The organism is Micromonospora sp. NPDC049139, from assembly GCF_055586845.1.
Window position 1 is genome coordinate 1 of sequence record NZ_JBVJHK010000010.1, and the last position, 57,389, is coordinate 57,389.

At 74.3% G+C, this 57,389-nt stretch carries 46 protein-coding genes and 1 pseudogene (1 of these 47 running past the window's edge); 19 read left to right on the plus strand and 28 right to left on the minus strand.

Annotated elements, in window-relative coordinates:
• Positions 1-91: 91 nt before the first annotated feature.
• The 7 genes from ACZ6Q9_RS18240 to ACZ6Q9_RS18270 form a co-directional block, all read right to left on the minus strand.
• A complete protein-coding gene (locus ACZ6Q9_RS18240) occupies positions 92-1,732 on the minus strand; it encodes a serine/threonine-protein kinase (RefSeq protein ID WP_396829069.1) in 1,641 nt (546 codons plus the stop codon).
• A gap of 71 nt (positions 1,733-1,803) precedes the next feature.
• Entirely contained in the window at positions 1,804-3,357 is a 1,554-nt protein-coding gene (locus ACZ6Q9_RS18245; protein WP_396829070.1) for a fused MFS/spermidine synthase, read from the minus strand.
• 36 nt (positions 3,358-3,393) lie between these two features.
• Positions 3,394-4,464 (minus strand): coiled-coil domain-containing protein, encoded by a 1,071-nt coding sequence (locus tag ACZ6Q9_RS18250; RefSeq protein WP_396829180.1) that lies wholly within the window; start codon positions 4,462-4,464, stop codon positions 3,394-3,396.
• Positions 4,465-4,656: 192 nt separating this feature from the next.
• The gene (locus ACZ6Q9_RS18255) at positions 4,657-5,469 is read right to left on the minus strand and encodes an inositol monophosphatase family protein (RefSeq protein ID WP_393450342.1); all 813 of its coding nucleotides are present in this window, start codon (positions 5,467-5,469) and stop codon (positions 4,657-4,659) included.
• Positions 5,462-5,914: a response regulator gene (locus ACZ6Q9_RS18260; RefSeq protein WP_091102297.1), complete on the minus strand. Its 453-nt coding sequence runs from the start codon at positions 5,912-5,914 to the stop codon at positions 5,462-5,464. Before ACZ6Q9_RS18260 ends, ACZ6Q9_RS18255 begins: the two co-directional genes overlap by 8 nt.
• Positions 5,911-7,695: a sensor histidine kinase gene (locus ACZ6Q9_RS18265; protein WP_393450339.1), complete on the minus strand. Its 1,785-nt coding sequence runs from the start codon at positions 7,693-7,695 to the stop codon at positions 5,911-5,913. Before ACZ6Q9_RS18265 ends, ACZ6Q9_RS18260 begins: the two co-directional genes overlap by 4 nt.
• Positions 7,692-8,870 (minus strand): PP2C family protein-serine/threonine phosphatase, encoded by a 1,179-nt coding sequence (locus tag ACZ6Q9_RS18270; RefSeq protein ID WP_393264861.1) that lies wholly within the window; start codon positions 8,868-8,870, stop codon positions 7,692-7,694. The genes ACZ6Q9_RS18265 and ACZ6Q9_RS18270 overlap by 4 nt, the downstream gene beginning before the upstream one ends.
• Positions 8,871-9,168: 298 nt before the next feature.
• Between ACZ6Q9_RS18270 and ACZ6Q9_RS18275 the strand changes: the two genes are divergently transcribed.
• Positions 9,169-11,544 carry a M28 family peptidase gene (locus ACZ6Q9_RS18275; protein WP_396829071.1) on the plus strand — a complete coding sequence of 792 codons (2,376 nt, stop codon included), beginning with the start codon at positions 9,169-9,171 and terminating at the stop codon, positions 11,542-11,544.
• 19 nt (positions 11,545-11,563) lie between these two features.
• Here ACZ6Q9_RS18275 and ACZ6Q9_RS18280 read toward each other — a convergent pair whose 3' ends face one another.
• The 3 genes from ACZ6Q9_RS18280 to ACZ6Q9_RS18290 all read right to left on the minus strand — a co-directional run bounded on the left by ACZ6Q9_RS18280 (position 11,564) and on the right by ACZ6Q9_RS18290 (position 13,306).
• The gene (locus ACZ6Q9_RS18280) at positions 11,564-11,818 is read right to left on the minus strand and encodes a Smr/MutS family protein (RefSeq protein WP_013736060.1); all 255 of its coding nucleotides are present in this window, start codon (positions 11,816-11,818) and stop codon (positions 11,564-11,566) included.
• Positions 11,819-12,072: 254 nt separating this feature from the next.
• Positions 12,073-12,441, minus strand: a complete 369-nt coding sequence (locus ACZ6Q9_RS18285) for a tetratricopeptide repeat protein (RefSeq protein ID WP_393457432.1) — start codon at positions 12,439-12,441, stop codon at positions 12,073-12,075.
• 94 nt (positions 12,442-12,535) lie between these two features.
• A complete protein-coding gene (locus ACZ6Q9_RS18290) occupies positions 12,536-13,306 on the minus strand; it encodes an ROK family protein (protein ID WP_393264855.1) in 771 nt (256 codons plus the stop codon).
• A 173-nt stretch (positions 13,307-13,479) separates the two neighbouring features.
• On the opposite strand from ACZ6Q9_RS18290, the gene ACZ6Q9_RS18295 reads away from it, so the two are divergent.
• From ACZ6Q9_RS18295 to ACZ6Q9_RS18305, 3 genes and pseudogenes are all read left to right on the plus strand, one after another.
• Positions 13,480-15,117 (plus strand): ABC-F family ATP-binding cassette domain-containing protein, encoded by a 1,638-nt coding sequence (locus ACZ6Q9_RS18295; protein WP_396829072.1) that lies wholly within the window; start codon positions 13,480-13,482, stop codon positions 15,115-15,117.
• A 38-nt stretch (positions 15,118-15,155) separates the two neighbouring features.
• A pseudogene (locus ACZ6Q9_RS18300) lies at positions 15,156-15,401 on the plus strand (hypothetical protein); the annotation flags it as partial.
• Positions 15,402-15,553: 152 nt separating this feature from the next.
• Positions 15,554-16,279: a methyltransferase domain-containing protein gene (locus tag ACZ6Q9_RS18305; protein ID WP_393457426.1), complete on the plus strand. Its 726-nt coding sequence runs from the start codon at positions 15,554-15,556 to the stop codon at positions 16,277-16,279.
• Positions 16,280-16,302: 23 nt separating this feature from the next.
• On the opposite strand, the gene ACZ6Q9_RS18310 is transcribed toward ACZ6Q9_RS18305, so the two are convergent.
• Entirely contained in the window at positions 16,303-17,310 is a 1,008-nt protein-coding gene (locus ACZ6Q9_RS18310; RefSeq protein ID WP_393457423.1) for a LacI family DNA-binding transcriptional regulator, read from the minus strand.
• 136 nt (positions 17,311-17,446) lie between these two features.
• Here ACZ6Q9_RS18310 and arfA point away from each other — a divergent pair, with 136 nt between their 5' ends.
• The 7 genes from arfA to ACZ6Q9_RS18345 all read left to right on the plus strand — a co-directional run bounded on the left by arfA (position 17,447) and on the right by ACZ6Q9_RS18345 (position 25,950).
• The gene (arfA, locus tag ACZ6Q9_RS18315) at positions 17,447-18,961 is read left to right on the plus strand and encodes an arabinosylfuranosidase ArfA (protein WP_396829073.1); all 1,515 of its coding nucleotides are present in this window, start codon (positions 17,447-17,449) and stop codon (positions 18,959-18,961) included.
• Positions 18,962-19,019: 58 nt separating this feature from the next.
• Positions 19,020-20,348 (plus strand): ABC transporter substrate-binding protein, encoded by a 1,329-nt coding sequence (locus ACZ6Q9_RS18320; protein WP_396829074.1) that lies wholly within the window; start codon positions 19,020-19,022, stop codon positions 20,346-20,348.
• Positions 20,349-20,354: 6 nt separating this feature from the next.
• A complete protein-coding gene (locus tag ACZ6Q9_RS18325; protein WP_396829075.1) occupies positions 20,355-21,320 on the plus strand; it encodes a carbohydrate ABC transporter permease in 966 nt (321 codons plus the stop codon).
• Positions 21,321-21,330: 10 nt separating this feature from the next.
• Positions 21,331-22,230: a carbohydrate ABC transporter permease gene (locus ACZ6Q9_RS18330; RefSeq protein WP_396829076.1), complete on the plus strand. Its 900-nt coding sequence runs from the start codon at positions 21,331-21,333 to the stop codon at positions 22,228-22,230.
• Positions 22,227-23,249, plus strand: coding sequence for a glycoside hydrolase family 43 protein (locus ACZ6Q9_RS18335; RefSeq protein ID WP_396829077.1), 1,023 nt, complete (start codon positions 22,227-22,229; stop codon positions 23,247-23,249). The genes ACZ6Q9_RS18330 and ACZ6Q9_RS18335 overlap by 4 nt, the downstream gene beginning before the upstream one ends.
• A gap of 330 nt (positions 23,250-23,579) precedes the next feature.
• Positions 23,580-25,238 carry a glycoside hydrolase family 10 protein gene (locus tag ACZ6Q9_RS18340; protein WP_396829078.1) on the plus strand — a complete coding sequence of 553 codons (1,659 nt, stop codon included), beginning with the start codon at positions 23,580-23,582 and terminating at the stop codon, positions 25,236-25,238.
• Between the two features lie 175 nt (positions 25,239-25,413).
• Positions 25,414-25,950: a phospholipase gene (locus tag ACZ6Q9_RS18345; RefSeq protein ID WP_393303077.1), complete on the plus strand. Its 537-nt coding sequence runs from the start codon at positions 25,414-25,416 to the stop codon at positions 25,948-25,950.
• Between the two features lie 82 nt (positions 25,951-26,032).
• Here the strand turns inward: ACZ6Q9_RS18345 and ACZ6Q9_RS18350 are convergent, their stop codons facing one another.
• Both ACZ6Q9_RS18350 and ACZ6Q9_RS18355 read right to left on the minus strand, forming a co-directional pair.
• Positions 26,033-28,861 (minus strand): ATP-binding protein, encoded by a 2,829-nt coding sequence (locus tag ACZ6Q9_RS18350; protein WP_396829079.1) that lies wholly within the window; start codon positions 28,859-28,861, stop codon positions 26,033-26,035.
• Positions 28,862-29,034: 173 nt separating this feature from the next.
• The gene (locus tag ACZ6Q9_RS18355) at positions 29,035-29,256 is read right to left on the minus strand and encodes an FmdB family zinc ribbon protein (RefSeq protein WP_393264827.1); all 222 of its coding nucleotides are present in this window, start codon (positions 29,254-29,256) and stop codon (positions 29,035-29,037) included.
• A gap of 38 nt (positions 29,257-29,294) precedes the next feature.
• Here ACZ6Q9_RS18355 and ACZ6Q9_RS18360 point away from each other — a divergent pair, with 38 nt between their 5' ends.
• From ACZ6Q9_RS18360 to ACZ6Q9_RS18370, 3 genes are all read left to right on the plus strand, one after another.
• Positions 29,295-30,830, plus strand: coding sequence for a lytic transglycosylase domain-containing protein (locus tag ACZ6Q9_RS18360; RefSeq protein WP_396829080.1), 1,536 nt, complete (start codon positions 29,295-29,297; stop codon positions 30,828-30,830).
• A 72-nt stretch (positions 30,831-30,902) separates the two neighbouring features.
• Positions 30,903-31,919 (plus strand): GNAT family N-acetyltransferase, encoded by a 1,017-nt coding sequence (locus tag ACZ6Q9_RS18365; protein ID WP_393457474.1) that lies wholly within the window; start codon positions 30,903-30,905, stop codon positions 31,917-31,919.
• Positions 31,920-32,016: 97 nt separating this feature from the next.
• On the plus strand, positions 32,017-35,322 hold the full coding sequence (locus ACZ6Q9_RS18370) for a lamin tail domain-containing protein (protein WP_396829081.1): 3,306 nt from the start codon (positions 32,017-32,019) through the stop codon (positions 35,320-35,322).
• A gap of 115 nt (positions 35,323-35,437) precedes the next feature.
• On the opposite strand, the gene ACZ6Q9_RS18375 is transcribed toward ACZ6Q9_RS18370, so the two are convergent.
• The 6 genes from ACZ6Q9_RS18375 to ACZ6Q9_RS18400 form a co-directional block, all read right to left on the minus strand.
• On the minus strand, positions 35,438-36,118 hold the full coding sequence (locus ACZ6Q9_RS18375; protein ID WP_396829082.1) for a multiprotein-bridging factor 1 family protein: 681 nt from the start codon (positions 36,116-36,118) through the stop codon (positions 35,438-35,440).
• A gap of 557 nt (positions 36,119-36,675) precedes the next feature.
• Positions 36,676-37,659, minus strand: coding sequence for a porphobilinogen synthase (gene hemB, locus ACZ6Q9_RS18380; RefSeq protein ID WP_396829083.1), 984 nt, complete (start codon positions 37,657-37,659; stop codon positions 36,676-36,678).
• 22 nt (positions 37,660-37,681) lie between these two features.
• The gene (locus ACZ6Q9_RS18385; protein WP_396829084.1) at positions 37,682-39,262 is read right to left on the minus strand and encodes a bifunctional uroporphyrinogen-III C-methyltransferase/uroporphyrinogen-III synthase; all 1,581 of its coding nucleotides are present in this window, start codon (positions 39,260-39,262) and stop codon (positions 37,682-37,684) included.
• Positions 39,259-40,254, minus strand: a complete 996-nt coding sequence (hemC, locus tag ACZ6Q9_RS18390; RefSeq protein WP_396829085.1) for a hydroxymethylbilane synthase — start codon at positions 40,252-40,254, stop codon at positions 39,259-39,261. Before hemC ends, ACZ6Q9_RS18385 begins: the two co-directional genes overlap by 4 nt.
• Positions 40,251-41,645 carry a glutamyl-tRNA reductase gene (locus ACZ6Q9_RS18395; protein WP_393264814.1) on the minus strand — a complete coding sequence of 465 codons (1,395 nt, stop codon included), beginning with the start codon at positions 41,643-41,645 and terminating at the stop codon, positions 40,251-40,253. Before ACZ6Q9_RS18395 ends, hemC begins: the two co-directional genes overlap by 4 nt.
• On the minus strand, positions 41,642-42,412 hold the full coding sequence (locus tag ACZ6Q9_RS18400) for a redox-sensing transcriptional repressor Rex (RefSeq protein ID WP_393264812.1): 771 nt from the start codon (positions 42,410-42,412) through the stop codon (positions 41,642-41,644). Before ACZ6Q9_RS18400 ends, ACZ6Q9_RS18395 begins: the two co-directional genes overlap by 4 nt.
• A 466-nt stretch (positions 42,413-42,878) precedes the next feature.
• Here ACZ6Q9_RS18400 and ACZ6Q9_RS18405 point away from each other — a divergent pair, with 466 nt between their 5' ends.
• Complete coding sequence (locus ACZ6Q9_RS18405) at positions 42,879-44,180, plus strand: sensor histidine kinase (protein WP_393457382.1); 1,302 nt, start codon at positions 42,879-42,881, stop codon at positions 44,178-44,180.
• 25 nt (positions 44,181-44,205) lie between these two features.
• The gene (locus ACZ6Q9_RS18410) at positions 44,206-44,859 is read left to right on the plus strand and encodes a response regulator transcription factor (protein WP_350707040.1); all 654 of its coding nucleotides are present in this window, start codon (positions 44,206-44,208) and stop codon (positions 44,857-44,859) included.
• Positions 44,860-44,868: 9 nt separating this feature from the next.
• On the opposite strand, the gene ACZ6Q9_RS18415 is transcribed toward ACZ6Q9_RS18410, so the two are convergent.
• From ACZ6Q9_RS18415 to ACZ6Q9_RS18425, 3 genes are read right to left on the minus strand one after another with little or no spacing between them, the layout of a single operon-like run.
• Positions 44,869-45,519 (minus strand): HAD family hydrolase, encoded by a 651-nt coding sequence (locus tag ACZ6Q9_RS18415; RefSeq protein WP_393264807.1) that lies wholly within the window; start codon positions 45,517-45,519, stop codon positions 44,869-44,871.
• A gap of 60 nt (positions 45,520-45,579) precedes the next feature.
• Positions 45,580-45,831 carry a glutaredoxin family protein gene (locus tag ACZ6Q9_RS18420; protein WP_350707036.1) on the minus strand — a complete coding sequence of 84 codons (252 nt, stop codon included), beginning with the start codon at positions 45,829-45,831 and terminating at the stop codon, positions 45,580-45,582.
• Complete coding sequence (locus ACZ6Q9_RS18425; protein ID WP_396829086.1) at positions 45,824-47,620, minus strand: AMP-binding protein; 1,797 nt, start codon at positions 47,618-47,620, stop codon at positions 45,824-45,826. Before ACZ6Q9_RS18425 ends, ACZ6Q9_RS18420 begins: the two co-directional genes overlap by 8 nt.
• Positions 47,621-48,181: 561 nt before the next feature.
• Here ACZ6Q9_RS18425 and ACZ6Q9_RS18430 point away from each other — a divergent pair.
• From ACZ6Q9_RS18430 to ACZ6Q9_RS18440, 3 genes are all read left to right on the plus strand, one after another.
• Positions 48,182-49,138 (plus strand): ECF subfamily RNA polymerase sigma factor, BldN family, encoded by a 957-nt coding sequence (locus tag ACZ6Q9_RS18430; RefSeq protein ID WP_393264802.1) that lies wholly within the window; start codon positions 48,182-48,184, stop codon positions 49,136-49,138.
• Between the two features lie 288 nt (positions 49,139-49,426).
• On the plus strand, positions 49,427-50,302 hold the full coding sequence (locus tag ACZ6Q9_RS18435; RefSeq protein WP_393264800.1) for a DUF5667 domain-containing protein: 876 nt from the start codon (positions 49,427-49,429) through the stop codon (positions 50,300-50,302).
• A 120-nt stretch (positions 50,303-50,422) separates the two neighbouring features.
• Positions 50,423-51,298 (plus strand): HAD family hydrolase, encoded by an 876-nt coding sequence (locus ACZ6Q9_RS18440; RefSeq protein ID WP_396829087.1) that lies wholly within the window; start codon positions 50,423-50,425, stop codon positions 51,296-51,298.
• 18 nt (positions 51,299-51,316) lie between these two features.
• Here ACZ6Q9_RS18440 and ACZ6Q9_RS18445 read toward each other — a convergent pair whose 3' ends face one another.
• From ACZ6Q9_RS18445 to ACZ6Q9_RS18470, 6 genes are all read right to left on the minus strand, one after another.
• The gene (locus ACZ6Q9_RS18445; RefSeq protein ID WP_393265031.1) at positions 51,317-52,198 is read right to left on the minus strand and encodes a lysophospholipid acyltransferase family protein; all 882 of its coding nucleotides are present in this window, start codon (positions 52,196-52,198) and stop codon (positions 51,317-51,319) included.
• Between the two features lie 257 nt (positions 52,199-52,455).
• Positions 52,456-53,529 carry an NAD-dependent epimerase/dehydratase family protein gene (locus ACZ6Q9_RS18450; RefSeq protein ID WP_393264794.1) on the minus strand — a complete coding sequence of 358 codons (1,074 nt, stop codon included), beginning with the start codon at positions 53,527-53,529 and terminating at the stop codon, positions 52,456-52,458.
• A gap of 120 nt (positions 53,530-53,649) precedes the next feature.
• Positions 53,650-53,751, minus strand: a complete 102-nt coding sequence (locus ACZ6Q9_RS18455) for a 30S ribosomal protein bS22 (RefSeq protein WP_007465623.1) — start codon at positions 53,749-53,751, stop codon at positions 53,650-53,652.
• 219 nt (positions 53,752-53,970) lie between these two features.
• On the minus strand, positions 53,971-54,180 hold the full coding sequence (locus tag ACZ6Q9_RS18460) for a helix-turn-helix domain-containing protein (protein ID WP_007465625.1): 210 nt from the start codon (positions 54,178-54,180) through the stop codon (positions 53,971-53,973).
• Between the two features lie 491 nt (positions 54,181-54,671).
• Positions 54,672-56,180 carry a hypothetical protein gene (locus ACZ6Q9_RS18465; RefSeq protein WP_396829088.1) on the minus strand — a complete coding sequence of 503 codons (1,509 nt, stop codon included), beginning with the start codon at positions 56,178-56,180 and terminating at the stop codon, positions 54,672-54,674.
• Positions 56,181-56,500: 320 nt separating this feature from the next.
• Positions 56,501-57,389, minus strand: partial view of a proline dehydrogenase family protein gene (locus ACZ6Q9_RS18470; protein ID WP_393457364.1) — the 3' portion only. Its footprint extends 32 nt past the window's final position; the window shows 889 of its 921 coding nt (coding positions 33-921); its start codon lies off the right edge, out of view — the gene reads right to left on this strand; its stop codon occupies positions 56,501-56,503.

Here is a 57,389-nt window from a genome sequence, read left to right on the forward strand (position 1 = left end):
CGAGGCGACCTCCCCCACCAGCGATCGTCCAACCAGCCGACCTACACCGTCAAGCCAGCCAGCACCTTGACAGCCGATCCCCGATAGGGAATCAGTCGTCGTCATCGTCGGTGTCCCTTTCCTGGCTTGCTTTTTTTCCACCACCCGACCCCTTCCCCTTGCCGGAGTTGTCGGACTTGGCCTTCGAGCCGCCCGTGGAGGTGCCGGCCTTCGTCTTCGGGGTCCTGGTCGTCGGGGCCTTGGTCGTCGGGGCCTTTCTGGTGGGCGCGGTGCTCGGCGCCGAGCCGGCCACGCCGGAGACCTGCACCCCGCAGGTCTCGTCGCCGAGGCGGAACTCCACCGGCAGCGGGTTGACCCCGGTGTGACGGCCGGTCAGCGTGAACTTCTCCGACGCGCCGGGGGCCAACGCCCGCTCCGGGGCCGGCTCCACGAGCACCGTCCGGCCCTGCTGGCGTACGGGCACGGGCACCGACTTCGTCACGGTCTGCTGGCCGGGAAAGGTGAAGCTCATCCGCCAGGCGCGCAGCTCCTGCTGGCCGGTGTTGGTCAGGGTCAGCTCGGCGGCGAAGTCCTTGCCGGAGTCCTTGCGCAGCGTGTACGCCACGCGGCAGGGCGCCGGCTGCTCCGCGCCCATCCGCGCCTGCGTCGGCTGGTCGATGCCGCCGCTGGCCGGGCTGCGGGCGGTCACCCCCCACAGCGCCGCGGTCACCGCCACCAGGCCGGCGGCGGCCACCCCCGCCTCGACCCGGCGGCGCCGGGCCGCCGCCCGCCGGTTGCGCGTACCGGAGAACGGCAGCGCGTCGGTGGCGGCGGACCAGGGCAGGATCGTGGTGCCGGCGCTGGCCAGCTCGGCCGGGTCCACGGGCCCGGCGGCCGGGGAGACGGGCACCGCCGCGATCATGCCGGCCGCCTCCGCGAGCGTCCGGGCGACCTCGGCGGTGCCGGGCCGGTCCTCGGGCCGCTTCGCCAGGCACCGGCGCACCAGGTCGCGCACCTCGTCGGGGAGCCCCGGCACCGGCGGCATCGGCTCCGGGTCGTTGTACATGTGCGCACGCAGCATCTGGGTGGTGGTGCTCGCCTGCCAGGGCAGCCGGCCCGTGAGCATCCGGTAGAGCAGCAGGCCCACCGCGTACACGTCCGTGGCCGGGGAGACCTGGCCGTTGTCGAGCCGCTCCGGGGCGAGGTACGCGGGCGTGCCGAGCAGGGCCCCGTCCGGCCCCTTCTCCTTCTCGCCCACCAGCGCCGAGATGCCGAAGTCGACGACCTTGACGCCGGTGGCGGTCAGCATGATGTTGCCCGGGGTGACGTCCCGGTGCACCACGCCCCGGGCGTGTGCGGTGGCCAGCGCCGAGGTGACCTCCGCGCCGATCGTCACCGCCTCCCGCCAGGGCAGGCTCCCGCGGCGCAGCCGGCCCGTCAGCGACTCGCCGTCGACCAGCTCCATGACGACGTACGGCACGGTCAGGCCGGCCTGCTCGGACTCGCCGTAGTCGTAGACGTTGGTGATGTTGGGGTGGCACAGCCGCGCCGCCGCCTGCGCCTCGATCCGGATGCGGTGCCGGAACGCGCGGTCGGCTGCCAGCCGGGACGCGAGCACCTTGACCGCCACCTGGCGGCCGAGCACCTCGTCGTAGCCCCGCCACACGACGGACATGCCGCCCGCGCCGAGCTGCTCGATCAGCCGGTACCGCTCACCCAGCAGTTGCGCGCCGTCCCGGATCGGTCCACCCATGGGAGTCGTTGTTGCCCCGGACTGCCCCGGCTACACCTCGGCGGTCGGAATCGGTCACCGATGTCACCCGATCAGGCGGTCGCGAGGAGCTGGTCCACCGGGGCGTAGTCGTCGGTCAGCACCAGCGCCTCGCCGACGAAGGCGGTCAGCTCGGCGCCCGCGAGCAGGGTGGCGCCCTCCCGCAGGTCCACCAGCCGGACACGGATCGCGTCCAACGGCAGCGGGGCGTCGGAGGCGACGATGAGGAAGTTGGCGCCCTCCTGCCCGGCGAGCGCCGCCGCCGGGGCGATCACCGCGACGTGCCGGAACTCGGCGGCGACGGTGGCCAGCTCGCTGCGGATGAAGCGCAGCGGCGGGTAGTCGATGACGTTCTGCACGTAGACGCCGCCGGGCCGGGTCACCCGACGGATCTCGGCGGCCATCTCCCGGGTGGCCAGGTGCCAGGGCACCACCAGGTGCCCGAAGGCGTCGCCGACCACGAGGTCCCGGCTGTCGGTCGCCTCCCCCGCCACCAGCATCCGGGCGTCACCCACCACCGCCCGCAGGTCCGGCCCCTGGCGTACGCCCAGCTCGCGCTCGCCCAGCTCGACCAGCCCGCCGTCGATCTCGAACACCACGTTGTCCGTGCCCGGGCGGGTGGCGGTCAGGTAGCGCGGCACGGTGAACCCGCCGCCGCCCAGGTGCAGCGCGTCCAGCCGCTGCCCCTTCGGAGCCACCACGTCGGCCACCGCCCCGATCCAGCGCGTGTACGCGTACTCCAGATGGGTGGGGTCGGCCAGGTCCACGTACGAGTGCTGGGCCGAGTTGAGCAGCAGGGTGCGGCCGGAGTCCCGGCCGGGGTCGGCCTCGACGCTGGCGCAGTGGTAGGCCGTCTCGATGTCGCACGGGTTCGGGGCGACCGTGGTGAGCCCGGCACCGACGAGACCGAGCACGGCCAGGGCCACCTTGGCCCGCGCCGGGCCGGGCAGCTCCGCCCGGTCCTGCCGGCGCAGCCACACCCCGAGACCGAGCCCGGTGAGCCCGAGCGAGGCCGCCAGGGCGAACAGGATGACCGTGCTGGGCAGCGCGGCGACCAGCACGAAACCGGTGCCCAGGGTGGCGGTGATGCCGCCCAGCGTGCCGATGCCGGAGAGCCGGCCGACCACCTGACCCGTGCGCCGCAGGTCGGCGAGCTGGAGCTTGACGACCAGCGGGGTGACCGCGGCGAGCAGGGCCGCCGGCACGAAGACGGCGAGCGCGACGAGCAGCAGGATGGCCGTGGCCGCCCCGCCGCGCAGCACCTCGCCGACGTACCGGACCACGGGCAGGGTGACCGCGGTGGCGATGCCGGCCAGCACCAGCGCCGGGGCCAGCAGGGTGCGCGGGTTGCGCCGATCGGCCAGCCAGCCGCCCGACCACGCCCCGTACGCGATGGCCGCCAGCGCGATGCCGATGACCGAGCTGGTCACCTGGAGGGTCACCCCGACGTACGGCCCGACCAGGCGCAGCGCGACGGTCTCCAGCACCAGGACGGCGCCGCTGGAGAAGAAGACCAGGAACGCGGCGAGCCCGTTGGGCAGGGCCCGGGCGGCCGGCCGCTCCGGCTTGGCCGGCGGGGCCGTGACGTCGGACGATGGGGAGCTCACCCGCGCGATGGTACGCAGGGAACCTGGGGCCGCGGGTCAGTACATCGAGAGATGAACATGGTTCGTGTGGTCGGCGGCGGGGCTGCCGCTGCCGCCGTACGCCCGCCACCCGGTGCCCGGGTGCCAGATCTGCCGGTACCAGATCACGTAGAGCACGCCGAGCCGGCTGGCGTTGCGCACGTGCCAGGCGGCGAGGCTGTCCCCGTACGCCTTGTCCCCGCCGGTGGCGGTCCTGTCCTCGAACCCGTTGGTGGCGGCCGAGAAATCGCAGGCCCGGCCCTTGGGATGCTCACCGGAGCCGCCGCTGCGGTAGCAGGAGACGTGCCGCTTGTAGCCGGCGTTCTGGGTCTGCTGGAGGGCGTTGAGCGTGCGCGGGGTGATGCAGCCGGAGGTGGTGGGGTCGTTCACCGAGCAGGACTCCGAGGGCCAGGAGCCGTCGGGGTTGCGCGGCGCCGGCTTCGCCGAGGAGGAGTTCCCGCCGCTGAAGCCGCCGCTGCTTCCCGAGCTGACCGCCGCGAGCGCCGCCTCGGCCTCCTTCTTCTTCTTCGCCATCACCGCGAGCTGCTTCTGCTGCTCCCGGACCTCGGTGTCGAGGGCGATCTTGGCCTGCCGCGCCTGCTCGCGCGCCTCGGTCAGGTCGCGCAGCCGCCGGCCGTCGCGCTGTGCCATCAGGTCCAGGTGCGCCGCCCGCTCCAGGAACGCCTCGGGCGAGGCGCTGTTGAGCAGCATCGCCGTCGGGGTGAGCCGGCCCACCCGGTACGACTGGGCGGCCACCTCGCCGACCTGTGCGGTCAGCTCGACCAGCCGGCCCTCCAGCGTGGTCAGCTGCCCCGTCAGCGTCTTCTGCCGGCGCTTGGAGTTGTCCAGCTTCGCCTTGGCCTCGATGTGCGCCTTGGCGGTGGCTTCCAGGGCGTCCCGCAGCTTCTTGGTGCCGCCCTCGTTGGGCTCCGCGTACGCGGGCACGGCGCCGCCGCCGAGGAGCAGCGCCACCGCGACGAGCAGGGCGACCAGCGGACGGCGCACGGCCGACGGGGCGGGCAGCGGGCGGCGGGCACGCCGCGCCGACAGGACGATCAGCGGACGACGGCCGCGACGCCCGACGGGCATGGTCCTGCGCACGAAAGCATCCTTTCGTCGGCCGCCAGCCCCGGGTGACAGCGCTGCGCGGCGGCGGCCCCCGCCGGGCGCCGGTCGGCGGCCTGCTGGCGGAGACCGGCGGCCAGGATACCGGACCGGCCGCTCGTGATCAGGCCCGTGACCGCCCCGGCCATCGGACATCGACGTAGTGTCGCATCGACGTCACGCAGCGCCGAGCAGCGCCTCGTGGACCTCCGCCCAGACCCGCTCGCTCGCCGCGACCAGCAGGCCGTGGCCCTCGTCGGCCGGGTGGTAGTCGGTGCCGTCGAAGCGCCGGGCGACGCCGCCGGCCGCCCGGACCAGCAGGGTGCCGGGGGCGTGGTCCCACGGCAGGGTGCGCCAGAACAGCGCGAACTGCTGGTCGCCGGTGAGCACGTCCAGGTATTCCCGGCCGGCGCAGTGCTGGCCGGGGAGCAGCTCGCCGACCCGCCCGCCGCCCGCCTCGACCCGCGCCTTCGCCGCCGGCGGCAGGAACCGCGACATCGCGGCACCGCGCAGCGCGTCCACGGGCGGCGTGTCCACGGCGGTCCGCACCGGCCGGCCGTCCAGCCACGTCCCCTCACCCGCCCGCCCGACGGCCAGCGTGCCGGCGAGCGGGTCGAACACCCAGGCGGCCGCCGGCTCGCCGTCGGTCAGCAGCGCCACCATCAACGCGAACGGCCGCCGGCCGGCCGCGAAGTTCGACGTGCCGTCGACCGGGTCGACCAGCCAGACGTCGCCGGACCCGCGCAGGTGGCGCAGCAGGCCCGGGTCGTCGGCGACGCCCTCCTCGCCGACCACCACCGAGCCGGGGCGCAGCCGGCGCAGGGCCGCCGAGATCATCTCCTCGGCACGACGGTCGGCGACGGTGACCAGCTCGCCCGGCGCCTTCTCGGTGACGTCGGCGTCGTCCAGCTTGCGGAACAGCGGCAGCACGACCTGGTCGGCGGTCTCGTGCAGCAGCCCACCGACGTCGTCGAGGAGGGTGTCAGCCACGCGGCGGCAGCTTGACCACGCTGACGAAGAACTCGTCGATCTGCCGGACCACGGAGATGAACCGCTCGAAGTCCACCGGCTTGGTCACGTACGCGTTCGCGTGCAGCTGGTAGCTGCGCAGGATGTCCTCGTCGGCCTGGGAGGTGGTCAGCACCACGACCGGGATGCGGCAGAGCTGCTCGTCCTTCTTGATCTCCTCCAGCACCTCCCGCCCGTCCCGGCGGGGCAGGTTCAGGTCGAGCAGGACCAGGTCCGGGGTCACCGCGTCCGCGTACTGGCCCTCGCGCCGCAGGTAGGCCAGCGCCTCGGCGCCGTCCGAGACGACGGTCAGCCGGTTGCGGAGCTTGTGCTCCTCGAAGGCCTCCTGGGTCATCAACACGTCGCCCGGGTCGTCCTCGACCAGCAGGACCTCGATCGGGCTCTTGCCGTCCGCCGGTGCGGTCATCCCACCGTCTCCCTCATGTCACCCGTTCTACCGCCTGCCGGCGCCCGGTCGGGGCCGTCCGTGGCGTCCGTCTCGTCGCCGGAACCAGTGGCCTGCTCCGGCACGCCGGTCGCCCCGCCGATCGTCCCGCCGTCGTCCTCGGCCCCGCTCGTGCCGTCGCCGTCCCCGGCGTCGTCGGTCGCCGGCCCGTCGGTCGCGGGCCCGTCGGCATCGGCGGCGGCGGTCGCCGCCTCGACGTCCTCGGGCAGCGCGGGGAGGGTGAAGCGGATCGCGGTGCCCTCCTCGGTGCCGGTGTCCACCCAGACCCGGCCGCCGTGGTACTCCACGATCTTCTTGACGATCGCCAGGCCGATCCCGGTGCCCGGGTACGCGTCCTTGGCGTGCAGCCGCTGGAAGATGACGAAGATCTTGTCGGCGAATTCCGGCTCGATCCCAATGCCGTTGTCCTGGCAGCTGATCTCCCACTCGTCGCCGACCAGCCGGGCCGAGACGTGCACCTTCGGCGGCACGTCGGGGCGGCGGAACTTGATCGAGTTGCTGACGAGGTTGGCCAGCAGGTTGGTCAGCAGCGGCTCCTCGCCGCGGATGACGGGCAGCTCGCCCCAGGTCAGCTCGGCGTCGGCGTACTGCCGGGCGGCCTCGGTCTGGCCGGCCACGTCGCCCATGACCTTGTTCATGTCGACCTCGGTGAAGCCGGTGGTGAGCCGACCGATCCGGGAGAACGCCAGCAGGTCGTTGATCAGGCGCTGCATCCGCTGCGCACCGTCGACGGCGAACGCGATGTACTGGTCGGCCCGCTCGTCCAACTGCCCCGCGTACCGGCGCTGGAGGAGCTGGCAGAAGCTGGCCACCTTGCGCAGCGGCTCCTGCAGGTCGTGCGAGGCGACGTACGCGAACTGCTCCAGGTCGCGGTTGGAGCGGGTGAGTTCCTCGGCCTGCTTCTGGAGCTGGCTGTTGACCCACTCGATCCGCTCCCGGGCCTCCCGTACCTCGTCCAGCTCCTTGGCGATCTTGCGCCGCATGGCGTCGACGTCGCCGGCGAGCCGGACGAACTCGGGCGGGCCGGCGCCGGTGATGCCGTGCCGGTAGTCGCCCTCGGCGACCTCCCGGACCTGGTCGGCCAGCCCGGTCAGCGGGCGGACCACCATCTTGTCCAGCGAGATCAGCAGCATGCTGCCGGCGATGACCACCACCGCGACGGCGGCGATCAGCAGGACGACCAGCTGGTCGCTCGTCCGCCGGACGTCCGCGGCGCTCTGCTGCCGGGCCTCGATGATCTTCGACTGGAGGTTCTCCAGGGCGCCGCGGACCTGGTCGAACTGCGCCCGGGCCTGGTCGGTGACGAGCGCCTGCCCGGCGGCGGTGCCGCTCTGCTCCGTCGTGGTGATCACCGGCACCGCCACCGACCGGCGCCAGGCCTCGGCCCGCTCCTCGACGACCCGCAGCTCCGCCCGGATGCCCGGGTAGTCGTCGAGCAGCCGCTGCATCGCGGCGACCAGGTCGCGCTCCTGCGCCCGGCCGGCGTCGTACGGGGCCAAGTCGGCAGGGTCGCCGCTGACCGCGTAGCCGCGCACGGCGGTCTCCTGGTCCAGCAGCGCGTTCAGCACCTCCTGCGCCTGCACCCGCAGCGGGCCGGTCTTGTTCAGGATCGCGTCGATGTGCGTCCGGTTCTTCGCCGCCACGACGACCGCGCCACCGGCCAGACCGACCAGGAGCAGCGCGACGACGGCGAGCAGGGTGACGACCCGCTGACGCAGGGTCCACTCGCGGACTCCGGTCACCGGCCACCGCCCCGGCTGACCAGCAGCATGGCGACGTCGTCGGCGAGCGGCCCGCCGTTGAGCTGCTCGGCGCTCCCGACCAGCCAGGCCGGCAGCTCGGCCAGCGGCACGGCGAGACTCGCCGGGTCGGCGAGCAGGCCGCCCAGGCCGGGCACGTCGAGGCGTTCGTCGCCCTCGCCGACCCGCCCCTCGATCAGCCCGTCGGTGTACATCAACAGGGACCAGTCATCGGTGTCGAACTCCAGGTCGTAGGCCACGGGCCGGCGGGGTCGTACGCCGAGCAGCAGGCCGCCGGGCGCCGGAACGGGCACCACCTTGCCGCCGGCGAGCAGCAGCGGCGGCGGGTGCCCGGCCAGCCGGACGGTGGCCCGGTTGGCGTCGAGGTCCAGCCGCGCGGTGGCGACGGTCGCGAAGATCTCCTGGAGGCGGCGCTCGCTCATCAGCACCTGCTCCAGCGCCGGCAGCACCTCGTCGTCCGGCACGCCGGCGAGGATCAGCGCCCGCCAGGCGACCCGGAGCTCCACGCCGAGCGCCGCCTCGTCCACGCCGTGCCCACAGACGTCGCCCACGATCAGCTCCAGCCGGTCGGGGCTCGTCTGCACCACGTCGAAGAAGTCGCCGCCGATCAGGGCGGCGTGCCGGCCGGGCCGGTAGAAGGTGTGCACCGCGACCTCGTCGGTCGTCATCAGCGGCTGCGGCAGCAGGCCCCGTTCGAGGCGGGCGGACTCGGCCTGGCGCAGCTCGACCTCGCGCAGCCGCCGCGCGTTCTCGTCGGCCCGCTTGCGCTCCACCGCGTAGCGCAGCGCGCGGGTCAGCAGCACCCCGTCGACCTCGCCCTTGACCAGGTAGTCCTGCGCGCCCTCGGCGACCGCGACGATGCCGAGGTGCTCGTCGGAGCGGCCGGTCAGCACGCAGACCGCGGCGCCGCTGGCCATCTCCAGCACCTGGCGCAGGCCGTCGAGGCCCTGCGCGTCGGGCAGGCCGAGGTCGAGCAGGACGCAGTCGACGCCCACCACCCGCCGCCGGGCCTCGCTGAGGCTCGTCGCCACCAGCAGCTCGATCATGGAGTTGGTCTCGGCGAGCAGCTCGCCGACCAGGAAGGCGTCGCCCTCGTCGTCCTCGACCAGCAGCACCCGCAGCCGCTCACCCGGAGGCAGGTTGGGGTGCCTTCCCATGCCGCCGTGCGGGTACGGCACGACAGGAGAACCGGCCGAGCCGGCCCCCCGGTGCGGCCGGGTCACCGCCGCGAGACGCGGGAGTTCGCTGGTGATGTCGGGCTCCTTCCGAGTGCCCTGCTGATCCTGTATTAGACAACGTTCGCACACAACACGACGGGCGCCGCAGGCGCGGGCATGGGCCGGATCACCGCCGCCGGGCGGCCCGGGCGCTGCCCCGCCCGTCCGGGGGAGTCCCGCGGGCGCCGCCCCGGTGCAGGATTGGTGCCACCCCTGGCCCCACCCCCGAGGAGTCCCCGTGGGCGCACCCACCACCCGCGCCGCCGACCGTGCGCTCGCCCGGCCACGCCGCCGGTTGGCCGCCGCCGCGGCGGCGCTCGTCGCGCTCGTCGCCGTCGGCGCCGGCACGCTGCTCGACCTGCGCACCCCGGCGCCGCGACCGGCCGACGCGCCGCCCGGCGAGTTCAGCGCGGGTCGGGCGTACGAGCACGTCAAGGTCGTCGCGGCGCGGACGCACGTGGCCGGCAGCCCGGCCAACGACCAGGTCCGCGCCCACGTCGAGGGGGTGCTGCGCGGCCTCGGCCTGGAGACGGAGGTGCAGGACACCGTCGCGCCCGAGGCCGGCCAGCTCAGCGGGGCGGCCGGCGGCGCCACCCTGGCCCGGGTCCGCAACGTGGTGGCCCGGCTCCCGGGCACCGATCCGACCGGCCGGGTCTTCCTCGTCGCGCACTACGACTCGGTCCAGTCCGGGCCCGGCGGCAACGACGACGCCGCCGGCACCTCGGCGAGCCTGGAGGTGGCCCGCGCGCTGGCCGCCGGCCCCCGTCCGCGCAACGACATCGTCTTCGTGCTCACCGACGCCGAGGAGGCGTGCCTGTGCGGGGCGTCGGCGTTCGCGTCGGGCCACCCCCTGGCGGCCGACGGCGGGGTGGTGCTCAACCTGGAGGCGCGCGGCTCCACCGGCCCGGTGATCATGTTCGAGACCTCGCGGAAAAACGCGGCGCTGGTGGACGCCTTCGGCCGGGGCGCGCCGCACCCGGTCGGCACGTCGTTCGCGGTGGAGATCTACCGGGCGCTGCCCAACGACACCGACTTCACCGCGTTCCTCGACGCCGACTTCGTCGGGCTGAACTCGGCGTACATCGACGGCGGGGCGATCTACCACACCCCGCTGGACACCCCGGCGGCCATGGACCGGGCCAGCCTCCAGCACCACGGCGACAACGCCCTCGGCCTCGCCCGCGAGTTCGGCCGGGTCGACCTGACGGCGCTGGAGTCCGGGCACGACGCCACCTACTTCCCGGTGCCCGGCGGGCTGGTCCGCTACCCCGGCTGGCTGAGCCTGCCGCTGGCGCTGCTCGCGCTCGCCGCCGTGGTGGCCCTCGGCTGGCTGGCTCGGCGGCGCGGCCGCGTCACCGGGGGCCGGCTCGCCGCCGGGTTCGGGCTGACGCTGGCACCGATCGTGATCGCCCCGCTCGCCGCCCAACTGCTCTGGGCGGCGGTCACCGCGGTCCGCCCCGGCTACGCCGAACTGCTCGACCCGTACCGGCCCGCCTGGTACCGGCTGGCCGTGGTGGCGCTCGCCGCCGCCGTCCTGTTCGCCTGGTACGCGCTGACCCGCCGCCGGGTCGGCCCGGCCGCGCTCGCGATCGGCGCGCTGGGCTGGCTGGCCCTGCTCGGGGTGCTGCTCGCCGTGCTGGTGCCCGGCGGGGCGTACCTGGTCACCCTGCCGGCCCTGGCCGGCGCGCTGGCCGGGTTGGTCGCGGTGGGCGCGCGGATCGACGGCCCGTGGCCGGTGGTCGCGGCGACCCTGGCCGCAGCGGTGGCCGTGGTGGTCCTGCTGCCCACCGTCGTACTGCTGTTCCCGGCGCTCGGCATGGCGATGGGCGGCGTCGCGGCGCTGGTCGCGGTGCTGCTCGGCCTGGCCGCGCTGCCGGTGGTCGACCTCCTGCACCCGCAGGCCGGCGGCCAACGGGGCATGGTCGCCCTGCGCGCCCGCCGGCTCGGCGCGCTGCCGGCCGCAGCCGCCGCGCTGGCGGCGGTGGTGTTCGCCGGGGTCGGGCTCGCCGTCGACCGCTTCGACGCCGCGCACCCCGCGCCCACCCACCTGATGTACGCCCTCGACGCCGGCACCGGGCAGGCCCGCTGGCTCTCCCACGAGGAGGACCCGCAGCCGTGGACCGACGGCTACGTCGACGGGGTCGTCGAGGTCGCCGACTTCCCCGGCCTCGGCGACGCCGAGCTGCGCGTCGGTCCGGCGCAGGCGGCGAACCTGCCCGCGCCGAAGCTGGAGGTGCTCTCGGACACCACCGCCGGCACCGAGCGCACCCTGCGCCTGCGGCTCGTCCCGCAGCGCCAGGTCCGCCTGGCCACCCTGCACGTCGACTCGGCGACCGCGACGGTGCTACGCGCGGAGGTGGCCGGCCGGCCGGTGCCGGCGGAGGCCCGGGAGGGCCGCTGGGGCTTCGGCGTGGTCTTCCACGCCCCACCGCCGGAGGGCGTCGAGGTGACCCTTACCGTCACGCCGAAGGCGGGGCAGATGGCGCTGCGCGCGATGGACGCCAGCGACGGTCTGGACGCGCTGCCCGGCTTCCGGCCCCGCCCGCCCGGCGTGGGGGTGGTCGGCTCGCACAGCTCGGAGATGCTGGCGGTCGCCCGCACCTACTCCCTCTAGTCGCAGGAGCGTCCCGGCACTACTTCCAGCGGAAGTGCACGAAGAGGCGACCGAAGTTCTTCGAGTCCTTCTCGACGCGGTGGTAGAGCTGCTTGACGTCCTTCTGGTCGAGGAAGCGCAGCACCCGCTTCTTGAGCTGGCCGGAGCCCTTGCCGGGGATGATCTCGACCAGGGTGGCCTTCTTCGCCACCGCCTCGTCCATGATCCCGCGCAGGGCCCGGTCGATGTCGTGACCCTTGTTGAAGATGTCGTGCAGGTCCAGCTTCAGCTTCATCGCGCAGCCACCGGCAGGTCACGTCCCATAACGCCGATGGTAGGCCGCCCGGCGCGCTCCGCCCCACCCCCGCACGGGTGGAACACCACGGTTGTCATCAGACCCGTTTGACAGCCACGGCGTTCCACTCGTCGCGCAAGCTACCCGGCGGCGCCCGGCGTTGCGCTGCATCCGGTGACGACCGTACGGACGGGGCAGCCCTGTCGAGCTGCCCCGTCCGTGCGCCCGCTCCCCGGGCGTCGGGTCGTCCGCCGTCAGCGACCGCCCGCGACCCGGGTCTGCACCCGGTCCAGGGCGGTGCGGTAGTCGTCGTTGCCGCTGTGCATCGCCGCCGCGATGCGCAGGTGCCGCAGCGCGTCGGCGTGCCGGTTCAGCCGCTCCAGCGTCCGGCCCAGCACGTGGTGGGCGTAGTGGTCGCTGGGGTCGCGGTCGACCAGTTCGCGGAGCTGCTCCTCGGCCCGGTTGAGCTGGGCCGACTGGAAGTACGCCCGGGCCAGCAGCTGCCGCACCGACGAGTTGTCGGGCTCGGCCGCCACGATCGGTTCGAGCAGCCGGGCCGCTCCGGTCGGGTCACCGGCCTCGAAGAACATGGTCGCCCGCCGGTACTCGGCCAGAAGATCCATTCGACCCACCCCCTCGTGTCACGCCGCACTTCTCCCGACGCTGGCACAACACCCGGCGTACCGCGACTGTTCCCCGGGCGGAACGCGGGCGGGATCAGGTGGGGGCGCCGTGCCGGCCGGCGACCAGGTCCCAGGCGCGTACGCCGCCGACGATGCCCGCCGTGTTGGGCACCACCACCACGTCGTCGCCCATCCGGGCGAGCTGCTCGGGCCGGATCAGGCGCGAGTTGCCGCCGCCCAGGTAGAGCCGGTCCCAGCGGAACACCGGGCGCAGCCCGTCCACGACCTGCCGGATCCGGCGGGACCAGAACGCGTCCCCGAGTCGGCGCCGCTCCGGCTCCCCCACGTACGTGTCGTAGGTGGTGCCCCAGCGCACCGGGGCGTGGGACAGCTCCAGGTGGGGGGCGAGCACCCCGCCGTCGAAGAGCGCGCTGCCCAGCCCGGTGCCGAGGGTCAGCACCAGCTCGCAGCCGGTCCCGGCGACCACCCCGGCGCCGTGCACCTCGGCGTCGTTGAGCACCAGCGCCGGCACGCCGAACGCCTCGGCGAGCGCGGTCCGCGCGTCGTACCCGGACCACTCCGCCAGCAGGCCCGGGTCGACCTTCGAGCGGGGGCCGGAGCGGGTCACGTAGTGCGGGGTGGCGACCACCACGCCGTGCCGGATCATCCCCGGCATGCCGACGGTCAGCCGGTCCGCCGCGGGCAGCCGGCCGCCCAGGTCGAGCAGCGTCTTGACGAACAGGGCCGGCGGCAGCGGGTACGGCGTGGGCACCCGCAGCGGCCGGGCGCGCATCGTGCCCGCCTCGTCCAGCACGGACCCCTTGATCCCGCCGCCGCCACAGTCGATCGCCAGAGTGGTCACCACCTGAGCAGTGTGCCGTGCGCCTCCCGAGCCTGGTTCGCGATCTTGGACTTTCGGCCCCACGTTCGCGGCTTTCGCCCCACTCGTCCGGGCACGAAGTGCAAGATCGCGGAGGCGGCGGGGGCGGGGAGGCGAGCGGGTGGGGAGGGGTGGGGGGCGGGATAGGGTCGCGGTTGATGAGCGCGACGATGATCGTCAAGGGGCTGGCCGCGGGGCACGGGGACCGGGCGCTGTTCGCCGGGCTGGACCTGGTGGTCGCGCCGGGGGACGTGGTGGGGCTGGTCGGGGTGAACGGGGCGGGCAAGTCGACGCTGCTGCGCACCCTCGCCGGGTTGCTGCCGGTGGAGGCCGGGAGCATCGCGCTCAGCCCGCCCACGGCGAGCGTCGGGCACCTGCCGCAGGAGCCGGAGCGGCGCGCCGGCGAGACCGTCCGGGACTTCCTCGCCCGGCGCACCGGGGTCACCGCCGCGCAGGCCGCGTTGGACGCGGCGACCACGGCGCTCACCGACGGCGCGCCCGGCGCGGACGACGACTACGCCGAGGCGCTGGAGCGCTGGCTCGGCCTGGGCGGGGCGGACCTGGAGGAGCGCGCCGAACAGGTCGCCGCCGAGCTGGGCCTCACGGTCGACCTGGACCACCCGATGACCGGGCTCTCCGGCGGCCAGGCCGCCCGCGCCGGGCTGGCCTCGCTGCTGCTCAGCCGCTACGACGTCTTCCTGCTCGACGAGCCGACCAACGACCTGGACCTGGCCGGCCTGGAGCGGCTGGAGGAGTTCGTCACCGGGCTGCGGGCCGGCACGGTGCTGGTCAGCCACGACCGCGAGTTCCTCACCCGCACGGTGACCCGGGTGCTGGAGCTGGACCTGCACCAGCAGCAGATCCGGCACTACGGCGGCGGCTACGCCGCCTACCTGGAGGAGCGCGAGGTGGCCCGCCGGCACGCCCGCGAGGAGTACGAGGAGTACGCCGACACCCGGGCCGGGCTGGAGGCGCGCGCCCGCACGCAACGGGCCTGGATGGAGAAGGGCGTGAAGAACGCCCGCCGCAAGGCCACCGACAACGACAAGATCGGCCGCAAGTTCCGCTCCGAGGCGACCGAGAAGCAGGCGGCCAAGGCCAAGCAGACCGAGCGGCTGATCGAGCGGCTGGAGGTGGTCGAGGAGCCCCGCAAGGAGTGGGAGCTGCGGATGGAGATCGCCGCGGCGCCCCGCGCCGGCGCCGTCGTGGCCTCGCTGCGCGACGCCGTCGTACGCCGGGGCGGCTTCACCCTCGGCCCGGTGACCCTCCAGGTCGACTGGGCGGACCGGGTGGCGGTGACCGGAGCGAACGGCTCCGGCAAGTCCACGCTGCTCGCCGCCCTGCTGGGCCGGCTCCCCCTCGACGAGGGGCACGCCGCGCTCGGCCCGGGCGTGGTGGTCGGCGAGGTGGACCAGGCCCGGGGGCTCTTCCTCGGCGACGCGCCGCTGATCGACGCGTTCCGCGCCGCCGTGCCGGACCTGTCGCCGGCGGACGCGCGGACGCTGCTGGCCAAGTTCGGCCTGCGCGCGGCGCACGTGCTGCGCCCGGCGGCGACCCTGTCCCCGGGCGAGCGGACCCGGGCGGCGCTGGCGCTGCTCCAGGGGCGCGGGGTGAACCTGCTGGTGCTGGACGAGCCGACGAACCACCTGGACCTGCCGGCCATCGAGCAGTTGGAGTCCGCGCTGGCCAACTACCCGGGAACGCTGCTGCTGGTCACCCACGACCGGCGGATGCTCGACGCGGTGCAGACCAACCGGCGGCTGCGGGTGGCCGCCGGACGGATCGCCGAGGATTGATCCGTGCCGACCCGCTCGCGGCGGGTGACAATGACCCCATGCTCAAGTGGGAGTACGCGCTGCTGGTCCGCCGCCGCCAGGCGGCCACCAACGACATCGGCTGGGAGGTCGTCTTCGTCTGGTACGGCCCGGACGGCTCCATGGTCGACGTGACGCCCTACGGCGACACCGCGCTGGCCCACCTGAACCGGGCCGGCGACCAGGGCTGGGAGCTGGTGGCCATGAGCGAGGACCCGTCCCTGCCCGGCAACAACGAGCTGCACCGCTACCACCTCAAGCGGCCCAAGCCGGCCGCCCCGCCGCCTCGGCAGCGGATGCGCGGCGGCGGTCGCCCCCGGCGGACGATCACCGGCTGACCGCCCCGGCTCGCGGCAGGGCGTGTCGCGGGGCATATCGGGCGGAGATCCGGGTAACGGCCCGCGGGAGGTGGACCCGGATGGTCGCGCTGGGACAGACCCCGCCCTCGGCCGAGCGGCTGCGGGCGATCGACGTATTCCTCGCCGAGGCGTGGGCCGACCAGGCCCGGCACGACGACCGGCTGCGCGACCTCCCGGTGGAGGTGCGCTTCGACCGGGGGGTGGCCCACCTCGGCGGCGAGGTCGCGGAGCAGTCCGACCTGCGCCTGGTCCGGGACCGGGTGGGCCGGCTCGACGGGGTGTTCGGCGTCTGGTGCCGGGTACGCGTCGGCGGGCGCGACCCGGTCGTGGTCGACCTGGGCTGCGGCGCCACCAAGCAGTGGCCGGGCAACCTGGGGCTGGACATCTACCCCGCCCCGGGGGTGAACGCGGTGGCCGATCTCTCCGCCTCGCTGCCGCTGGCCGACGACTCGGTGGACGTGCTGTTCGCGGTGCACATCCTGGAGCACCTGGTCGACTTCCTGCCGCTGGTCGACGAGTGCCACCGGGTGCTCCGGCCGGGCGGCGTGCTGCACGTGATGAGCCCGTGGTGGCGGCACGTGAACGCCGTCGCCGACCCGACCCACGTCCGGCTGCTCGACGTGCAGACCGTCAAGGGGATCTGCCTGCAGCGCCCCCCGGGCACCCCGCGCTGGTATCCGCTGCACGTCGGCTGCGACGGCGCCTCGATCTTCGCCGACCTCACCCCGCTGACCCCGGACGCGGCGGGCCCCACCCCCGCCCACCTGGCCCGCTTCTTCGACTGACCCGGCCCGACGGGCAGCCCGGGTCAGCGGCCGAGGGTGCTTTCGCGGGGGGTGAGGCGCCAGGGGGCGGAGAGTTCCCGGGGCGGCGCGCTGCGGTCGCCGTCGATGCGGCCCGCGAGCAGCTCCACGGCCAGCCGGGCGATGCGCTCCTTGTCGGGGGCGATGGTGCTCAGGGTGGGCACGGAGAACCGGCCGTCCTCGATGTCGTCGAAGCCGGCCACCGCGACGTCCTCGGGGACGCGCAGTCCCGCCTCGTGCAGGGCGCGCAGGGCGCCCAGGGCGAGGGTGTCGTTGAAGCAGAAGACGGCGTCGGGGCGTACGCCGGAGGCCAGCAGCGCGCGCATCGCGGCGGCGCCGTCCGCGCGGTGCCAGGCCGACGCGGGCGCCACCAGCCCCTCGTCGTAGTCGATGCCGGCGTCGGCGAGCGCGGCGGTGTAGCCGGCGAGCCGAAGCCGGGCGCTCGCCCCCTCCGGGGTGCGCTGCGAGCCGATGGCGGCGATCCGGCGGCGGCCGAGCCCGACCAGGTGGGCGGTGATCTCCCGGGCGGCGCCCACGTTGTCGATCCCGACGTGGTCGGCGGGGCCGTGGTCGACCCGCTCGCCGAGCAGCACCATCGGGGTGCCGTCGAGCCCGGTCAGGTCCTCCGCGGTGAGCGCCAGCGGGCTGAAGATCAGCCCGTCGATCAGGTGCTCGGTGATGCCGGAGGCGACCACCCGCTCCTGCTCGCGGCCGCCGCCGGTCTGGTCGATGAGCACCGTCCAGCCCAGCTCGGCGGCGGCCGTGACGACGTGCCGGGCCAGCTCGGCGAAGTAGGGGATGTCCAGCTCGGGCACGGCCAGCGCGATCACCCCGGTGCGCCCCTTGCGCAGGTTGCGCGCGGAGAGGTTGGGCCGGTAGTTCAGCTCGGCGATGGCCGCCTCGACCCGGGCGCGGGTGTCGGGCCGGACGTGCACGTAGCCGTTGACCACGTTGGAGACGGTCTTGACCGACACGCCGGCCCGCTCCGCCACGTCCTTGAGCCTGTGTCGCACTGCGCCACCTCCCGCCATGACTGGGGACTTTACCTCGCGACCGGCTCTTTACAACGTTGCTTACAACGTTGTAGAAACCAGGGACACCGGGTGACCGCGGTCACCCGGGACCGCGACGAGGAAAGGTGGCACCCCCTTGCGGACCGCGCAGCTCACGATCGACCCCGCCTTCGCGATCGGGCCGGCCGACCGGCGACTCTTCGGCTCGTTCGTCGAGCACATGGGCCGCTGCGTCTACGGCGGGATCTACGAGCCGGGACACCCGGCGGCGGACGCGCGGGGGCTGCGCGGCGACGTGCTGGAGCTGACCCGGGAGCTGGGCGTCTCGGTGGTCCGCTATCCCGGCGGCAACTTCGTCTCGGGCTACCGCTGGGAGGACGGCGTCGGCCCGGCGGGCGACCGCCCCCGCCGGCTCGACCTGGCCTGGAAGACGATCGAGACGAACGCCTTCGGGCTCGACGAGTTCATGAGCTGGGCCGCCGAGGCGGGGGTCGAGCCGATGATGGCGGTCAACCTCGGCACCCGGGGCGTGCAGGAGGCGTGCGACCTGCTGGAGTACGCCAACCACCCGGGCGGGACGCAACTGTCGGACCTGCGCCGCAAGCACGGCGCCGAGGAGCCGTACGGGGTGCGGCTCTGGTGCCTGGGCAACGAGCTGGACGGCCCGTGGCAGGTCGGCCACAAGACCGCCGACGAGTACGGCCGGCTGGCCGCCGAGACCGCTCGCGCCATGAAGATGATCGACCCCTCGATCAGCCTGGTCGCCTGCGGCAGCTCCAACCGGCGGATGCCCACCTTCGCCTCCTGGGAGGCGACCGTCCTGGAGCACACCTACGAGCACGTCGACTACATCTCGGCGCACACCTACTACGACCCGTCCGACGGCGACCGGGCCAGCATCCTGGCCTCCGCCGTCGACATGGACAACTTCATCCGGGACGTGGTCGCCACGGCCGACCACGTGGCGGCGAAGCGGCGGGACCGGCGCAAGCTCAAGGTCAGCTTCGACGAGTGGAACGTCTGGTACGAGTCCCGCCTCCAGGCCGACCTGGCCCGGCGCGGCTGGGTGGAGGCCCCGGCGCTGATCGAGGACGACTTCACCGCCGTCGACGCGGTCGTCGTCGGCGACCTGCTGATCACCCTGCTCCGGCACGCCGACCGGGTCGGGGTGGCCTGCCAGGCCCAGCTCGCCAACGTGATCGCCCCGATCCGCACCCGCACCGGCGGGCCGGCCTGGCGGCAGAGCATCTTCCACCCGTTCGCGCTGACCGCCCGGCACGCCCGGGGCACGGTGCTGCGCACCGAGCCGGTCGGCCCGACCTACGAGACGAAGCGGTACGGCGCGGTCCCCGTGCTCGACACCGTCGCCGTGCACGACGAGGAGACGGGCGGGTTGACCGTATTCGCCGTCAACCGGGGCTCGGCCGACCTGGCGCTGGAACTCGACCTGCGCGGCCTGCCAGGACTCTCCGTCTCATCCCACCTGAGCCTCGCCGCCGGGGACGACCCGACGGCGACGAACACGGAGGCGGAGCCCGACCGGGTGACGCCCCGGCAGTTGCCCACCCCCACCACCGACGGCGGCCGGTGCGCCGTACGACTGCCGGCCGTCTCCTGGAACGTGCTGCGCTTCTCCCCCGCCGCCGGCTGACGCCGGACCGGCCCTGGGCAGGCACAATTCATCCCCGTCCCCAAGGAGTGAAACCCGCATGATGCAGAACGAGATGAGCCGGCGGCGCCTGCTCGGCCTCGGCCTCGGGCTCGGCGCCGCCGCCTCGCTGACCCTGGCCGGCTGCGGCGGCGACGACGACAGCTCGGGGCCGGCGGCCGGCAACGGCGGCAAGGACTACACCGGCCCGAAGGTGGACCTGAAGCTGTGGAACGGGTTCACCGGCGGTGACGGCGACATCTTCAAGGCGCTGGTGAACCAGTTCAACACCGAGCACCAGAACATCGCCGTCACGATCGCGACGTACGAGTGGGTGGACTACTACGCCAAGCTGCCCGGCGCCGCCTCCAGCGGCAGCGGCCCGGACATCGCGGTCATGCACGTGGACCAGCTCGCCACCTTCGCCGCCCGGGGCGTGATCACCGAGCTGGACGACGTCGCCAAGGCGCTGGAGCTGAGCGAGGGCGACTTCGCCCCCACCGTCTGGAAGGGCGGGCTCTACAACGACAAGCGGTACGGCATCCCGCTGGACATGCACCCGCTCGGCTTCTACTACAACAAGGGCGTCATGCAGAAGGCGGGTCTGGACCCGAACAAGCCGCCGACGACGAAGGACGAGTACACCGCCGCGCTGACCGAGCTGAAGAAGTCCGGCGTGCAGGGGTTCTGGGTCAGCCCGTTCCAGTTCACCGGCGGCATGACCTTCTACTCGCTGCTGCACCAGTGGGGCGGCAGCGTGTTCGACGCCGAGGCCACCAAGGCCACCTTCAACTCCGACCAGGCCGTCGAGGCGTGCACCTGGCTGGTCGACCTGATCAAGCAGGGCCACTCCCCCGCGAACGTCGGCCAGGACGCCGACTACCTGGCGTTCAAGAGCGGGAAGAACGCCTTCAACTGGAACGGCATCTGGCAGGTCAACGACCTGAAGAAGAGCCCGGAGATCCAGTGGGGCGTCGCGCCCCTGCCGCAGATCGGCAGCACGCTGGCGGCCTGGGCCAACTCGCACAACTTCACCATCGTCAAGCAGCGGGCCAACGACGCCAACAAGGTCTCGGCGGCGAAGGTCTTCATCAACTGGCTCAGCCAGCACTCCCTGGACTGGGCCAAGGGCGGCCAGGTGCCGGCCCGCAAGACGGTCCGGGACAGCGCCGAGTTCAAGGCCCTGACCGAGGTCAACGCGCTCGCTCCCGAGCTGGAGTACGCGGCCTTCCCGCCGGCGGCCCCGGGCCTCGGCGAGGTCATGACCACCTTCTACAACTCGTTCAACGAGGCGGCGCTGGGCAAGAAGTCGCCCAAGCAGGCGCTGGACGACGGCGCGGCCAAGGCCAACAAGCAGCTCGAGGACAACCGCAAGAAGTACGGGAGCTGATCTCCCGTGGCGGACGTGATCGAGGTCGGGGCGGCGCGCGACGGCGCGCCGCCCCCGGCGGCCGGCACCGCCCGCCGGGGCGCCGCGGCGGGCCGGACGGGGCGGTTGACGCCGTACCTCTTCCTCGCCCCGTACCTGGTCCTGTTCGGGGTCTTCGGCCTGCTGCCGATCGTGCTCGGCCTCTGGCTCAGCGTGCACCAGTGGGACTTCCAGCTCCCCAACCGGCCCTTCGTCGGGTTGGACAACTACGGGGAGCTGTTCTCCGACGACTCGGCCGTCTACGGCGACTGGTGGCAGAGCGTACGGGCGACCGCGATCTTCACCGTCCTGTCGGTGCCGCTGCTGGTGGTCGTCCCGCTCGGGCTGGCGCTGCTGCTGAACCGCTCGTTCCCCGGCCGGACCTTCTTCCGGGCGGTCTACTTCGCGCCGTACGTGCTGGGCGTGGCGGTGATCGGCCTGCTCTGGCGGTTCCTGCTCGACGCCAACCTCGGCCTGGTCAACCGGCTCGCCGGGATGGTCGGGCTGCCGGCCGACACCCCGTGGGTGACCGACGTGCCGTGGGCCTGGGTCTCGCTGGTCGGGGTGACCGTCTGGTGGACCTCCGGCTTCAACGCCGTGATCTACCTGGCCGGGCTCCAGGACATCCCGCCGGAGCTGTACGAGGCGGCGAAGGTCGACGGCGCGAGCGCCTGGGAACGGTTCCGGCACGTCACGCTCCCCGGGCTGCGCCCGGTGCTGCTGTTCGTGATCACCACGACCGTGCTCGCCTCGGCGAACGTGTTCGGCCAGTCGTTCCTGATCACCCAGGGCGCGCCGGGCACGGAGACCCGCACCGTGGTCTGGTTCATCGTCGAGGAGGGGCTGCGGGACAACGACGCCGGCCGCGCCGCCGCGATGAGCATCGTGTTCGCCCTGATGCTGGCGGTGGTGAGCATCGCCAACTTCCGCCTCTTCCGCTACCGCGAAGACTGAGGGGACCGCCATGACGACGCCCACGCGCACCGGGCGCGCCCCCGCGCCGACCCGCGGCAGCACCCCGACGGCCGGCCGCGCACCGGCCACCGGGCTGCGCCGGGCGGCGCTCTACGCCACCCTGGTGGCGCTCGCCCTGGTCTTCCTGACGCCGCTGGCGTGGATGGTCATCACCTCGCTGAAGACCTACACCGGGGCCCAGCAGATCCCGCCGACCTGGCTGCCGGACCCGATCTCCGGGTACGGCTACGAGCAGGTCCTCGACAACTCCGCGAACCCCGTGCTGCGCTGGTTCGCGAACAGCATGCTGGCCGCCACGCTGCACGCGCTGCTGGTGCTGGCGACCGCCTCGATGGCCGCGTACGCCCTGGCCCGAATGCGGTTCCGCGGCCGCAAGGTGCTCTTCGCGCTGATCGTCGGGACGCTGTTCATCCCGCCGACCTCGCTGATCATCCCGAACTTCCTGATCGTCGACGAGCTGAACTGGATCGACACCCTGGCCGTCGTGGTCGTCCCGGGGGCGGCGAGCGCGTTCGGGGTGTTCTTCCTGCGGCAGTTCTTCCTCAGCCTGCCCCGGGAGCTGGAGGAGGCCGCGGTGCTGGACGGCGCCAACCAGTGGCAGATCTTCTGGAAGGTGGTGCTGCCGCTGTCCAGGCCGGCGCTGGCCACCCTGGCCGTGTTGTCGTTCCTGACCAACTGGAACGACTTCCTGTGGCCGATCTTCGTGCTGTTCAGCCCGGAGATGCTCACCCTGCCGCCGGGGCTGGGCCTGCTCCAGGGGGCCTACAACACCGACTACCCGGTGCTCATGGCCGGGGCGATGCTGGCCAGCCTGCCGGTGTTGGTCCTCTTCGTCCTCGCCCAGCGGCACATCATCCAGGGCGTCTCCCGCAGCGGCCTGAAGGGATGACGGCCGGGACGATCCGGCGGCGCGGCGCGGCGGCGGTGCTCGCCGCCGCGCTGCTCGCCGCCGGCTGCGGGGGCGGGGACGATCCGAGACCCACGAGCAGGGAGACCGACGCGCGCATGTTCACCAACCCGGTCGTACGCACCGACGCCCCGGATCCGCAGGCGATCAGGGTGGGCGACACCTGGTACCTCTTCCACACCAACGCCGCCGGCCGCAACGTCCCGGTGCTCACCTCCCCCGACCTGGTCGACTGGACGCCGGCCGGGGACGCGCTGCCGGAGCTGCCCACGTGGGCGGAGCCCGGGAAGAACTGGGCACCCGAGGCGATCGAGCTGGCCCCGGACCGGTTCCTGCTCTACTACACGGTCGCCGGGCGCGAGTCCGGGCGGCAGTGCGTCGGCCGTGCGGTGGCGAGCGCCCCGCAGGGGCCGTACCGGGACGACTCGGCCGCCCCGCTGATCTGCCAGGCGGAGCTGGGCGGGGCGATCGACGCCAGCCCGTTCCGGGACGCCGACGGCAGCCTGTGGCTGCTGTGGAAGAACGACGGCAACGCCGTCGGGGTGGACACCTGGATCTGGTCGCAGCGCCTCTCCGACGACGGGCTGCGCCTGGTCGGCGAGCCGGCGAAGCTGCTGAAGCAGACCGAGCCGTGGGAGGGCAACCTGGTCGAGGGGCCGTTCCTCCACCGGCACGACGGAAAGCTGTTCCTCTTCTTCGCCGCCAACGCCTACGACCGCGCCGAGTACGCCGAGGGCTACGCGGTCTGCGAGTCGCCGACCGGCCCCTGCGTGAAGGCCCCGGAGAATCCGATCCTGGCGACCAACGGGGTGGCCTCCGGGCCGGGGCACGCCTCGATGGTGGTGGTGGACGGCCGCACCTGGCTGCTCTACCACGCCTGGCCGCCCGGTCAGGAGGGCACGGTCGACCCGGGCCGCCAGATCTGGCTCGACGAGGTCGTCTGGGAAGACGGCAAGCCCGTCGTCAAGGGACCGACTGCGGGACCCCAACCGAAGCCCTGAACCGCGCGGTCGGCGACGGAGGGCGACCACCAAGGGGTTCCGGGGAGCCCGGCCCGCGCAGGGATCAAGCCTGACCGCCCGGAGCGGGCCGGGCTCCCCGGAACCCCACCCCCCGCAACCTGGCGTGCGCGGGTCGTCACCGTGCGCGCGGTGAGCCCGGCCACACGGCGGAGCCGGACCGGACGGACGGATCGAACCCGCGCAGACCCTTGCGCCGGACCCACGAGGTGTGAAAATTTCCTACCAAGCGGCAGTTTGCCGACGGCGAATCTTGCCGACAGCGCCGCGATCGACCCCTGACACGGGAGCCCCAACGAAGGGACACACCGCATGAAGGCAACTCGGCTCGGAGCCGCCGGGCTGGCCGCCGCACTGCTCGGCGCGCTCGTCGCCGCCACCCCCGCGAGCGCTACGCCCGACGCGGCGACCACCGCCTCCACCACCACCTGCGCCACCGACCCGGCCACGCCGAAGCGGCAGTTCCGGGCCATGTGGATCTCCTCGGTCGTCAACATCGACTGGCCGACCAAGGCGTCCCAGACCTCGCCCGACCGCATCGCCACCCAGCAGGCCGAGTACCGCGAGCTGCTGGACCTCGCCGAGCGGCTCAACCACAACGCGGTGGTCGTCCAGATCCGGCCGACCGCCGACGCGTTCTGGCCGTCGCCGTACGAGCCCTGGTCGGAGTACCTGACCGGGGTCCGCGGCGAGAACCCGGGCTGGGACCCGCTGAAGTTCGTGGTCGAGGAGGCGCACAAGCGGAACCTGGAGTTCCACGCCTGGTTCAACCCCTACCGCATCTCGATGCCGGCCCCGGGCGGCGCCGGCGCGGACATCAGCAAGCTCGCGCCGAACCACCCGGCGCGGGAGCACCCGGAGTGGACCTTCGCCTACCCGCCGGCCGGGGTGGCCGGCAGCCGGCTCTACTACAACCCCGGCATCCCGGAGGTCCGCGAGTTCGTCCAGACCGCGATGATGGACGCCGTCAAGCGGTACGACGTCGACGGCGTGCACTTCGACGACTACTTCTACCCCTACCCGAGCGGCACCCACCAGGTGCCCGACGACGCGACCTTCGCGGCGCACAACCGGGGCTTCACCAACAAGGCCGACTGGCGGCGGGACAACATCAACCTGCTGATCCAGGAGATGAACGCCAAGATCAAGGCCGAGAAGTCCTGGGTGAAGTTCGGCGTCAGCCCGTTCGGCATCTGGCGCAACCAGTCGGCCGACCCGCTGGGCTCGGACACCACCGGCAGCCAGTCGTACGACATCATCTCCGCCGACACCCGCAAGTGGGTCAAGGAGGAGTGGATCGACTACATCGTGCCGCAGCTCTACTGGTACATCGGCCAGTACCCGGCCGCCGACTACGCCCGGCTGGTGCCGTGGTGGGCGGACGTGGTCAAGGGCACCCGGGTGCAGCTCTACATCGGGCAGGCCGACTACAAGAGCGGTGACCCGGTCTACGGCTCCTTCTGGATGAACCCGCGCGAGCTGTCCGACCACCTGACGCTCAACCGGGCGCACCCCGAGGTGCTGGGCAACGTCCACTTCTCGGCCGTGCAGGTCCGGGCCAACCGGCTCGGCGCGACCGACATCTACGCCGCCGAGCACTACTCGCGGCCGGCGCTGATCCCGACCATGTCGCACCTGCCGTCGAAGCCGCTGCTCATGCCGGTGGTCACGAAGGCCGCGCGGCAGGACGACGGGGTCCGGCTGAACTGGCTCCAGCCGGCCGACGGCGAGGGCCCGCTCGGCACCGCCACGTCGTACGCGATCTACCGCTTCGACGGGGTCGACCTGGCCGACCGGTGCGACTTCGCCGACGCGGCGCACCTGGTCGACACGGTCCGCGCCGACGGCACCGGGACGCAGTCCTGGGTGGACACCACCGCCGAGGCGGGCAAGCGGTACACGTACTACGTGACCGCGCTCGACCGGCTGGCGAACGAGAGCCCGGCCAGCCCGCCGGCGTTCGTCCGCTGACGTCCCACCGAATGCCCCGGGCGCCCCTGGCGTCCGGGGCATTCGTCTGTTTCGGCGTCTGTCACCAATTGTCGGCGGACACGACACCTCCGGGAACCCTCATTGATCGAAACTGATCGACATCCGGTGACCCGCCGGTAACCCCGTCCCACCCGCCACCCCCGCGGAGGTAACCGTGCCCAGACGCCTCACCACCCTGCTCGCCTCGGGCGCGCTCGCGCTGCTCGTCCTGCTCGGCGTCGCCTCCCCCGCCGCCGCCGTCACGCCCACGCAGAAGCTGTCCGTCCTGTCGAGCTGGACCCAGACCAGCGCCACCAGCTACAACGCCTGGAACTCCGCCCGGCTGAACAAGGCCGCCTGGGCCGAGTACGCCTTCGACTGGTCGACCGACTACTGCTCGTCCAGCCCGGACAACCCGCTCGGCTTCAACTTCACCCTCTCCTGCTACCGGCACGACTTCGGCTACCGCAACTACAAGGCGATGGGCCAGTTCTCGGCCAACAAGTCCCGCCTGGACAGCGCCTTCTACGAGGACCTGAAGCGGGTCTGCGCCACGTACAACACCATCGTCCGGCCGGCCTGCTACAGCCTCGCCTGGACGTACTACCAGGCCGTCAGCGCCTTCGGCTCCGTCGCCGCCGTGCAGCAGGCCGACATCGACCGCGCCGCCCGGATGAAGGCCGACGCCGAGCGCCGCGCCGCCCTCCGCTGAGGCGGGTCGGCCGGGGGACCCGTCCCGCCTCCCCGGGCGGGACGGGACTCCCGGTCGACGCCGCGCCCGACCGAACCGTCGGTCAGGCGTGCTCGGTGTGGCGGTCGGGTGTGACGGGGCGACGGGGAGCCGGGCGGGCCCGATCCGCGCCGAACCTCGTCGAATCCGCCGCCAGGTCCGGATGCTCCACGCCGAGCGCCAGCGCCGCCGCCTCCTCCAGCCCCAACTCGGTCCCCTCCCCGTACGCGGCGTCGAAGACCGCGTCGCCCAGCGCCCGGCGCAGCTCCCCCTGCCGCTGCGCCCAGTACGCCCCGTAGATGCCCGGCGTGCACCGCATGCTCGCCCGGGTCGCCCCCGCCGCGCCGAAGAGGCGGGCGGCCGTCGACCCGTCGCCCCCGGCCGCGCAGCGCACCGCGACCGCGTTGAGCGTGTCACAGGCCCGGCCGTGGAAGCCGTGGCTCATCCGGGACCGGAGCGCCACCTGGAGGTGCTCGTGCGCGGCGACCAGGTCGCCGCGGGCCAGGGCCACCATCCCGAGCAGCATGTCGACCGAGCGCCGCCCCCGCTCGACCGGGCGGGCCGCCTCGACCGGGCGGGCCGCACCCAACAGCTCGGCGGCCTCGTCCAGGGCGCCCCGCCGCCAGAGCAGCTCGGCCAGGCTGAACACGGCGAGCAGCGCGTCGCCGACCACCTCCTGGTCGTGCGCCCAGTCGATGACCTCCCGGCAGACCCGCTCGGCCTCCGCGAACTGTCCCATGTCGACCAGCGGGGCCGCCCGCCCGGCGAGGACCCGGGCGAGCAGACCCGTGTCGCCGGCCTGCCGGGCCGCCGCCTCCGCCCGCTGGGAGAACCGCAGCTCCTCGGCGAACTCGCCGTCCGCGCCGGCGTGCAGCGAGTGCATGTGGTACGCCGCCGCCAGCTCGGCCTCCGGGATCCGCTCCCCGGTCTCGGCGATCCGTCCGTACAGCCGGAACAGCCAGAGCCGCCCCTCCCGGGCCAGGCCCCGCTCCCGCCACCACTGGTCCAGGCCCCCGGCCAGCCGCAGCCCCGCCCGGGCGCTGCCGCCGGTAGCGCACCAGCGCAGCGCGGCGCGCAGCTCGCCGGCGAGGGGGTCGAGGGCGTAGAGCGACAGCGTGACCGGCTGCCCGTCCGGGCCGAGGTGCGCCCGCTCCAGCGCGTGCGCCGACCAGGCGACGTGCCGGTCCCGGGCGGCCCGCTCCTCCCCCGCCTCCGCCAGCCGCCGGGCCGCGTACGCCCGGATCGGGTCGAGCATCCGGTAGGTGCTGCCCGAGGCGTGCGGCTCGGCCAGCACCATCGACTTGTCGACCAGCACGGAGAGCGGGTCGAGCGGGTCGGCGCCGAGCAGCCACTCCACCGTCGACAGGTCCACCGGGCCGGCGAAGACCGCCAGCCAGCGCAGCAACCGGGCGGCGCGCGGCCCCAGCGTCCGGTACGACCAGGTGACCGTGGCCTGCATGGTGAGGTGCCGTTCGGTGGCGGACCGCTGCACCGCCCGGGTCGCCGGGGTGGGCGGCGGCACCCCGACGGCCGCAGCGACCAGGTCCACCGTGTCCTGCTGGTTGCCCGTCCACGCCCGCTCCACCGGGGGCGGCTCCGGGTTCTCCCGGCCCGCGTCCAGCGTGCCGAGCACGTCGTCGAGGCGCTCGGCGAGCTGGCCGACCGAGAGCACCCGCAGCCGGGCGGCGGCCAGCTCGATGGCGAGCGGCAGCCCGTCCAACCGCCGCACGACCCGGCGCAGGTCGGCCGACTCGGCCGGGTCCGGCTGCCGGCCACCCCGGGCCGCCGCCGTCCGGTCCAGCAGCAGCGCGACCGCGTCGCTCTCCGCGCCGTCCGCCGGCGGGTCGACCGACAGCGGCGGGATCCGCCAGACCACCTCGCCGGGCAGGCCGAACGACTCCCGGCTGGTGGCGAGCACCCGCACGCCCACCCCGCCGGCGAGCAGCCGCGAGATCATCTCGGCCGAGGCGGCCGGCTGGGCGTCGCAGGTGTCCAGGACGACCAGCATCCGGCGCGCGGCAGCGTACTCCACCAGGGTCTCGACCATCGGGCGGCCGGGCTCGGGACGCAGGCCGAGCACGGCGGCGACCGCGAACGCCACCAGGCCCGGGTCGGTCACCGCGGCGATGTCGACGAACCAGACGCCGTCCGGGTACGACTCCACCAGGTCGGTGCCCAGCTCCACGGCGAGCCGGGTCTTGCCCGCCCCACCCGCCCCGAGCACGGTGACCAGCCGGTGCGCCTCCACCAGCCGGCGCAGCTCGACGCGTTCGGCCTGCCGGCCCACGAACGAGGTCACCTGGGTGGGCAGGTTGTGCGCGACCGCGTCGGCCGTACGCGGCCGCGGGAACTGCCGCTCGATGCCCGGGGCGACCAGTTGGAAGAGCCGTTCCCGGTCGTCGAAGCCGCGCAGCCGGTGCAGGCCCAGGTCGAGCAGGGACGCGCCGGCCGGCAGCGGGTCGGCGTGCCGCGCCGTCGACGCCGAGCAGAGCACCTGCCCGCCGTGCGCGGCGGCGGCCACCCGGGCCGCCCGGTGCACCTCCGGGCTGACGTACTCGCCGTCGCGCGGCTCGGCCCAGCCGGTGTGCAGCCCCATCCGGACCCGGGGCACGGCCTCGGCGGTCGGCCACTGGTGGCTGGCCAGCGCCCGCTGCGCGGTGAGGCAGGCGGTCAGCCCGGCGGTCGCGTCGCCGAACGCGAGGAAGAACGAGTCCCCCTCGGTCAACAGCTCCGCGCCCTCGGTGGCGGCGATCGTCCGGCGCAGCAGGCGGCGGTGCTCCCGCAGCACCGGCCGGTAGTCCGGCCCGAGGAGCTGGGCCAGCCGCGTCGAGCCCTCGATGTCGGTGAAGACGAAGGTCACCCACCCGCTGGGGAGGTGGATCCGTGGCGACATGCGTGGGACCTCCCCCGTGACGTCGGACTCATGCTGCCTGATACTGGATCGTCACGCATCGTGAGAACGGCCGGCCGGGCTCGGACTCAAGGGGCCCGGCGGCCCCGGCGCGGACGAACGGAGTCGGCCGACGGGCGGGCGGAGGCCGACGAGTCAGCAGCCGTGGCCACCACTCAGCAGCCGCAGCCACCGCCGCAGCAGCCACCACCACCGGCCGGAGCGGCCACGCCGCCGGCCGCGCCGCCACCCCGACCGGTGACCGAGACGGTGGAGAGGAGCTTGACGGTGTCCGTGTGTCCCCACGGGCAGGGCGCCGGCTCGCCGGCCTGCGACATCGGACGGTTGACCTCGAAGGTGTCGCCGCAGGCGCGGCAACGGAACTCGTACCGGGGCATGACTCCAGGGTACGGCCGGGCCTGACGCCCGAGGAGACATGGGTGATACTCAACTTGTGGTGGACGGCGAGGACAGATCGACCCATCGGCCCCTGCGACCGGCCGTGCCGCCCGACGGGCCACCCGCCGGCTCCGGGGTCGCACCGGGGTCGTCAGCGCGCCTGCCCCGGCCCCGCCGCCCCTGGCTGAGGTCCGAGGCCCCCACCGGTGCCGACACCCCGACGACGGCACCCGCCGAGCCCGCTCCGACGCCGACCGGGCCGTCGGCCACCCCCGCCGCACCGTCCGCACCGTCCGCACCGTCCGCCCCGTCGGCCGGGGCGGCGCCGGCCGCCGCCGGGAAGCCGAGCGCCGACACCGAGCCGCCGGCCGCCGCGAAGCCCGGTGCCGCCGCCGACACGTCGACCGCCGACACCAAGCCCGGCGGCACGTCCGCCGCCGACACCAAGCCCGGCGGCACGCCGGCTGCCGACACCAAGCCCGGCGGCACGTCGACCGCCGACACCAAGCCCGGCGGCACGTCGACCGCCGACACCAAGCCCGGCGACTCGGGGAGCGGCGCCGGGGGCGGCTCGGCCGTGGCGACGTCGGCGGAGAAGAGCGACCTCGCGGCGACGAAGGTGGACGTGCTCACCAACGGGCCGGCCGCGCGAGCCCGGCGGCGCCGGGTGCCGTTCGCGCACGCCGTACGCCTGCCGCCGCCTCGCCAGGCGGCGGCAGCCGCGGTCCGGGCGACCCGGGACTGGTCGCGGCGCCCCAGCGGGCGGCTCACCCTGCCCGGGGTGTTCCTGCTCGCCCTGGTCGCGGCGACCGCCGCGGCGGGCGCGCTGCTGGTGCCCGCGACGGTCCGCGCGCCCCGTCCGGTCGCCGACGCCGCCTCCGTCGCGCCGACGGCCGGCCCGCAGGAGCCGCTGCCCAACGGGCTGCCGCTGCCCACCCAGACGGTGCCGCCGCTCGGCACGGTGCCGACCGGCCCGGCCGTCGGCGGGGTGACCACCGGCCGGCCGTCGGACGCCCTCGCCGGCTGGGCCGCGCAGGTCGGGCCGAAGGTCGGCATCTCGCCGGTGGCCATGCAGGCATACGGCTACGCCGAACTGGTGCTCGCCCAGACCAACCGCAGTTGCGGCCTGAGCTGGACCACGCTGGCGGCCATCGGTTTCGTCGAGTCCGGGCACGGCCAGGCCAACAACGCCCGGCTCGGGCAGGACGGCAAGGCGCTGCCCGAGATCATCGGCCTGCCGCTGGACGGGCAGGGCAACCGGATGCGCATCCCCGACACCGACGGCGGCCGGCTGGACAAGGACACCACCTTCGACCGTGCGATCGGGCCGATGCAGTTCATCCCCACCACGTGGCAGGAGATCGGGGCTGACGCCGACAACGACGGCGTCAAGGACCCGCACGACCTGGACGACGCCGCGCTCGCCGCCGGCAACTACCTCTGCAAGGGCAGCCGGAACCTCACCATCCCGGCCGACTGGTGGAACGCGATCCTGTCGTACAACGACGTCCGCCAGTACGCCCAGGACGTCTTCGACACCGCCAACCGGTACGGACAGGCCAGCCGCACGTGAAGTGATCGTCCGCATACATTGGAGAACCGGACACTTCCCCCGGGCAGCGGTTAGCGGCAAGCTAGACAGGTGATGGTGCGCGAGTGGGACCCCAGGACCGCGTCGTCCGCCGAGATCGCGTCGCTGCTGGACACGCTCAACGCGGTCCTGGCGGTCGACCTGCCGCGGGATCCACCGTGGCGGGAGAGTTCCCTGCGGGAATACCTCTCCGAGGTGATGCCCGGCGAGCGGCGGATCTCCTGGGTGGCCCAGGCGGAGCCGGCCGCCGGCGGAGCACCGGGACCGATCCTCGGCCAGGTGAACGTGCTCCTGCTCGGCGACATCGGCGTGCTGGAGGTGCTGGTGCACCCCTCCCGGCGGCGCGGCGGGCTCGGCCGTGACCTGGTCCTGGTGGCCGCTCGGCGGGCCTACCAGGAGGGCTTCCAGTCGATCGGGGTCGAGGTGGTCGGCGACACGCCGGCTGTCGCCTTCTACGAGTCGCTCGGCTTCTCGAAGGAATACGTCGAGACCCGAAGCGTGCTCGACCTGTCCGCGGTGGACTGGGTCGAGCTGTCCGAGATGGCCACCGGCATCGGCGCGGGCTACCACCTGGAGTTCTGCCCCGGCGGGCCGCCCGACGACCTGATCGACGCGTACGCCCGGGCCAAGGCGGAGGTGCGCGACGTCGACGACGGCGAGCTGCGCCCCAGCTCGTACGACCCACAGCGGCTGCGGGACAGCCTGGACTGCCTGCACCGGCGGGGCATGAAGCCCTACATCGTGCTCGCCCTCCACGAGCAGACCGGGGAGGTGGCCGGCCTGACCGAGGTGGTGGTGCCCGCCCAGCACCCCACCCGCGCCGACCAGTACGACACCATCGTCGTGCAGGACCACCGGGGCTACGGCATCGACCGGGCGATCAAGGCGCGGATGCTGCTGGAGCTGCGCTCGGCGGAGCCGAGGCTGACCGAGGTGCAGACCTGGAACGCACAGGCCAACGAGGCCATGCTCAAGGTCAACGCCGAGTTGGGCTACCGTGCGGACCGCGAGTGGTGTGAATACAGCGTCGACGTGGCCGAGCTGGTGCACCGCCTCGACGCCGGACGCTGACCGGAGAGTTCACGAAACCGACCGGTGGGGGATGGACGACGGTCAGCGGAGCCCCTTAACGTGCGTTAGTTCCCCGTCCACCCATCGTGGAGGCCCCATGCGCCCGCGCCGCACTCTTGCCGCGCTCGCGACCGCCACCGCCGCCGTGACCGTCGCGGCTGTCGGCGTCGCACCCACCGCGGCCAGCGCCGCGCCCACCGACCTGTTCATCTCGGAGTACGTCGAAGGCTCGTCGAACAACAAGGCGATCGAGCTGTTCAACGGCACCGGCGTCGCCGTCGACCTGGCCGCCGGCGGCTACCAGCTCCAGTTGCACTTCAACGGCTCCACCACCCCGACGAACGTGGCGCTGACCGGGACCGTCGCCGCCGGCGACGTCTTCGTCTTCGCCTCCGCCTCGGCCGCGCCGGCGATCCTGGACCGGGCCGACCAGACCACGACAGCCGGCCTGTTCAACGGCGACGACGCGATCGTGCTGCGCCGGGGCGGCACCGTGCTCGACTCGATCGGCCAGGTCGGCGTCGACCCGGGGACCGAGTGGGGCACCGGCGTCACCAGCACCGAGAACAACACCCTGCGCCGGTTGCCCGCCGTGACGTCCGGCGACACCGACCCCTCGGACGCGTTCGACCCGGCCGCCCAGTGGGCCGGCTTCCCGGTCGACACGTTCGACGGGCTCGGCGCGCACACCGTCGACGGGGGCGGCCCGGTCGACGCGCCGGCGACGCTCACCTGCGGCCCGGCGCTGGTCACCCCGGCCGGCACGGCGGCGACCCGGGAGGTCACCGCCACCGACGCCGACGACCGGATCGTCGACCTGGCGGTCACCTCGGTCAGCCCGACCCCGGCCACCGGCTCCGTCAGCCGTACGGCCGTCACCCCGGCCGACGCGGTCGGCGGCACCGCCCGGGCCACGGTCGGCGCGAGCGCCGACCTGGCCGCCGGGGCGTACACGGTGGTGCTGACCGCGACCGACGCGGACGGCGGCACCGCCACCTGCACCCTCGCCGTGCAGGTCACCCGCGAGCTGACCGTCGGCGAGGTGCAGGGCCCGACCGCCGACGGCGAGTCCGGCCCGGCCGACCGGTCCCCGCTCGCGCCGGCGTCCGGCAACGGCACCAGCAGCACGCTGTACGACGTGCGCGGCGTGATCACCCAGCTCACCCTGGCGCGTGACTCGTCGGGCCGGGACCAGCGCGGCTTCTTCCTGCAGAGCCGGTCCGGCGCCACCGACGGCGACCCGACCAGCTCGGACGGCATCTTCGTCTTCATGGGCTCGTTCACCTCGCTGATCGGCGGCTACGTGCCGACGGTCGGCGACGAGGTGGTGCTCCGGGCCCGGGTTTCCGAGTACTTCAACTTCACCCAGCTCTCCGGCGCGTCGCTGGTGCGCAAGCTCGCCTCCGGCGTCGACGTGAACGCCGAGGTCGAGGTGGCCGACGCGGTGCCGCCGGTCGAACTGGCCGACGCGCAGCGGTTCTGGGAGCGGCACGAGGGCACCCGGCTGCGGGTGCGGGCCGGCAGCGGCGCCGTGAGCGGGCGGAACGTCTTCGCCTCCACCGCCGACGGCGAGATCTTCGTGATCGACCGGGACGACCCGCTGCTGGATCGCGCCGACCCGTACGCCCGCCGGGTGTTCCGGGACGCGCACCCGCTGGACAACGACCCGGGCCGCCGCTTCGACGACGGCAACGGCCAGCGCATCCTGCTCGGCAGCATGGGCGTCAAGGGCACCACGGGCGACAGCAGCGCGCTGCTCCCGCCCGCCCGCACCTTCGACACGCTGACCGCCGACGCGGTCGGTGGCCTCTACTACTCGTTCGAGAAGTACGGCGTGCAGGTCGAGCGGGCCGAGTTCACCGGCGGGACCGACCCGTCCACGAACAACCCGCCGCAGCCGGCCAAGCGGTCGGAGGAGGTCGCGGTCGCGACCTACAACGTCGAGAACCTGTACGACTACCGCGACGACCCGTTCGACGGCTGCGACTTCGCCGGCAACGCCGGCTGCACCGGGGTACGCCCGCCGTTCGACTACGTCCCCGGCAGCGAGCAGGAGTACCGCGACCAGCTCGCCGCGCTGGCCGACCAGATCACCACCGACCTGCACTCGCCCGACCTGATCCTCGTGCAGGAGGCGGAGGACCAGGACATCTGCGCGGTCTCCGGCGGTGAGCTGGTGTGCGGCACCACCAACGACGCGGACGGCGCGCCGGACACCCTCCAGGACCTGGCGCTGACCATCGCGGCGAGCGGCGGCCCGGCCTACGCGGCCGCGTACGACCGCAGCGGCGCGGACGCGCGGGGCATCACCGCCGCGTTCCTGTACCGCACCGACCGGGTGTCGCTGGCCGAGGCGACCGCCGGCGACCCGCTGCTGGGCTCGGCGCCGACGGTGCAGTATCGCGGCGCGGGGCTGCCGGCCAACGCGGACGTGCAGAACCCGAAGGCGCTCAACGCGGTGCTTCCCGCCGACGTGGACACGTCCACCGGTAAGGACGGCGACAACGTCTTCACCCGTGCCCCGCAGCTCGGCAAGTTCACCGTGGCCGCCGCGCCCGGGTCGACCGAGCGGTACACCCTGTGGGCCGCGAGCAACCACTACTCCTCCGGACCGGACAGCCGGGTCGGGCAGCGCCGGGAGCAGGCCGCCTACGGGGCCGCGATCGTCACGGCGATCGAGGCGTCGGACCCGGACGCGCGGGTGGTGTACGGCGGGGACCTGAACGTCTTCCCCCGCCCCGACGACCCGTTCCCCGCGGCCGGGGACCAGCGGCTCAGCGCCACGGCCGCGGAGCCCACCCCGTCGGACCAGCTCGGGCCGCTGTACGAGGCCGGCATGCGCAACCTCTGGGACGATCTGCTCGCCGATGCCCCGTCGTCCGCCTACTCGTACAGCTTCGAGGGGCAGGCGCAGACGCTGGACCACCTGTTCGTGAACGGCGCGCTGCACCGGGACCTGGTCCAGATGCGGGCGGCGCACATCAACGCCGACTGGCCGGCCGAGCACGCCGCTGACGGCACGCGCGGCTCCAGCGACCACGACCCGCAGGTGGCCCGGTTCCGGTCGCGGGCCTCGCTCAACGTCGGGGACGTGTCGGTGGCCGAGGGCGACCGGGGCACCCGCCCGCTGACCTTCACGGTCACCGTCTCGCGACCGCTGTCCCAGCCGGTGCTGCTCTGCGCCGCCACGTACGGCACCACGGCCCAGGCCGGCGCCGACTACGACCCCTACGTCGGTTGCAAGGTCCTGGCCGCCGGGCAGACCTCGCTGGCCTTCCCGGTGACCGTGCGCGGTGACCGCAAGCGGGAGGCCGACGAGAAGCTGACGCTGCTCGTGACGGGCGTGCCGGGGCTGCGCCTCGCCGACCCGGTCGCGGTGGGCACCATCGCCGACGACGACTGACGTCGCCCGGACAGCCCCTCCGGCTGCGCGTACCGACGGCCCGCCCGCCAGGAAGCACCTGGCGCGCGGGCCGTCGGCCCTTTCAACGGGCGATGGGCCGACGGGGACGATGGTTTCACGGGAACCGGCGATCGTGCCCGCACGCGCGCGGCGGCGGGGGCACGTTGCGGTACTTGGCCACCCGTACCTCCCACTGGCTGCGCCGCCGCATGGCGTCCCGGACGGCGCGATTGCGGTAGAACGTCTCCGGCGGGCGGGCCAGCCCGTAGAGGTCCGCCCACCACTCCCCGGGCTCGGGGTCGAGGATGGTGTCGAGGTGCGACGGGTAGCGGCGTTCCGCCCCGTCGCGGGTGTCGTCGCGGTCCCGCATCGGTTTCAGCACCCGCCCGAACTCGTCGACCACCGCCAGCCGGAACCCGGCGACCCCGATGACGCGGCGCAGGAGCAGGATGCTCGGCACCAGTCGACCCGCCTCGATCCGCCCCACGGTGGCGTGGTGCACCCCCGCCCACCGAGCCAGCTCCCGCTGGCTCAGGTCGGCGCGGCGCCGGATCGCGCGGACGATGCCGGCGGCGGGCCACGGAATGTCGAACGGCTCGGTCAGCAGCACGGGCGGTTCGTCGGAACGCGGTTGGTCTTCGCAGCCGGGCTGGTAGTCGGAGCGCGGTTGGTCTTCGCAGCCGGGCTGGTCGTCGGAGCGCGGTTGGTCTTCGCAGCCGGGCTGGTCGTCGGAGCCGGGCTGCTCGTCATGGGACGGCCGGTCGTCGGCCCATGGTGTGGCGAAAATGTCGGTCATCCCGTCACGGTCCCGGCCGTACGGACCCGTTCGCAATCCCGCCTCCCCGGCCTGTGGACAACCCACCTACCTGTGGAGAACCGGCAGCACCCACTTCGACCGGGGTGGCTCCCGGCAACCCCACCAACCCTCACGCTGGGTAACATCCCCAACCGGAAGACTCAATGTGACTGTGAGTGATGGCGCTGGCGCCGCCGACCGAGCTTCGCGGCCGACGATCCGACTCATCACCGCCCTGACCAGCACATGTCCAAAGAACGCCCCGAGGAGCGGCTAACCCTCTATGCGCCCTTTGCTCTGCACCCACATACGCAACAGACACTCTCGGTTGCCGGCGCGTATCCGGGTGCAGAGCAAAGCGTTCGAGAGAGGGGTTCACGACTCGCTTGGATTGGTCGCTCTGGGTAACGGAAACCGCATGCGTGGACCGGGCACGCATGCGGTGAGCCGACATTGGCGTGCCGTCGCGGGTCGCGGGTCGCGGGTCGTAGGTCGTCGGGCAGGGCTGCGTCCAGCGCGACCTGGCCGGGGCCGGGGCCGGGGCCGTCAGTAGGGCTTCAGTAGCCCTGGCGGAGGAGCTGGGCGGCCTCGACCGCCCAGTAGGTGAGGATGATCTGCGCACCGGCCCGACGGATCGAGGTGAGCGTCTCCAGCATCGCCCGCTCCCGGTCGATCCAGCCGTTCGCGGCGGCCGCCTCGACCATCGCGTACTCGCCGGAGACCTGGTAGGCCGCGACCGGGACGTCGACCGCCGCGCGGACCGCCGACACCACGTCGAGGTACGGCAGCGCCGGCTTGACCATCACCATGTCGGCGCCCTCGGCGACGTCCAGCTCGACCTCGCGCAGCGACTCCCGCAGGTTCGCCGGGTCCTGCTGGTAGGTGCGCCGGTCGCCCTCCAGGGCCGACTCCACGGCGTCGCGGAACGGGCCGAAGAAGGCCGAGGCGTACTTGACGGCGTACGCCAGCACGGCCACGTCCTGATGGCCGGCGGCGTCGAGCGCCCGGCGCACCACGCCGACCTGGCCGTCCATCATCCCGGACGGCCCGACCACCCCGACCCCGGCGGCGGCCTGGGCAACCGCCATCTCGGCGTACGCCGCCAGCGTGGCGTCGTTGTCCACGCCGCCGTCGGGGGTGAGCAGGCCGCAGTGCCCGTGCGAGGTGAACTCGTCCAGGCAGAGGTCGCTCATCACCACCGTGGCGTCGCCCACCTCGGCGACGACGTCACGGATCGCGACGTTGAGGATGCCGTCCGGGTCGATCCCGCCGGACCCGGTGGCATCCCGCCGCGCCGGCACCCCGAAGAGCATGATGCCGCCGACGCCCGCCTGGACGGCCTCGGCCGCGGCCTTGCGGAGCGAGTCCCGGGAGTGCTGGAGCACCCCCGGGAGCGACGCGATCGCCCGCGGCTCCGTCAGCCCCTCCTTGACGAACATCGGCACGACCAGCTCGGCCGGGTCGACGCGGGTCTCGGACACCAGCCGCCGGAGCGCCGCGTTGCGGCGCAGCCGGCGGGGCCGGATCTCGGGGTACGGCATCACGGGCCTCCTGCTACGACGACTACCGGAACCTCAGGGCGGTCGGCCCCTGGACCTTCGAGCCGCGGCGCTGCTTCGCCGGCATGGCGGCGAGCTTCTCGCGCAGCTCGACGGCGTAGGCGGCGAGCGCCTCCACCAGGTCGGGGACCGAGGCGTGCGGCGGCTGGACGTCGACCCGCAGGCCGAACTCCGTCGCCGTCTCCGCCGTCTTGGGCCCGATCACCGCAACAACGGTACGGGCGTGCGGCTTCCCCGCGATGCCGACCAGGTTCCGCACCGTGGAGGACGAGGTGAAGAGCACCGCGTCGAAGCCACCGGACTTGATCGCGTCCCGGATCTCGGCGGGCGGCGGGGCGGCCCGGACCGTCCGGTACGCGGTCACGTCGTCGACCTCCCAGCCGCGCTCGGTGAGCCCGGCGGCGAGGGTCTCGGTGGCGATGTCGGCGCGCGGCAGCAGCACCCGGCCGACCGGGTCGAGGATCTCGTCGTGCGGCGAGAACTCGGCCAGCAGCCCCTCGGAGGACTGCTCCCCCGACGGGATCAGCTCGGGCTGGATGCCGAACGCGCGGACGGCGTCGGCGGTCGCCTCGCCGATGCAGGCGATCTTGACGCCGCCGAAGTGCCGGGCGTCGAGGCCGTGCTCGGCGAACTTCTCCCAGACGGCGCGGACCGCGTTGACCGAGGTGAAGATCACCCAGGCGTACCGGCCGTCGACGAGGCCCTTGACCGCCCGCTCCATCTGGGCCGGGGTCCGCGGCGGCTCGACCGCGATCGTCGGCACCTCGCAGGGAATGGCCCCGTACGCGCGCAGCCGCGCGCTCATCACGCCGGCCTGCTCCTTGGTGCGGGGCACGAGGACCTTCCAGCCGTACAGCGGCCGGTTCTCCCACCAGCTCAGCTTGTCCCGCTGGCCGACGCCCTCGCCGACGGTGAGCACGACCCGGCCGGTGAAGCCGAGCGCCGCCGCGACGAAGGAGTCCACGGTCGACGTGGTGGTGTACTGCGTCTCGCCGGTGCCGTCCCCGGTCACCCCGACGCCGGTGGTGCCGTCCACCCCGGCGGCGAGCAGCCCGTCCCGGATCGCGGCGAGGTCGCCGGCGTCCACGGCCAGGGCCAGGGAGCCCCGGCCGACGGCCGCGGCGAGGGCGTCGAAGTCCAGCGTGCTGACGTCCTCGACGTCGGCCGCCGTGCGTACGCCGGGCAGCGGCACGCCCGCGTAGGTCGCCACGCCCTCCGCCTGGCCGACGCCCGGGACCACCTCGAAGTGCGCGGCGGTACGCGCCACCGCCTGCACCTCCCGGACCACCGACTCGTGGCCGAACGGGTCGCCGGCGACCAGGTGCACCGCGTTCAGCCCGGACCGGGCCGCCGAGATCAGCACCTTCGCCACGTCGCCCGGCGCGCCCTCGGCCGGGGTGAACTGGGCGTCGGACTTGGCCTGGGCACGGACGGCGTCGAGCAGCGACTCGGGGACTCCCCGGTCGTACACCACCTGGTCGGCGTCGACCAGGGCGTCGTGCGCCCGGCGGGTCAGCAGGCCCGGGTCGCCGGGACCGGCCCCGACGAACGCGATGCGGCCTACGGGCTTACGGGTGCGGGTCATTCTGTGCTCCCAAATTGCTGGGTCCCCGGGCCGGCGTGTCCTTCTTGGCCGAGGATCGAGTCGGCGCCGAGGTCGAGGAGTTCGGCGGCGAGTGCCTTGCCGATCTCCGCCGCGTCGGCGGGCGTTCCGGTGCGGGACAGCCGGAGGTCTCGCGAGCCGTCCGGGCTGATCACCGCCCCGCGCAGGTAGATCTCCTGGACAACATCGCCCTCGGCACCCGAGCCGGTTGGCTCGCCTTCGGCGACGACGGCGTAGGCGGCGACCGGAGCGGAGCATCCGGCCTCCAGGGTGGCCAACAGCGCCCGCTCCGCGACGACCGCGGCGCGGGACGGTGCGTGGTCGAGCACGGCGAGCAACTCGACCATGTCCGGGTCGTCGATCCGGCACTCCACCGCCAGCGCACCCTGGGCGGGCGCGGGCAGCATCAGCATCGGGTCGAGCGTCTCGGTGATCACCTCGGTCCGCCCCAGCCGGGCCAGCCCGGCCCGGGCCAGGACGACGGCGTCCAGGTCGGCCTCCGGGCCGAGCACCCGGGCGAGGCGGGTGTCGACGTTGCCCCGGATCGAGGCGACCTCCAGCTGCATCCCGAGAGCGTGCAGTTGGGCGATGCGGCGCAGCGCGCCGGTGCCGACGGTCGCGCCGGGCGGCAGCTCGGCGAGCGTCCGACCGTCGCGGGCGACCAGCGCGTCCCGCGGGTCCTGCCGGATCGGCACCGCCGCGATGTGCAGCCCGGCCGCCGTGGCGGTGGGCAGGTCCTTGTAGGAGTGCACCGCGAAGTCGATGGTGCCGGCGGTCAGCGCGTCGCGCAGGGCGGAGACGAAGACGCCGACGCCGAGCCGGTGCACCGGCGCGGAGGACCGGTCGCCGGCGGTGACCACCTCGACCAGCTCGACCGGGTGGCCGGTGGCGGCGGTCAGGGCCTCGGCGACGTGGCCGGACTGGGCCATCGCCAGTTTGCTGCCCCGGGTACCGAGGCGCAGGGGCGTGCTCATCGCTCACCTCCGGTGGGCGGGACGTCGGCCGGGCCGGCCGACGACGGGAAGTCGGCGAGGCCGAACGGCGGTACGACGTCGCTGTCCACGACGTCGGGAACGGTGTCGACCGGCGACGTCTGCGGCACCTGGAGGTCGAACAGCTCGCGCAGCAGGGCCGCGTACTGGTCGCCGCCGGGCTCCGCGGCGAGCTGGCGGACCCGCACGGTGGGCTGGTGCAGCAGACGCTGGACCACCCGGTGCACCGTACGGGCCACCTCGGCGCGCTGGTCGTCGGTGAGGTCCGGGCGGCGCTGGGCGAGCCGGCGCAGCTCGGCGGTGACCACGTCGTCGGCGCGGCCACGCAGGGCGGCCACGGTCGGCGCCACGTCGGCCCCGCGCAGCCAGGTGAGGAAGGCGTCGACCTCGCCGGCCACGATCCGCTCGACGGCGGCGGCGTCGGCGGCGGCCGGCCCGTCGGCGAGCAGCGCCGCCATCCGGTCGATGTCGATCACCTCGACGCCGGGCAGCTCGGCGACGCCGGCCGCCACGTCGCGCGGCACCGCCAGGTCGAGCAGGACCAGCGGCCCCCGCCCGGGGTCGCGCCCGGCGAGCGCCCGGGTGACCACCTCGCGGGTGAGGACCGCTTCCGTGGCCGCGGTGGCGGCCACTACGATGTCCACTGTGGAGAGCGCGGTGGTGAGTTCCGTCATCGGCGTCGCGCTGGCCCCGTACGCCTCGGCCAGCCGGACGGCCCGGTCGGCGCCGCGGTTGGTCACGGCGAGCGGCCCGGCACCCAGCCGGGACAGCGTGGCCACGCCCAGCGAGCCCATGGCGCCCGCCCCGACCACCAGCGCCGGGCGGCCGGCCAGGTCGCTGCCGAGGTGCTCGGCGGCCAGTTCCAGCGCGGCGGTGACCACGCTCTGACCAGCCCGGTCGATGCCGGTCTCGGCGTGGGCGCGCTTGCCGACCCGCAGCGCCTGCTGCATCAGCTCGTGCAGCAGCCGCCCGGCGGTGTCGGCCCCGGTCGCCGAGTGGTACGCGTCGCGCAGCTGGCCGAGGATCTGCGCCTCGCCCACGACCATCGAGTCCAGCCCGGCGGCGACCCGGAAGACGTGGTCCACCGCGGCGGCGTCGAAGTGCACGTAGAGGTGGTTGGCGAGCCCGGCCGGCTGGCACCCGGCCTGCTCGGCCAGCACGGCGCAGATGTCGCCGAGGCCGCCGTGGAATCCGGACACGGCGGCGTAGACCTCCACCCGGTTGCAGGTGGAGACGAGCACGGCCTCGGTCACGTACGGCTGCGCGACCAGGCGGTCCAGGGTGCGGGTGAGATCGGCGGGGGCGACCGCGAGCTGCTCCAGCGTGGCGACGGGAGCGGTGCGGTAGGACGCACCGACGACGAGCAGTTTCACGTGCCGATCGCCTCCTGCGGGTCGGTGGCCGCGAGCCCGCCGGGCAGGGCGGTGAGGGCGGACCCGCCGGTGGCGGGAAGCGCGGTCAGCGATGCCTTGCGGTGCTCGTGGAAGGACAGGATCTGCAGCTCTATCGCCAAATCGACCTTGCGCACGTCGACCCCCTCCGGAACCGAGAGTACGCATGGAGCGAAGTTCAGGATGCTCGTCACGCCGACGGCCACGAGCTGGTCGGCGACCGCCTGGGCGGCCGGCGCCGGGGTGGCGATCACGCCGATGGCGATGGACTCCTCGACCGCGACCCGGGGCAGCTCGTCGATGTGCCGGACGACCAGCCCGTTGATCTCCTCGCCGACGCGTCCGGGGTCGGCGTCGAAGAGCGCGGCGATCCGGAAGCCGCGGCTGGCGAAGCCGTCGTAGCCGGCCAGGGCGTGACCGAGATTACCCACGCCGACCAGGGCGACCGCGCGGCGCTGGGTGAGCCCGAGCACGAACTCGATCTGGTCGACCAGCAGCGCCACGTCGTAGCCGACGCCCCGGGTGCCGTACGAGCCGAGGTGCGAGAGGTCCTTGCGGAGCTTCGCGGAGTTAACCCCCGCGGCGCTGGCCAGCCCCTCGCTGGACACGGTCTCGTGACCGCTTTCGGCCAGGTTGTGCAGGGCACGGAGGTATTCGGGGAGCCGCGCGACGGTCGCCTCGGGCAGGTCCGGGAGCGCCGGTACGGCACCGGCGCGGCCGGGCGCGCCAGGGTGACGGTGCTGACTCATGAGACTCCGTGCGGTGCGATCCTCGGCCAGCTCCAGCGGCCGGCCGTTTCGGGACTCCCGCTGGCGACCGAGATTGCCGGCTGTGCTAGCAGGGCGCGTCGGAACTACAGAGTAGGCGCTTGTGAAGGCGTGCACAAATCGCGATCTTGACAGCTCGCGACGCGGCTCCACCTGGCCCTCCATCCCGCAAGATCGATACAGCGGCCTCCGCCGGCGCCGCTCGGCGATTATTGCTCAATTACGACTTCTCTGACCAATCGCGCGAGCGCGGCTCGCCGCCGATCACGTCACGCCGGGGCCGGCGGGGCCCGACCGCCGGCCCCGGGGCCCACCGCCGGTCGGACCTCGGGGGCGCCCATCGCGGGCGGCGGGCGCCGCCCGGACCGTCGCGGTAGGGACAGCCCTACGCCGGAGAGGCCGGCCGGCGGGATGGGTCGGGCACCCCCGCGCTGCCTAGCCTCGTGGTATGACCGCCGTACCCGTCGCCGCCGGCCCGCCCGTGCCGGCGCCGACCATCTCCCGTCAGCTCCTCCTGGACTCCGGCTACGTGCTGCTCGGCCTCCCCCTGGCCCTGGCCAGCTTCGTGGTCCTGCTGGTCGGCCTCGCGGCCGGCCTCGGGCTGGTGGTGACGGTGATCGGCCTGCCCGTCCTCAGCGGCACCCTGTACGCCGCCCGGGGGCTGGCCGACATCGAGCGGCTCCGCCTCCCCGCCGTGCTGCACCAGTCCCGGATCCGCCCGCAGTACCGGCTCCCCGAGCCCGGGGCCAGCGCCTGGCGGCGGATCTTCGTACCCATGGGGGACGCGCAGTCCTGGCTCGACCTGGCGCACGGCATCCTCAAGCTGGTCGTGGCCGTCGCCACCTTCGTGGTCACGCTGGTCTGGTGGGCCGGCGCCGTCGCCGGATCGCTCTACTGGGCGTACGACTGGACGCTGCCGCACGGCGACCCGGAGGACGTCGGCCTCCCCCAACTCCTCGGCCTGGGCGACTCGACCGTCGCCCGGATCGGGCTGCACACCGCGATCGGGCTGTTCTTCCTGATCACCCTGCCGATCGTGGCCCGCGGCTGCGCGCTGCTCCAGGCGAGCTTCGGCCGGGCCATGCTCACCGGCGTGGCGGAGATGCGCAACCGGATCACCGTGCTGGAGGAGCAGAAGCGGGCCGCCGTGTCCGCCGAGGCGAGCGCGCTGCGCCGGCTGGAGCGGGACATCCACGACGGCCCGCAGCAGCGCCTGGTCCGGCTCGCCATGGACCTCAGCCGGGCCCGCCAGCAGCTCGCCTCCGACCCCGACGCCGCGGCGCGGACCCTGGACGAGGCGGTCACCCAGACCCGGGAGACGCTCGCCGAGCTGCGCGCCCTGTCCCGGGGCATCGCGCCGCCGATCCTGGTCGACCGGGGCCTGCCCAGCGCCCTGGCGGCGCTGGCCGGGCGCGGCCTGATCCCGATCGAGCTGCGGGTGGACCCGGAGCTGGGCAGCCCCGCCGGCCGGCTCGACCCGGCGGTGGAGAGCACGGCGTACTTCGTCGTGGCCGAGGCGCTGACCAACGTCGCCAAGCACAGCCGGGCGACCGAGTGCCACGTCACCGTGGGCCGGCGCGACGGCCGGCTGGAGGTGGGCGTCGGCGACGACGGCCAGGGCGGCGCCCACCTGGCCAAGGGGCACGGGCTGGTCGGCATCGCCGACCGGGTGCGCGCCGCCGGTGGCCGGCTGGACGTGGTCAGCCCCGCCGGCGGGCCCACCGAAATCCGCGCGGAACTCCCGCTGTGACCCCGACGTGGTAGACAACTCAACCATGCGGATCGTGATCGCGGATGACGCCGTGCTGCTCCGGGAAGGGCTGGTCCGGCTGGTCAGCGAGCGGGGGCACGAGGTGGTGGCCGCCGTCGCCGACGGCGAGGCGCTGGTGGCGGCGGTCGTCACGCACCGGCCGGACGTGTCGATCGTCGACGTCCGGATGCCGCCCTCGCACACCGACGAGGGGCTGCGCGCGGCGGTGGAGGCCCGGCGGCTGGTGCCCCGCACCCCGATCCTGGTCCTCTCCCAGTACGTCGAGGTGTCGTACGCCGACGACCTGCTCGCCACGACCGGCGGCGGCGGGGGCGGGATCGGCTACCTGCTCAAGGACCGGGTGGCCGCGATCGACGAGTTCCTCGACGCCCTGGACCGGGTGGCCGCCGGCGGGACGGTGCTCGACCCCGAGGTGGTCGGCCAGCTCTTCGCCCGGCGCCGCCGCGACGACCCGCTGCGCGAGCTCACCCCGCGCGAACGCGAGGTGCTCGCCCTGATGGCCGAGGGCCGCTCGAACACGGCGATCGCGCGCACCCTGGTGGTCACCGACGGCGCCGTCGAGAAGCACGTCCGGAACATCTTCACGAAGCTCCAGCTCCCGCCCGACACGGAGCAGCACCGCCGGGTCCTGGCCGTCCTCGCCTACCTGCGCAACTGACCCCGCCGGTCAGGGCAGGGCGGCCGCCAGGGCCACGGCCTCGGTGAGGGTGTCGGCGACCGGATGGCCGGAGGCGCGCAGGCGGGCCGGGTCGGTGAACCCGCCGGTGTAGAGCACGGCGCGACCGCCCACCGACAGGGCGGCGTCGGCGTCGTCGACGGAGTCCCCGATCAGCACCACGTCCCGGCCGGCCACGCCCAGCTCGGCCAGGTGGTTGCGGAGCGACTCGGCCTTGCGGTCGCCGCCGACGGTGGCCCGCAGCCCGTCCACCCGGACGAAGTGCCCGCTGAGCCCGTACGTCCGCACCGTCGGCACCAGCTCCTCGTGGAACCACATCGAGAGCAGGGACTGGTTGCCCCGCCACGCCGCCATCGCGACCGTGGCGTCGTGCGCCAGCTCACAGGTGGTCAGCCCGGTCCGGTACGCGTCGTGGAAGATCCGGTCCAGCCGGCCGAACTCGTCGTCGTCGACCGCCTGGCCGAGCACGTCGGCGTAGTAGTCGGCGATCGGCCGGCGGAACCTGACCCGGTGCTCGTCGGCGGTGACCGCGGGCCCGCCGACGCTGGCGAAGGCGACGTTGGTGGAGGCGACCACCAGGTGGAGGTCGTTGAGCAGGGTGCCGTTCCAGTCCCAGACCAGGTGGCGGTGCGCAGGGGTCATCGCAGCACCATAAACCGGCGTCACCGACCCGCCCTGGCCGGCCCGGCGGTCCCGGCGGCGCTACAACTGCGGGGTCGTCAGGTCCCGCAGCAGCCGCTCCTCCTCCACCCGCCAGTAGCCGTGCTCCTTGCCGTCGAGCAGCACCACCGGCAGGCGGTCGCCGTACTCGCGTTCCAGCTCGATGTCGTCGGTGACGTCCTTCTCGGTCCACCGGTCCCCGGTGACCGCCACCACCCGGTCCAGCGCCGCCTTCGCGTCCTCGCAGAGGTGGCAGCCGGGCCGGGTGATCAGGGTGAGTCGGGGCTCACGCATCGGTCTCCTCCGTGGTGCTGGTGCCGGCCGGGGCCGGCGGACGGTTCTCCGGCGACGCCGCCGGCGACGGCACCGGTGCCGCCGGGGACGACGCCGGCCGGAGCAGGGTCTTGCGTACCTTGCCGATCACCGAGTGCGGCAGCTCGTCGACGAACTCGACGGCGGTCGGGCACTTGAACCGGGCCAGGTTGCGGGCGCAGTGGGCGAGCAACTCCTCGCCCGTGACCGGGCCCCCCGGCGCCGGCACCACGTACGCCCGGACAGTCTCGCCGGTCCGCGGGTGCGGCACACCCAGTACCGCCGACTCGGCCACGCCGGGATGGGCGGAGAGCACCAGCTCGACCTCGCGCGGGTACACGTTGAACCCGTTGACCAGGATCAGCTCGCCGACCCGGTCGACCAGGAAGAGGTCGCCGTCGGAGTCGGCGTACCCGACGTCGCCGGTGGCCCACCAGCCGTCGGCGTCCGGCCCGCCCCGGCCGTCCGGCCAGTACCCGGAGAAGAGGTTCGCCCCGCGCACCACGATCTGGCCCGGGTCCGTGCCCGGCGCGGCGTCGGAGAGGTCCAGCTCGTCGGCGTCCTCGTCCGGCTCGGCCGCGCCGTCGCGCCACAGGTCGGCCCCGTCCGTCCCGACCAGGCGCAACTCGACGCCGGGCAGCGGGCGGCCGATCGAGCCGGCCTTCGGCTCGCCGCCGACGAGGGTGGAGGTGAGCACCGGCGCGGTCTCGGTCAGGCCGTACCCGACGTGCACCGGACGGCCGGCGACCTCGGCGAAGCGGGCCGCGACGGCCGGCTCCAGCGGCGCCGCGCCGCAGACCACGAGCCGCGCCGACGCCATGGCCGCGGCGACCGCGCCGGCGTCCGCCGTGGACCAGGCGGCCACCATCGACGGTACGCCGACCAGCACGCCGACCCGGTGGCGGGCGATCTCGGCCAGCCCGGCGTCGGGGCCGAGGTCGTCGACCAGCACCCCGGTCGCGCCATGGTGGACGACCGCGCCCAGCCCCGAGTTCAGCCCGTACGCGTGGAACAGCGGCAGCGCGAGCAGCACGGTGTCGCCCGGGCCGACGACCGGCGGGTCGATGCGGTCCACCTGCTCGTGGTTGGCCGCCAGCGCCCGGTGCGTGAGCATCGCGCCCTTCGGCCGCCCCTCGGTGCCGGAGGTGTAGAGCAGCACCGCCAGGTCGTCGCCGCCCCGGTGGGGGAACGGACCCCCGCCGTCCGTCATCGGCGGGGCGCCGTGCACGGCGGTGAGCGCGGGCAGCTCCCCGGCGACGTCGGCGACGAGGTCGCGCACCCGCTCCGTGCCGATCAGGACCGAGGCGCCGGAATCGGCCAGCACGTGCCGCAGCTCGGGGGCGGTGAGGCCGGGGTTGACCGGCACCGCCACCAGCCCGGCGCGCAGCGCGCCCAGGTAGCCGACCACGAAGTCCGGCGAGTTGCCGAGCGCGATGGCGACCCGGGGCGGGTGCCGGTCGACGGCGGCGGACGGGCCCGCCGCCGCCCCGGCGGGCGGGGTCCCGGTCGGTGCCGCCCCGGCGGGCGGGGCCTCGGTCGGCGCCGTCCCGGCGGGCGGATCCCCGGCCAGGTCCGCCAGGGCCCGGGCGGCGGCGGTCACCGAGGCGTCCAGTTCGGACCAGGTCAGGGTCCGCTCGCGCCAGTGCAGCGCGGGTCGGTCGCCGTGGGCGGCGGCCGCCCGGCGGACCCGGTCGGCGAGGTTCGACGCGATGCTGTCGGATGCGTCCTGCACGGTGGCTGAGTCTGGCACAGCGCCGGGGTCTCGGGCCATGCCCGCGACGGCCCGGGCCGCGCCCGAGGGACCGTCGGACGCGCCGCCGCCGCGGCGAGTCCCGCCGACAGGACGCCCCGGGGCGCGCGGACGAGACGGATCCGGTCCCGTGCACGGGACACGCCGGCGTGCCGTACACCCGGGACGCTCCTGAGTCGACCTTCGCGTCGCCCGCCCGCCCCGCGCCGGCCGGCGTGCCCGCTGAGCTGGAAATCCCTTCGGGATCACGCGGCAATCCGAATGTCAACCGCACGCGACGGACAACCGGTCCGCCATTTGTGCGACGCGGCGGGAAATACTTCCGCCCTGTGTAACGGACTTGCCACGCGCGGGTGACGTTGGCCCTATCATCACTCGGGTCGGCTCACCCCATTTGCCGTGAGTCGACACCCCTCAGCCCGAGGAGGCCCCCGTGCCTGTGAGCGCATTGGACCAGCACCTCAAGGGGATCTGCCGCCCGTCGGCACGCCCCGAGCCAGCCCTGCCCGACCGCCCGGGTGGCGGCGCGACGGCGACGCGCCGACCAGCGCGGCCCGTGGCCGGCGGGACGGAGGCGGCGCGGTGACGACCTTCGGTTACGCGGAACGGCCGCTCGGCCTGACCAACCCGGCGACCCGCGCCCCGCTCAACGAGCGACCCGCCACCCGGGGCCCGCTGGACGACACGGGCAGCCTCGCGCTCCGCGGCGAGGGCACGTCGAGCCGGATCCGCCACCGGCCGCACCACAACGAACCGCCACCGCGTCCCGCGACACCGGGGGGCAACGCCAAGCCGGCCGGCGGCCGGGTGGTCGCGCCGGCCCGGCCCACCATGCCGGCGCAGGGCCGCCGCACGACGGAACCGTCGACGGCGTCCGAGCAGTCGGCCGCGGAGACGGCCGTGATCCCGGCGGTGCCGGCGACCGCCGCCCCCGCCGCCTCGACGGGCTTCCCCAGCCGACCGGACCCGTCCGACCCGGCGACCGAGGTCTGGGCCCTGGTCGAACGCGCCCAGGCGGGCGAGTCCGAGGCGTTCGGGCTGATCTACGACCGGTACGTCGACACGGTGTTCCGGTTCGTCTACTTCCGGGTCGGCAACCGCCAGCTCGCGGAGGACCTCACCTCCGACACCTTCCTGCGCGCCCTCAAACGGATCGGCAGCTTCACCTGGCAGGGCCGGGACCTCGGCGCGTGGCTGGTCACCATCGCCCGCAACCTGGTGGCCGACCACTTCAAGTCCGGCCGCTACCGGCTGGAGGTGACCACCGGCGACGTGCTGGACGCCGATCGCGAGGACCGGGGCCCGGAGGGCAGCCCGGAGGCGGCGGTCGTCGAGCACATCACCAACGTGGCCCTGCTCAGCGCCGTCAAGCAGCTCAACCCCGAGCAGCAGGAGTGCATCGTGCTCCGCTTCCTGCAGGGGTTCTCCGTGGCCGAGACGGCCCGCGCGATGGGCAAGAACGAGGGCGCGATCAAGGCGTTGCAGTACCGCGCGGTACGGGCGCTGGCGCGGCTGCTGCCGGACGGCTTCCAGCCGTAGTCCCGGCGACGGGACCGACGGGCGTCGATCCTCGTTCGCCCAGCTCACCACCCTCCCCGCGCCGTGACGGCAATCACTTTCCGTGATTTCGCACCCGGCGGGCCCGTAACCCATGCCCGGTGCGGACCGTTTCTCCGGGTGCGACCGGTGGTAGCCCCGGCATCCCCCCGGGTTCCGAGGTCCGGCAGCGTGGCCGGCCACGACGTTCGTCCGTGGTGTCACGCCGTCACCGGTCGCTGGCGACGACAGCGGCCGACCGGCCGTGACCAGCGAGAGGAGGTGCCTGCGGTGGACAGCGACCTCTTCTCCCGTCGGCGCGCGGAGCGCTTCGCGCAGCTTCTCGACGAGGCCAACGGCGGCCGGCGGCACCACGTCCGTTCCCGCGCCGACGACCAGCTCGCCGCGCTCGTCGCCGTCGGGCAGCGGCTCGGCGCCGCCCCGCCGGCCGTCGAGGTGGACCCGGAGTTCCGCACCGGGCTGCGCGCCATGCTGCTGGCCACGGCCGAACGCGAGGGCATCGGCGCCCCGGCGACCGCCGCCGCGCCGGAGCCGGGTGCCGCCGACACCGGTCGCAGCCGCCTGCTGCCTGCCGTCACCGCCCGCCGGGCCCGTGCCCGCGGTGCCATCCTGGTCGGCGTCGCGGCCGGCGCGGTCGCCCTCTCCGGCATCTCCGCCGCGAGCGAGAACGCGGTCCCCGGTGACGCGCTGTACGGCATGAAGCGCTCGACGGAACGGGCCCAGCTCGCGCTGGCCAGCTCGGACATCAGCCGAGGTCAGCTCTTCCTGGACTTCGCCCGCACCCGGCTGGCCGAGGCCGCCGCGCTGCACGGGGACCGGGACGGCTACAGCGCCGTGCTGGACGACATGGACGCGGGCACCCGCCAGGGCGTACGCCTGCTGACCACCGCCGCGGTGCAGCGCTCCGACCTGGCGGCGCTGGACGCGGTCAACTCCTTCCTCACCGGGCAGCGGCGGGCGGTCGGGGATCTCCTCGACGCCGGCACCCGGGCCGACCGGGACCGGACCCGCCGCTCGCTGGCCCTGCTGGACGCGGTCCGCAAGCGCTCCGACGCGCTCCGCGCGGCGATCTCCTGCGGCCTGCCCGCCCCCGTCGGCAGCGACTCCCTCGGCCCGGCCCCCGCCACCTGCCCCGGCGGTCGCTGACCTGCCCGGCGCGCCGTCCACGCCACAGTTCACCCGCCGGGCGGCCGTCGGCAACCGTCGCCCGGCTACCCTCGACCAGTGGCAGGCGCACGCCGCGCCCGGTCAGCAGAGGGAGGTCGCGTGGCCCGCAGCCGCAAGGTGACGGTCAGCACCGACGTCCACGGTCACACCGCCGGCTGGGCGGAGACCGACCTGGCACCCCTCGCTCCGCCGCAGCCGGATCCGACCGCGGCGGCCTTCTTCGACGTCGACAACACGATGATGCAGGGCGCGTCGATCTACTGGTTCGCCCGGGGCCTCGCCGCGCGCAAGTACTTCACCACGACCGACCTGGCCCGGTTCGCGTGGCAGCAGCTTCGCTTCCGGCTGCTCGCCACCGAGCACGCCGGGGACATGTCGCAGGCCAAGGAGGCCGCCCTCGCGTTCGTCGAGGGCTGGCGGGTGGAGGACGTGGAGCGCCTCGCCGAGGAGATCTTCGACGAGCTGATGGCCCCCCGGATCTGGGGCGGCACCCGCCAGCTGGCCCAGCGGCACCTGGACGCCGGCGAACGGGTCTGGCTGGTCAGCGCCGCGCCCGTGGAGATCGGCCGGGTGATCGCCGCCCGGCTGGGCCTGACCGGCGCGATCGGCACGGTCGCCGAGGTGGTCGACGGGGCGTACACGGGCCGGCTGGTCGGCGACCTGATGCACGGCCCGGCGAAGGCCGAGGCGGTCACCCAGCTCGCCGCGGTGGAGGGGCTGGACCTGGCCCGCTGCACCGCCTACAGCGACTCCTGCAACGACCTGCCGATGCTCTCCACCGTGGGTCGGGGGGTGGCGGTGAACCCCGACGCCGCCCTGCTCAGGGAGGCCCGGCAGCGCGGCTGGCAGGTACGCGACTTCCGCACCGGCCGGCGCGCCGTGAAGATCGTGGTGCCGTCCACCGCCGCCGCCGGGTTGCTGGCCGGGGCGGTCACTGCCGGTATGGCCCTGCACCGGCGCCGCCGCAACGGCTGACGTCGCCGGCCGCCCGCGTCACGGGCCGAACGGGTCCGGCCGGCGTTCGAGCAGCTTGTGCAGGGTCTGCTGGATCGTCTCCCGCACCTGGTCGGCCAGGTTGAACACCACGAGCGGGTCGTCGGCGGAGTCCGTCAGGTGCGCGGTGGGGATCGGCGGGCAGAACTCGATCAGCCACTTGCTCGGCAGCGGCACCATGCCCAGCGGCCCCAGCCACGGGAAGGTCGGGGTGACCGGGAAGTAGGGCAGCTTGAGCAGCCGCGCCAGGGGCTTGATGTCGGCGAGCATCGGATAGATCTCCTCGCCGCCGACGATGGCGACCGGCACGATCGGGGTGCCGGTGCGCAGCGCCGCCGAGACAAACCCGCCCCGGCCGAAGCGTTGCAGCTTGTAGCGCTCGGCGTAGAGCTTGCCGATGCCCTTGAAGCCCTCCGGGAAGACGCCGACCAGCTCGCCGTTGCCGAGCAGCCGCTCCGCGTCCGGGTTGCAGGCGACCGTCCCGCCCGTCTTGCGGGCGAGCTCGGAGACGACCGGCATCCGGAAGACCAGGTCCGCGCCGAGCAGCCGCAGGTAGCGGTGGGCCGGGTGCTGGTCGTGCAGGGCGGCCGAAAGGATCAGCGCGTCCAGCGCCACGGTGCCGGAGTGGTTGCCGACGACCAGGCCGGCGCCCTCGGCGGGCACGTGCTCCAGGCCGGTGACCTCGGTGCGGAACCAGTCCCGGTAGAGCACCCGCAGCAGCGGGTGGAAGACCGCCTCGGTGATCTCCGGATCGAAGCCGAACTCGTCGACCTCGTAGTCGCCGGAGAGTCGGCGGCGCAGGAACGCAAGCCCCTTGGCGACCCGGCGGTCCCAGTGGTCGCCCGGTCGGTCCGGCACCGCCGGCCCGGTCGTCGCCGGCACGTCCCCGGCCCCGCCCGGCAGGTCGGCCTCCGTCGCGGCCGGCTCGCCGGGCTCGTCCGTGGCGCCCGTCGCGGCCGGCTCGCCAGGCTCGTCCCTGCTGCCAGCGGTGGCCGCTACCGGCTCGTCGGTGGCGGCGGTGTCCGGCTCGTCGGCCGTGGCGGCCCGGCGGTGCCCGTTCGCCCGCGCCGGCTCCGCGCCCGGCTCGGCGACGGTCAGCGGTACGTCGTAGCGGCCGTCGCGCCGCTCCTCCGACGCGCTCACGAGCGCTCCCGCACGGCGGCCCGGACCTGCCGGATCCCCTCCAGCACGAGGTGCTCCGCGACCGCCAACTGGTCCCGGGTCACCACGACCCCACCGTGGTGGGCGCGGATGAAGTCGTCGAACGCGGCGGCGGTGGTGCGGGGCGTGAAGCCGTACTCCCGCTCCAGGCGGGTGGTGTCGACGACCCGGCCGTGCACGAAGAGGTCGACCTGGTCCAGGCCGTAGCGGCCGAAGCCGAGGTTGCGGGCGAACGCGACGGCCCCGGAGAGGCCGGGCTCCAGCACCGGCACGGCGACCCGGCCCGCCCGGCGGATCGCCTGGGAGAGGGAGAGCACCCCGGGACCGGCCACGTTGTACGTCCCCGGATGGTCCTCGACGATCGACCGGTGCAGCACCTCCAACGCGTCGTCGAAGTGCAGGAACTGCAGCCGGGGGTCGCGGCCGAAAACGGTGGGCACGACCGGCTGGGAGAAGTAGCGGGTGAGGGTGGTGTCGGCGGTCGAGCCGATGAACGGCGCGAAGCGCAGCACCGTGGCGGTGACGTCGGGCCGGCGGCGGCGGAAGCCGCGGACATACCCCTCGATGTCGAGGATGTCGCGGCCGAAGCCGCCGCGCGGCACCTCGCGCGGCTCGGTCTCCTCGGTGAAGACGGCCGGATCGCGGAACGACGCCCCGTACGCGGCCGTCGAGGAGCGGACCACGAGCTTGCGCAGCCGGGGCGCCCGCTGGCAGGCGGCGAGGAGCTGCATCGTGCCGATGACGTTCTGCTCCTTCATCGCCGCGCGACCGCCGTGCTGCTGGTCCGGGGCGGTGACGAGGGCGAGGTGGACCACGGCGTCGACGTCGAGGTCGGCGAGGAGACCGCCGAGCGAGCCGGCGTCGACGCGGACGCGCTCGACACGGTCGAGCAGGTCGGTGAACTCGGCGGCCGGCTCCGACGGATCCACGCCGATGACCCGCTCGATGCGCGGGTCGGCGGCGAGCCGGGCGGCGACGTGCGCGCCGAGGTACCGGCTGACCCCGGTCACGACGACGACCCCCGGGGCACCTGGGGTGCCACCGGGGGTCATGTCGCGCACCTCCCCCGGCAGGCGGGATCGAGCCGGGACATCCACGGCCTGATCACCTGAGCCTCCGAGGGTCGACAGTTGGCAAGTGACGACGGGTGCCGGGCAGCGGCCCGGCCCCGGTCACTTGCCGAGACGGCGACGCTGGACGCGGGTCTTGCGCAGCAGCTTGCGGTGCTTCTTCTTAGCCATGCGCTTGCGGCGCTTCTTGACCACCGAGCCCATACGACAGCCTTTCGATGCAACATGCGGGGCGACCGGATGACACCACCATCGGGTGCCGTCGACGACCGCGTGCGGACAGCGGACCGGGCCAGCGGGACATGCGGCGGGGCGCATCTGCGGTCACGGTCGGGGTCCAGGGTAGCGGGAGAGCGTCAGCAGGACCAACGCGCCCCCGTCGATGCCCGTTACGTCGCACTCGACGGGTGGCCCGCGGGCGGCTCAGGCGGTCTCCTGAAAGGCACCCCGCAGGTATTCGTGCACCGCGTGTTCGGGAACCCGGAACGACCGGCCGACCCGGACCGCGGTGAGCTCACCGCTGTGCACCAGGCGGTAGACCGTCATCTTCGACACCCGCATGACCGTCGCCACCTCGGCGACGGTCAGGAACTTGACCTCCGACAGCCGACCGTCGGACTGCGACCCGGCCATGGCTCACCGACCCATCCCATGCCCGGCGCGTGCCACCGGACGGGATCCTCCCCGCCCGGACCGGCGACGCGCGTGTTACCAGTACGGTAGCGGGGCGGCTGTGACCGGCGCGATCCCTTCGTACAACTGATCATGGTTCGGGGGGCCGGTCCACCCGACCGGCTACGTCGTTGTCGAACCTGTTGCGCCCGGCGTCCGGTCGGCCCTCGTTCCGCCCGCGGCGCGACCACCGGGAGCCGAGCGCCACCCGCCACGCCTCGCCGCGCTCACGAGCCGCCCCCGTCGCGCGGAAGGCGCCCGGTGGTTCCGGCGGCGCCACCGGAACCACCGGGCGGGTGCCCCGGGCCGCTTCCGGACGCGGACCGGGGCTCCGCGCTGGGAGCGGCACCAGTGTGTCAGGTCGGCCGGCACCGCCCGACAGCGGTCGATCATGAACGCCCCCGACCGCCCCTGGGCTGCGCCACCCAGGCGACGCCCACACGACGTGTCGCTCAGGCGGCCACGGCCCGGACGTACGCGACGCACTCGTCGTGCAGGGCGCTCCACGGCTCGCCGAAGGTCGCCTCGGCCGCGTCGGCCACCGGGCGGCGCTCGTGCACCACCGCCGCGAAGAAGGCCAGCAGCCGCTCCGGGCCGAACCGGTCGACCAGGTGCCGGACGGCCAGGTAGGAGATGCCGTAGCTGCCGCTGACCCGCTCGGCCGGCGCGTCGTCGGCCGGGTTGAGGCCGTCGAGCCGGCCGTCCCAGCCACCGGTCAGCCGCCGTACCTCGGCCAGTCCCTCGTACCGGTCGACCGGCTGGCCGTCGGCGCCGGCGTGCTCGGCCAGCCCCTCGACCAGCCACCAGATGCCCTTGCCCGGGTAGCCCCGCTCGGGCAGCGAGGCGGCGTGGGTCAACTCGTGCCGGAGGAGGTCGTCCACCCCGCTGGACACCAGCCCGTCGGCGTTGAGCACCACCTCGTGGTGGCCGCCGCCGACGGTGACCGCGTACCCGCCGGTCCACTTCGGCCGGCCCCCGCCGTACCAGCGCTGCCACTCCGCGCGGCCCGCGTAGAAGACCCGGTACCGGTCGGGTGGCCGGCCGGCGACGACGTACGTGTCGGCGACCGTGGCGGCCGCCTCGGCCTGGGCGAGCAGGCCGGGCAGTTGCCGGCGCAGGGCGGGGGTCGTGGCCACCAGGGTGCGCGGGCCGACGGCGACGGCCAGCTCGCTGACCTCCCAGGGCCGGGTGCCGGTCTCCGCCGATCGGGACGGCTCCACGGCGAGCAGCCGGGGCCGGTCCCCCGCCCGCCAGCGGGTGCCGGTCAGCACCCGGCTGGTGCGGCAGTCCGGCACGACGAAGCAGTACCGGAACTCGACCGGCAACCGCCACTCGCCGGGCCGGCCCTCGACCGGGGTGGGCAGGCCGGTCGCCTCGGCCTGCCAGGCGGTCACCCGCAGCGCCCGCAGCGCGGCGTACCGGCGGCGTAGGTCCGGGTGCGCGACGGGTTCCGCGACGGCCAGGAACGCGGCCCGGTCCCCGGCGAGCAGCGCGGCCGACTGCCGCGCCAGCTCCGCCGTCATCCGCTCGCCGAGCTGGCGGGCGGCCCGCTCGGCGGGGTCGTCGGCCCGGGTGCCGGAGGCCCCCGGCATCGGCCTGGCGTCGTCGCGCACGAGGCCGGCCAGCAACGCCGTGGGCGGGCCGCAGGTGACCATCACCACGACCGCCGCGAGCGCCGCCCAGAGCGGCCACAGCCGCCGCGACGCCCGCTCCGCCGGCACCGCGACGGGATCGGGCTCGGCCGACGCCGTGGGCACGGTCGGCAGGCCCGGCCCGGCGGGCGCGGGCGACGTGGCCGGCCCGGCGGGCACGGGCGACGTGGCCGGCCCGGCGGGCGCGACAGGGGTGCCCGGCGTGGGCGGCTCGGTGGGCGTGGACGATGCCGCGGGCGGTGTCGTCGCGGTGGCCTGCGCGTCGTCCGTCGCCGGCCGACCGTCGGCCTCGGGCTGCCCGTCAGTCACCCGGCGAAGGGTACGACCATCCGGTCGCCCCGGCGACCACCGACCCGGCCCGACGCCGCACCCGGGCGGGTCGCGCCGGCACCGGTGGCGGCGGGCCCGCCGGGGCGGCTCAGGCAGGGCGGCCCGACCGCCGGAGCAGGGCGACGGTGAGCGCCCAGACGACGACCAGCGCGACGCCGACCAGCGGCCGTCCGAGCAGGGCGTACATCGGGGGACGAGGGTCTCCGCCGGCCCGTACTGGGACCGTTGGGGGGTGACGGTGGTCGATCCGGACGGCTACCGCCTGGTGCGCAGCACCCGGGGCTGGTCGAACGGCTGAGTCACTTCCTGCTGAGCACGGCCCGGCCGAAGAAGACCAGGTTGGACGGGCGCTCGGCGAGGCGGCGCATCAGGTAGCCGTACCACTGGTCGCCGTAGGGCACGTAGGTGCGCACGGTGTAGCCCTCGCCGACCAGCCGGGCCTGTTCCTCCGGCCGGATGCCGTACAGCATCTGGAACTCGAACCGCTCGGGGCCACGGTCGAACCAGCGGGCCCGGTCCTCGCCGATGGCGATCAGGCGCGGGTCGTGGGTGGCCAGCATCGGGTAACCGTCGCCGGACATCAGGATGTTCATGCAGCGCACGTACGACTTGTCCACCTCGCGGGCGGACTGGTAGGCCACCGACTCCGGCTCCTTGTACGCGCCCTTGCACAGCCGCACCCGGGACCCGGCCGTGGCCAGCTCGCGGCAGTCCGACTCGGTCCGCCGCAGGTACGCCTGGAGCACCGCCCCGGTGGCCGGGAAGTCCTTGCGCAGCTTGGCCAGGATGTCCAGGGTCGAGTCGGTGGTGGTGTGGTCCTCCATGTCCACGGTGACCGTGGCGCCCACCTCGTCGGCCGCCAGGCAGATCGCCCGCGCGTTGTCGTACGCCAGCTGCTCGTCGAACGCCTGCCCCAGCGCGGAGAGCTTGATGCTCACCTCGGCGGCCGGGGTCAGCCCCGCGCCCGAGAGCCGCGCCAACAGCCGCAGGTATTCGTCCCGGGTGGCGTTGGCCTGCTCGGGGGTGACGGTGTCCTCGCCGAGGTGGTCGAGGGAGACCGCGAGACCGTCGTCGACGAGTTCGCGGGTCGCGCGCAACGCGTCGTCGGTCTTGGCGCCGGCCACGAACCGGCGGACGAGGTCCCGGGTGACCGGGGCCGCCGCGACGAGCCGCTCGACCTGGGATGAC

Bases quoted from the DNA above. Each gene is read 5' to 3' on its own strand.
- ACZ6Q9_RS18360 (WP_396829080.1), top strand. From the start codon at position 29,295: ATGGGTGATACTCAACTTGTGGTGGACGGCGAGGACAGATCGACCCAT.
- ACZ6Q9_RS18240 (WP_396829069.1), bottom strand. From the start codon at position 1,732: ATGGGTGGACCGATCCGGGACGGCGCGCAACTGCTGGGTGAGCGGTAC.
- ACZ6Q9_RS18285 (WP_393457432.1), bottom strand. From the start codon at position 12,441: ATGGATCTTCTGGCCGAGTACCGGCGGGCGACCATGTTCTTCGAGGCC.
- ACZ6Q9_RS18450 (WP_393264794.1), bottom strand. From the start codon at position 53,529: ATGACCCCCGGTGGCACCCCAGGTGCCCCGGGGGTCGTCGTCGTGACC.
- ACZ6Q9_RS18365 (WP_393457474.1), top strand. From the start codon at position 30,903: ATGGTGCGCGAGTGGGACCCCAGGACCGCGTCGTCCGCCGAGATCGCG.
- ACZ6Q9_RS18375 (WP_396829082.1), bottom strand. From the start codon at position 36,118: ATGACCGACATTTTCGCCACACCATGGGCCGACGACCGGCCGTCCCAT.
- ACZ6Q9_RS18370 (WP_396829081.1), top strand. From the start codon at position 32,017: ATGCGCCCGCGCCGCACTCTTGCCGCGCTCGCGACCGCCACCGCCGCC.
- ACZ6Q9_RS18400 (WP_393264812.1), bottom strand. From the start codon at position 42,412: ATGAGTCAGCACCGTCACCCTGGCGCGCCCGGCCGCGCCGGTGCCGTA.
- ACZ6Q9_RS18295 (WP_396829072.1), top strand. From the start codon at position 13,480: ATGAGCGCGACGATGATCGTCAAGGGGCTGGCCGCGGGGCACGGGGAC.
- ACZ6Q9_RS18405 (WP_393457382.1), top strand. From the start codon at position 42,879: ATGACCGCCGTACCCGTCGCCGCCGGCCCGCCCGTGCCGGCGCCGACC.
- ACZ6Q9_RS18410 (WP_350707040.1), top strand. From the start codon at position 44,206: ATGCGGATCGTGATCGCGGATGACGCCGTGCTGCTCCGGGAAGGGCTG.
- ACZ6Q9_RS18385 (WP_396829084.1), bottom strand. From the start codon at position 39,262: ATGACCCGCACCCGTAAGCCCGTAGGCCGCATCGCGTTCGTCGGGGCC.
- ACZ6Q9_RS18280 (WP_013736060.1), bottom strand. From the start codon at position 11,818: ATGAAGCTGAAGCTGGACCTGCACGACATCTTCAACAAGGGTCACGAC.
- ACZ6Q9_RS18455 (WP_007465623.1), bottom strand. From the start codon at position 53,751: ATGGGCTCGGTGGTCAAGAAGCGCCGCAAGCGCATGGCTAAGAAGAAG.
- ACZ6Q9_RS18305 (WP_393457426.1), top strand. From the start codon at position 15,554: ATGGTCGCGCTGGGACAGACCCCGCCCTCGGCCGAGCGGCTGCGGGCG.
- ACZ6Q9_RS18350 (WP_396829079.1), bottom strand. From the start codon at position 28,861: ATGTCGCCACGGATCCACCTCCCCAGCGGGTGGGTGACCTTCGTCTTC.
- ACZ6Q9_RS18330 (WP_396829076.1), top strand. From the start codon at position 21,331: ATGACGACGCCCACGCGCACCGGGCGCGCCCCCGCGCCGACCCGCGGC.
- ACZ6Q9_RS18460 (WP_007465625.1), bottom strand. From the start codon at position 54,180: ATGGCCGGGTCGCAGTCCGACGGTCGGCTGTCGGAGGTCAAGTTCCTG.
- hemC (WP_396829085.1), bottom strand. From the start codon at position 40,254: ATGAGCACGCCCCTGCGCCTCGGTACCCGGGGCAGCAAACTGGCGATG.
- ACZ6Q9_RS18425 (WP_396829086.1), bottom strand. From the start codon at position 47,620: ATGGCCCGAGACCCCGGCGCTGTGCCAGACTCAGCCACCGTGCAGGAC.
- ACZ6Q9_RS18335 (WP_396829077.1), top strand. From the start codon at position 22,227: ATGACGGCCGGGACGATCCGGCGGCGCGGCGCGGCGGCGGTGCTCGCC.
- ACZ6Q9_RS18250 (WP_396829180.1), bottom strand. From the start codon at position 4,464: ATGCCCGTCGGGCGTCGCGGCCGTCGTCCGCTGATCGTCCTGTCGGCG.
- ACZ6Q9_RS18415 (WP_393264807.1), bottom strand. From the start codon at position 45,519: ATGACCCCTGCGCACCGCCACCTGGTCTGGGACTGGAACGGCACCCTG.
- ACZ6Q9_RS18340 (WP_396829078.1), top strand. From the start codon at position 23,580: ATGAAGGCAACTCGGCTCGGAGCCGCCGGGCTGGCCGCCGCACTGCTC.
- ACZ6Q9_RS18270 (WP_393264861.1), bottom strand. From the start codon at position 8,870: ATGGGAAGGCACCCCAACCTGCCTCCGGGTGAGCGGCTGCGGGTGCTG.
- ACZ6Q9_RS18420 (WP_350707036.1), bottom strand. From the start codon at position 45,831: ATGCGTGAGCCCCGACTCACCCTGATCACCCGGCCCGGCTGCCACCTC.
- ACZ6Q9_RS18320 (WP_396829074.1), top strand. From the start codon at position 19,020: ATGATGCAGAACGAGATGAGCCGGCGGCGCCTGCTCGGCCTCGGCCTC.
- ACZ6Q9_RS18355 (WP_393264827.1), bottom strand. From the start codon at position 29,256: ATGCCCCGGTACGAGTTCCGTTGCCGCGCCTGCGGCGACACCTTCGAG.
- ACZ6Q9_RS18260 (WP_091102297.1), bottom strand. From the start codon at position 5,914: ATGACCGCACCGGCGGACGGCAAGAGCCCGATCGAGGTCCTGCTGGTC.
- hemB (WP_396829083.1), bottom strand. From the start codon at position 37,659: ATGCCGTACCCCGAGATCCGGCCCCGCCGGCTGCGCCGCAACGCGGCG.